Source organism: Methanoculleus sp. UBA374, assembly GCA_002508705.1.
GTDB classification, from domain to species: Archaea; Halobacteriota; Methanomicrobia; order Methanomicrobiales; family Methanoculleaceae; genus Methanoculleus; species Methanoculleus palmolei.
In genome coordinates, this window is the sequence record DAYL01000004.1 from 23592 (window position 1) to 65123 (window position 41532).

At 59.5% G+C, this 41532-nt stretch carries 37 protein-coding genes, 2 tRNA genes and 2 pseudogenes; 26 read left to right on the forward strand and 15 right to left on the reverse strand.

The window, feature by feature from the left end; genetic code table 11:
• Positions 1–279: 279 nt before the first annotated feature.
• From BRA42_RS01230 to BRA42_RS01240, 3 genes are all read right to left on the reverse strand, one after another.
• The gene (locus BRA42_RS01230) at positions 280–459 is read right to left on the reverse strand and encodes a hypothetical protein (protein WP_292406941.1); all 180 of its coding nucleotides are present in this window, start codon (positions 457–459) and stop codon (positions 280–282) included.
• A 150-nt stretch (positions 460–609) separates the two neighbouring features.
• Entirely contained in the window at positions 610–978 is a 369-nt protein-coding gene (locus tag BRA42_RS01235; RefSeq protein WP_292406937.1) for a hypothetical protein, read from the reverse strand.
• Between the two features lie 57 nt (positions 979–1035).
• Positions 1036–1992: a methyltransferase domain-containing protein gene (locus tag BRA42_RS01240; protein ID WP_292406935.1), complete on the reverse strand. Its 957-nt coding sequence runs from the start codon at positions 1990–1992 to the stop codon at positions 1036–1038.
• A 467-nt stretch (positions 1993–2459) separates the two neighbouring features.
• Between BRA42_RS01240 and BRA42_RS01245 the strand changes: the two genes are divergently transcribed.
• Positions 2460–3098, forward strand: coding sequence for a type 1 glutamine amidotransferase family protein (locus BRA42_RS01245; protein WP_292406933.1), 639 nt, complete (start codon positions 2460–2462; stop codon positions 3096–3098).
• A gap of 123 nt (positions 3099–3221) precedes the next feature.
• Positions 3222–3650, forward strand: coding sequence for a Fic family protein (locus tag BRA42_RS01250; protein WP_292406929.1), 429 nt, complete (start codon positions 3222–3224; stop codon positions 3648–3650).
• A gap of 114 nt (positions 3651–3764) precedes the next feature.
• On the opposite strand, the gene dnaJ is transcribed toward BRA42_RS01250, so the two are convergent.
• From dnaJ to BRA42_RS01265, 3 genes are read right to left on the reverse strand one after another with little or no spacing between them, the layout of a single operon-like run.
• Positions 3765–4922, reverse strand: a complete 1158-nt coding sequence (dnaJ, locus tag BRA42_RS01255; protein ID WP_292406926.1) for a molecular chaperone DnaJ — start codon at positions 4920–4922, stop codon at positions 3765–3767.
• Positions 4923–4927: 5 nt separating this feature from the next.
• On the reverse strand, positions 4928–6769 hold the full coding sequence (dnaK, locus tag BRA42_RS01260) for a molecular chaperone DnaK (RefSeq protein WP_292406923.1): 1842 nt from the start codon (positions 6767–6769) through the stop codon (positions 4928–4930).
• A 4-nt stretch (positions 6770–6773) separates the two neighbouring features.
• The gene (locus tag BRA42_RS01265) at positions 6774–7283 is read right to left on the reverse strand and encodes a nucleotide exchange factor GrpE (protein ID WP_292406920.1); all 510 of its coding nucleotides are present in this window, start codon (positions 7281–7283) and stop codon (positions 6774–6776) included.
• A 283-nt stretch (positions 7284–7566) separates the two neighbouring features.
• Here BRA42_RS01265 and purH point away from each other — a divergent pair, with 283 nt between their 5' ends.
• The 9 genes and pseudogenes from purH (at position 7567) to BRA42_RS01310 (ending at position 18413) form a co-directional block, all read left to right on the forward strand.
• Positions 7567–9051, forward strand: a complete 1485-nt coding sequence (purH, locus tag BRA42_RS01270) for a bifunctional phosphoribosylaminoimidazolecarboxamide formyltransferase/IMP cyclohydrolase (protein WP_292406917.1) — start codon at positions 7567–7569, stop codon at positions 9049–9051.
• An 841-nt stretch (positions 9052–9892) separates the two neighbouring features.
• Complete coding sequence (locus BRA42_RS01275) at positions 9893–10441, forward strand: DUF4013 domain-containing protein (RefSeq protein ID WP_292406915.1); 549 nt, start codon at positions 9893–9895, stop codon at positions 10439–10441.
• 148 nt (positions 10442–10589) lie between these two features.
• On the forward strand, positions 10590–11264 hold the full coding sequence (locus tag BRA42_RS01280) for a DUF4013 domain-containing protein (protein WP_292406913.1): 675 nt from the start codon (positions 10590–10592) through the stop codon (positions 11262–11264).
• Positions 11265–11348: 84 nt separating this feature from the next.
• Positions 11349–12861: pseudogene (locus BRA42_RS01285) on the forward strand (2-isopropylmalate synthase).
• A complete protein-coding gene (ilvB, locus tag BRA42_RS01290) occupies positions 12833–14509 on the forward strand; it encodes a biosynthetic-type acetolactate synthase large subunit (RefSeq protein ID WP_292406910.1) in 1677 nt (558 codons plus the stop codon). The pseudogene BRA42_RS01285 and the gene ilvB overlap by 29 nt, the downstream one beginning before the upstream one ends.
• Entirely contained in the window at positions 14506–15009 is a 504-nt protein-coding gene (gene ilvN, locus BRA42_RS01295) for an acetolactate synthase small subunit (RefSeq protein ID WP_292406907.1), read from the forward strand. Before ilvB ends, ilvN begins: the two co-directional genes overlap by 4 nt.
• A gap of 205 nt (positions 15010–15214) precedes the next feature.
• Positions 15215–16801 carry a sodium:solute symporter family protein gene (locus BRA42_RS01300; protein ID WP_292406905.1) on the forward strand — a complete coding sequence of 529 codons (1587 nt, stop codon included), beginning with the start codon at positions 15215–15217 and terminating at the stop codon, positions 16799–16801.
• Between the two features lie 99 nt (positions 16802–16900).
• Complete coding sequence (locus tag BRA42_RS01305; protein WP_292406902.1) at positions 16901–17221, forward strand: ArsR/SmtB family transcription factor; 321 nt, start codon at positions 16901–16903, stop codon at positions 17219–17221.
• Between the two features lie 7 nt (positions 17222–17228).
• On the forward strand, positions 17229–18413 hold the full coding sequence (locus BRA42_RS01310; protein WP_292406898.1) for a radical SAM protein: 1185 nt from the start codon (positions 17229–17231) through the stop codon (positions 18411–18413).
• Positions 18414–18844: 431 nt separating this feature from the next.
• Here BRA42_RS01310 and BRA42_RS01315 read toward each other — a convergent pair whose 3' ends face one another.
• On the reverse strand, positions 18845–19207 hold the full coding sequence (locus BRA42_RS01315; RefSeq protein ID WP_292406895.1) for a hypothetical protein: 363 nt from the start codon (positions 19205–19207) through the stop codon (positions 18845–18847).
• Positions 19208–19535: 328 nt separating this feature from the next.
• Between BRA42_RS01315 and BRA42_RS14465 the strand changes: the two genes are divergently transcribed.
• The 10 genes and pseudogenes from BRA42_RS14465 to BRA42_RS01365 all read left to right on the forward strand — a co-directional run bounded on the left by BRA42_RS14465 (position 19536) and on the right by BRA42_RS01365 (position 29385).
• A complete protein-coding gene (locus BRA42_RS14465; protein ID WP_342770378.1) occupies positions 19536–19946 on the forward strand; it encodes a transposase in 411 nt (136 codons plus the stop codon).
• Positions 19874–20380 (forward strand): IS5 family transposase, encoded by a 507-nt coding sequence (locus BRA42_RS01325; protein ID WP_292407007.1) that lies wholly within the window; start codon positions 19874–19876, stop codon positions 20378–20380. The genes BRA42_RS14465 and BRA42_RS01325 overlap by 73 nt, the downstream gene beginning before the upstream one ends.
• Positions 20381–20559: 179 nt before the next feature.
• Positions 20560–20709 (forward strand): annotated as a pseudogene (locus BRA42_RS01330) (transposase); the annotation flags it as partial.
• A 69-nt stretch (positions 20710–20778) separates the two neighbouring features.
• A complete protein-coding gene (locus BRA42_RS01335) occupies positions 20779–22167 on the forward strand; it encodes an ATP-binding protein (protein WP_292406890.1) in 1389 nt (462 codons plus the stop codon).
• Positions 22168–23134: 967 nt separating this feature from the next.
• Entirely contained in the window at positions 23135–24532 is a 1398-nt protein-coding gene (locus BRA42_RS01340) for an NAD(P)H-dependent oxidoreductase (protein WP_292406887.1), read from the forward strand.
• 150 nt (positions 24533–24682) lie between these two features.
• Positions 24683–25807, forward strand: coding sequence for an epoxide hydrolase family protein (locus BRA42_RS01345; protein ID WP_342770377.1), 1125 nt, complete (start codon positions 24683–24685; stop codon positions 25805–25807).
• A 165-nt stretch (positions 25808–25972) separates the two neighbouring features.
• Positions 25973–27286, forward strand: a complete 1314-nt coding sequence (locus BRA42_RS01350; protein ID WP_342770376.1) for a protoporphyrinogen/coproporphyrinogen oxidase — start codon at positions 25973–25975, stop codon at positions 27284–27286.
• A complete protein-coding gene (locus BRA42_RS01355) occupies positions 27283–28260 on the forward strand; it encodes a glycosyltransferase family 4 protein (RefSeq protein ID WP_342770375.1) in 978 nt (325 codons plus the stop codon). Before BRA42_RS01350 ends, BRA42_RS01355 begins: the two co-directional genes overlap by 4 nt.
• Positions 28257–28955 carry a glycosyltransferase gene (locus BRA42_RS01360; RefSeq protein WP_292406876.1) on the forward strand — a complete coding sequence of 233 codons (699 nt, stop codon included), beginning with the start codon at positions 28257–28259 and terminating at the stop codon, positions 28953–28955. Before BRA42_RS01355 ends, BRA42_RS01360 begins: the two co-directional genes overlap by 4 nt.
• 4 nt (positions 28956–28959) lie before the next feature.
• Positions 28960–29385 (forward strand): PaaI family thioesterase, encoded by a 426-nt coding sequence (locus BRA42_RS01365; RefSeq protein ID WP_292406874.1) that lies wholly within the window; start codon positions 28960–28962, stop codon positions 29383–29385.
• Positions 29386–29859: 474 nt separating this feature from the next.
• Here the strand turns inward: BRA42_RS01365 and msrA are convergent, their stop codons facing one another.
• The gene (msrA, locus tag BRA42_RS01370) at positions 29860–30342 is read right to left on the reverse strand and encodes a peptide-methionine (S)-S-oxide reductase MsrA (protein ID WP_292406871.1); all 483 of its coding nucleotides are present in this window, start codon (positions 30340–30342) and stop codon (positions 29860–29862) included.
• 95 nt (positions 30343–30437) lie between these two features.
• Between msrA and BRA42_RS01375 the strand changes: the two genes are divergently transcribed.
• Positions 30438–30983 carry a ferredoxin domain-containing protein gene (locus tag BRA42_RS01375; protein ID WP_292406867.1) on the forward strand — a complete coding sequence of 182 codons (546 nt, stop codon included), beginning with the start codon at positions 30438–30440 and terminating at the stop codon, positions 30981–30983.
• Between the two features lie 12 nt (positions 30984–30995).
• Entirely contained in the window at positions 30996–32096 is a 1101-nt protein-coding gene (locus tag BRA42_RS01380) for a GHMP kinase (RefSeq protein ID WP_292406864.1), read from the forward strand.
• A gap of 60 nt (positions 32097–32156) precedes the next feature.
• On the opposite strand, the gene BRA42_RS01385 is transcribed toward BRA42_RS01380, so the two are convergent.
• From BRA42_RS01385 to BRA42_RS01400, 4 genes are all read right to left on the reverse strand, one after another.
• Positions 32157–33638 (reverse strand): PH domain-containing protein, encoded by a 1482-nt coding sequence (locus BRA42_RS01385; protein WP_292406862.1) that lies wholly within the window; start codon positions 33636–33638, stop codon positions 32157–32159.
• A 7-nt stretch (positions 33639–33645) separates the two neighbouring features.
• Positions 33646–34212 (reverse strand): PH domain-containing protein, encoded by a 567-nt coding sequence (locus tag BRA42_RS01390; RefSeq protein WP_292406859.1) that lies wholly within the window; start codon positions 34210–34212, stop codon positions 33646–33648.
• Between the two features lie 108 nt (positions 34213–34320).
• Positions 34321–35502 carry a bifunctional 5,6,7,8-tetrahydromethanopterin hydro-lyase/3-hexulose-6-phosphate synthase gene (locus tag BRA42_RS01395; protein ID WP_292406855.1) on the reverse strand — a complete coding sequence of 394 codons (1182 nt, stop codon included), beginning with the start codon at positions 35500–35502 and terminating at the stop codon, positions 34321–34323.
• A gap of 205 nt (positions 35503–35707) precedes the next feature.
• Positions 35708–35860 (reverse strand) — tRNA-Trp (locus tag BRA42_RS01400).
• Between the two features lie 91 nt (positions 35861–35951).
• Between BRA42_RS01400 and BRA42_RS01405 the strand changes: the two genes are divergently transcribed.
• Positions 35952–37652 carry an AMP-binding protein gene (locus tag BRA42_RS01405; protein WP_292406852.1) on the forward strand — a complete coding sequence of 567 codons (1701 nt, stop codon included), beginning with the start codon at positions 35952–35954 and terminating at the stop codon, positions 37650–37652.
• Positions 37653–37675: 23 nt separating this feature from the next.
• Here BRA42_RS01405 and BRA42_RS01410 read toward each other — a convergent pair whose 3' ends face one another.
• Both BRA42_RS01410 and BRA42_RS01415 read right to left on the reverse strand, forming a co-directional pair.
• Positions 37676–38992, reverse strand: coding sequence for an amidohydrolase family protein (locus BRA42_RS01410; RefSeq protein WP_342770374.1), 1317 nt, complete (start codon positions 38990–38992; stop codon positions 37676–37678).
• A complete protein-coding gene (locus BRA42_RS01415; protein WP_292407005.1) occupies positions 38989–39660 on the reverse strand; it encodes an MTAP family purine nucleoside phosphorylase in 672 nt (223 codons plus the stop codon). The genes BRA42_RS01410 and BRA42_RS01415 overlap by 4 nt, the downstream gene beginning before the upstream one ends.
• Positions 39661–39826: 166 nt before the next feature.
• On the opposite strand from BRA42_RS01415, the gene BRA42_RS01420 reads away from it, so the two are divergent.
• Together BRA42_RS01420 and BRA42_RS01425 are read left to right on the forward strand one after the other, a co-directional pair.
• Entirely contained in the window at positions 39827–40954 is a 1128-nt protein-coding gene (locus tag BRA42_RS01420) for a nicotinate phosphoribosyltransferase (protein WP_292406846.1), read from the forward strand.
• 57 nt (positions 40955–41011) lie between these two features.
• Positions 41012–41083, forward strand: a tRNA-Ala gene (locus BRA42_RS01425).
• A 73-nt stretch (positions 41084–41156) separates the two neighbouring features.
• Here BRA42_RS01425 and BRA42_RS01430 read toward each other — a convergent pair.
• Complete coding sequence (locus BRA42_RS01430; RefSeq protein ID WP_292406843.1) at positions 41157–41285, reverse strand: hypothetical protein; 129 nt, start codon at positions 41283–41285, stop codon at positions 41157–41159.
• Positions 41286–41532 lie beyond the last annotated feature (247 nt).

Below are 41532 nucleotides of genomic sequence, written 5' to 3' on the forward strand. Positions count from 1 at the left end.
TGAGGTGTTTCGGGATCACCTCACTATGAGCAGAGAAAAAAATCGAATCCTGGATTTTTGTTTCATTTCTGCTTCCTCCGTTTCTTTCCATTGCATGAAGGCATGATCCGGACCTTCATCATTCCAGAAGTTGCAGTATCATGCTGCAGGTAGGGTTCAACAGAGTTTTGTCGCTTGGTGGGCCCGTCCTTCTACTTTGTCCCGGGACTACCCGGGGTTGTCCACGAGCGGAGGCTTTCATTTACTTTTATTTATGTTTATCGGCGTCTCTACCCGCCTCTATGTCTTTGGGTCCTTCGGCGCAACTGCATCGAGGAGATCCGGTATGGCGGTGGTGTCATCCCGATACCCGTCAGATTGCAGAGGGATGTACTGCGGTATATCGCCGGGATTGAGGTGTTCAAGAAAGATCACTTCGATATGAACGCCATGAACACTTGCCGCCACGGTTCGCTGCATAGGTACATACCTCCGGAAGGACGAACCGGGCCGCGATATCTCGTGCTCGTTGTCACCTCTTTTGCGACGGACGGGAAGTTGCGAGAACTCTGTACAGACTTTAAATCCGTTAATTATTGGATTTACACGGGATTTCGGGGTGCGCCCCCTTCAGCACTCGACGCCCCGCTTCCTGAGTTCCTCCGACTTCTTCTTCGAGCATGCCTCGCACCGGAACTCGGGCGCCGGGTCGTCCGATTTGTCGTAGTTCTTCGCCCTGACCAGGCGGTAGCCCCGGGCGACCGTTCCGCAGTCCACGCACCGGACCTCCTCTTTGACCTCCCACTGAGCGGCGAGCGTCTCGGAGGTGAAGATGAACCGGTCGACCCAGAAGAAGATGAGGCCGCCGATGAGGTTTGCGACGATGGTGGCGGCGAGCGCTCCGAGACCCGCGAGCCAGTAGAGCACGACGGCGAGGATCGGCGTCGAAAGCTGCCACCGGATGAGGTAAAGGCCGTAGCGCTTAAAATTTACATTCACCTATAAAATTCAGCGCGGCCCCACTTAAAACCGGGGTCCGTAACCTTGCCGGCATCGTCAGGAGAGCACCAGTATCCGGCGGGTCAGGCTCCTGTGCACCCGCTGCTCGTGCTCCTGCAGGACGGTGAAACGGCGGGCGGCGATTGCCGCGATGTCGCGATGCGTGACGACGACCGCGCGTCTCCCGGGCCGGAGGATGCGCCGGATCTCGGCAAGCGAACCATCGTAGAGCCGGTCCATGCTCTCTGCACGGATCCGGACCGACTGGCCGTAGGGGAGGTCCGTCACGACCGCATCGAGGGCATGGTTGCAGATCGGGACCGCCGTGGCGTCGGCGATCATCACGTCCGACCCCGGGAGGTTCTGCCGGTAGCCGGCAACCATTGCGGGGTCGAAGTCGCTCCCGAAGACCCGGGCGCCGACCTCCCGTGCCTCAAGGAGGATGCCGCCGGTACCGCAGAACGGGTCGAAGACCACCTCGCCGGGCAGGACCAGGGAGATGTTCACGAGTGCGCGGGCCATCCGGGGCATCATCACGCCGGGATGGAAGAACGGCCGGCGCATGGGGTTCCGGGCCTCGAAAGCCCCCCGGTCGATCTTCAAAATGACGCGGCCGAAGTAGCAGCGGTCCCCCGATACGACGGCACGGTACTCTTCGACGGGCTCACGGAGCGAGACCGGACCGGCGATCAGGCTCCCGATCAGCCGTTCCAGTTCAAGGTGCGCAGCGTCCATCCCGCTCCCCTGGACCGTCTTCACCCGGCCCGCAAACGGTTTATCGGTCCGGATGGCGAGATGGCGGAGGAGGGCTGCGAACGCCTCCCGCGTGGGCTCGCACTCTCCGAGGTACTCCATCACCACATGCGTCAGGGCAAGGCGTCCGGTGGCCTCCGGGTCCGGACACTCGGCGACCGCGACCTGGGGGACCCGCCGCTCGAGCACGGTCCCCACGCACTCCAGTTCCGCGACCGGGAGGTCGGGGTGCTCGCCGGAGAGTTCGAAGAGCAGCTTCATTCCCATGGTATTGGGGTGCGAGGGGGATAAAGCGGGAGGATGGGGGGGCGAAGTTCTTCGAGGACTGGATACTTGGGGATTGTGAACCTTGCATCCCTGGTCGGTTGGACTTGAAACCTGGTGGACTATCGGCTTCCCGGAAACATCAGGTGGTGCGAGGAAAAAGCCCCGTGAAGTGGACCGTGGGGGCTATCGCATCTGGGGGGGTGGGGGCAAAGACTACATTTTGTACTGTTCCAGCAAACACATCTTACCGCCGTCCCTATCTTGGGCTCATAAGACAGTTTTCAAGGGAGATCGTCAAGCCGCTTGCAGGGACGAGAATCTAAATACAGTGAAAATTCACTGGTGTATTATTAAAAAATCAAGAGGAGGAATATCCATGTTGAAAAATCCCCAAGCGGGAGTTTGTGTCCATACTATTAAGAGGCGGCGAATTAGAAACACAATGAAAATGGAGGAAATTTATGTTTACAATCTATGTTTACGTTCTTGATACTTTAGCCGACTGGGAACTGGGGTATGTTATTTCGGAGCTGAATTCTGGTCGATTTTTCAAAAAGGGCGAGCAACGTGTATCGCTCAAAACGGTTAGTTATTCTAAAGAGCCAATCAATACAATGGGCGGGATGACAATAGTGCCCAATTGCTTAATTGATGATATTGTTGTGAGTGAAACAAGCATGTTGCTATTACCGGGCGCAGATACATGGAACGACCCAAAGCATGGCGCTATCATCGAAAAAGCAAGCGAATTTCTCTCTTTAGGCGCTACGGTGTGTGCAATCTGTGGGGCTACCGCTGCGCTTGCCAACTTTGGGCTATTGGATAAGCGTCCGCATACCAGTAATGGACCGGGATTTCTTGAAATGGTTTCTCCTGGTTATAAAGGGCAAAGTTTCTATATAGATAAGCCATCTGTAGCGGATAACAACCTTATTACTGCAAGTTCCACCGGAGCTTTGTTGTGGGCGAAACAAATTATTGAGCATTTAGGTGTTTTTCAATCAAACACACTGGAGTCTTGGTATGAATATTTTAGTACCGGTGAGCCTAAACATTTCTTTGCCCTCATGCAAACTTTGCCGTCTAGCAATGAAAACTGATCCACCTTTGTCATAAACAGAACGGGAACATAGACCATATGGGATGTCTAACAAACAATCTTGAAATTTACCCGCCGCGCAAAACGAAAAAAGAAAAAATCGTTGTTCGGTGGGTAGTTAGTTGTGTCCGAATACTGTTTTCTCGTCCCCGATGAGATGCGTGCTCTCATCGGGTGGTACCGGCAGAATAGAGGACATCTGAATCCATTCGAACTCACCATATTACTCCACACAAAATTTGAGATGATCCATCCGTTCGTCGATGGAAACGGACAGGTTGGACGAGCGTTGATGAATCTAATCCTGGAACGATCCGGTTATCCAACGCTCTACCTGGGTTTAGAACACCGGTCGGCCTACCTGAACGCGCTCGTGAAGGTGGATGAGGGGGACTATGCGCCAATCATCGAGACACTGTATACTATTTACAAGGAGCAGCACGGGCGTATCACAAAAGGGGTCAGGCAAAAACTTTCCGATGGAAACAGTGGCATTCAGGAGGAAAACGCCAGGATCATCCGGCAGTTCGGTGAACTGAAGAAAAAGGTTTGATACCCGATCGAGTAATCACCCGGAGTGCAGGAGCGACGACCCGGGTTCAGATCCCGACCGGAGCTCACAGCACAACGGGCTCAAAAAAGCAAACCGTTGAAGTAAGGGAACCCCTCACTTCACCGTCTCTTTCATCTTGTCGACGACATCCTGAAAGAATCCCTTGCCCTTCTTCGCGCCCTTCGCGGAGGGTTTGTTCCCTTCGATCTCAAGCAGACGGCGGTAGAGTTCGCGCTCCTCGTCTGAGAGGCGCGTGGGCACGACGATGTGAACCCGCACCAGCATATCGCCGGGTTTCGTCTGCCACCGCACCCCTTCGCCGGATATCCTCAGCCCGGTGTTGTCCTGCACCCCGGCCGGGATAGCGAGGGCGACGGTACGCCCGTCGATCGTCTGCACCTCCACCTCGGAGCCCAGGGCCGCCTGGGCGGGGGTGATGTCGACAGTCGTCTCCAGGTCGTCGCCGCGCCGGGTAAACTTCCGGTGTTGCGCGACGCTGATCTCGATGTAGAGGTCCCCCGGCGGCGCACCGTAATCGCCGGCGTCGCCGTAGCCCTCCATCCGGAGGCGCATACCGGTGTCCACGCCCGGCGGGATATGGACCTTCACGGTCTGCCTGGCCCGCCGGTGCCCGCTGCCGCCGCAGACCTTGCACCGGGACTCGGGTATCTTCCCCCGTCCGCCGCAGGCGGTGCAGGGCGTCATCCGGACAAAACTCCCGAAGATGGACTGGCTCATCTGCCGCATCTGGCCGCTGCCGCCGCAGGTCGGGCAGGTGACGAACTTCTTCGTCTCGCTCCCCGAACCGTCGCACGCAGGACAGGGCTCGATATGGTCGAGGCTAATCTCTTTCTCGGTCCCGAACACCGCCTCTTCAAGCGTCACCCGCATCTTCATCATGAGGTCGGCCCCGGGGCGCGGACCGGAACTCTGCCTGCCCCCGAAGCCTCCGCCGAAGAACGAATCAAAGATATCCCCGAATCCGGAGAAATCCGCGCTGAACCCACCGGAGAACCCTCCTCCGCCGGAGTACGAACCCCGGGACGCACTACTGTAGGCGTCGTGTCCCATCCGGTCGTACTGGGCGCGTTTCTGGGGGTCGGAGAGGACGCTGTAAGCTTCGTTGATGCCCTTGAACCTCTCTTCGGCCCCCGGCTCCTTGCAGACGTCGGGGTGATATTTCCGTGCCAGGTCCCGGTAGGCTTTCCTGATCTCCTTATCGTCGGCGTCACGCGAGACGCCGAGGATATCATAGTAGCTGTCCGGACCCATCGCCCTCACTCTTTGTCTTTGACTTCGTAATCGGCATCAACGACGGTATCATCCTTTTTCTTTTCCGCCCCTTCCGCCGCTTTCTGCTGCTGGGCGGCCTGCTGCTGTGCCTGCTGGTATATCTTCGTCGTGACCGCATATACCGCTTCGGTCAGGGCGTCCATCTTCTGCTTGACGGCGTCGAGATCGTCCCCTTCAAGTGCCTTCTTGAGGTCGGCGATCGCACCCTCGATCTTCTCCCGCTCTGCAGCATCGATCATATCCTTCGCGTCTTTCAGGGCCCGTTCGGCGGTGAAGATGGCGGTATCGGCGCTGTTCCGGAGGTCAATCTCCTCATGCTTCTTCCGGTCCTCCTCCTCGAACTTCTTCGCGTCGTCCATCATCCGCTGGATCTCGGTCTCCGAGGGGCGGGAATCCTGCGGCTTGATGGTGATCGACTGCTCGTTCCCGGTGCCGAGGTCTTTCGCCGAGACATGGACGATGCCGTTTGCGTCGATATCGAACGCGACCTCGATCTGCGGGATGCCGCGGGGAGCCGGCGGGATCCCGGTGAGCTGGAACCGGCCCAGGGTGAAGTTGTCTTTCGCAAGCGCCCGCTCACCCTGCACCACGTGGATCTCGACCGATGTCTGGCCGTCGGCGGCGGTCGAGAAGATCTGGCTCTTCCTTGTGGGGATGGTGGTGTTGCGCTCGATCAGTTTCGTCGCGATACCGCCGAGCGTCTCAATGCCGAGCGAGAGCGGCGTCACGTCGAGGAGCAGGACATCCTTCGTCTCGCCCGTCAGCACGCCGCCCTGGATGGCGGCGCCGAGGGCGACGCACTCGTCGGGGTTGATGCCTTTGTCGGGCTCCTTCTTAAGGATCTTCTTTATGGTCTCCTGGACGAGCGGCACCCGGGTCGACCCGCCGACGAGGAGTATGTGGTCGATGTCGTCGGCGCTCAGTTTGGCGTCGGCGAGCGCCTGTTTCACCGGGCCGAGGGTCGACTCGACGAGGTCGGCGATGAGTTGCTCGAACTTTGCACGGGAAAGATCGAAGTCCAGGAACTTGGGCCCGCTCTCCGTCGTGGTGATGTAGGGAAGGTTGATGTTGGTCTTCTGGACTGTGGAGAGTTCGATCTTCGCGTTCTCGGCCGCGTCCCGCAGCCGCTGCATGGCGACCGGGTCCTTTCGGAGGTCGATGCCTTCCTTCTTCCGGAACTCCTCGGCAAGGTAGTCGACGACAAGTTTGTCGAAGTCGTCGCCGCCGAGGCGGTTGTTGCCGGCGGTCGCCTTGACCTCGAAGACGCCGTCGCCGAGCTGGAGGATCGAGACATCGAACGTACCGCCGCCGAGGTCGTAGACGAGCACCGTGGCTTCGCCTTCCTTATCGATGCCGTAGGCGAGGGCGCTCGCGGTCGGCTCGTTGATGATCCGGAGGACCTCGAGGCCGGCGATGGTTCCCGCGTCCTTCGTCGCCTGCCGCTGCGCGTCGTTGAAGTAGGCGGGCACCGTGATGACGGCCTTTGCGATCTTCTCGCCCAGGTACTCTTCCGCGTCCAGTTTCAATTTCTGGAGGATCATCGCGGAGATCTCCTGCGGCGTGTAATTCTTTCCCTCGATGGTTACCTTCTCGCTCGTGCCCATCTTGCGCTTGATCGACTGGATGGTGCGGTTCGGGTTCGTGATCGCCTGCCGTTTCGCGACGTTGCCGACCAGCCGCTCGCCTTCCTTGGTGAACGCTACGACGGACGGGGTGGTCCTGCCGCCCTCGGCGTTGGCGATGACCGTCGCCCGCCCGCCTTCCATGATTGCCATGCATGAGTTGGTTGTTCCAAGATCGATACCGAGAATCTTTTCCGAAACCATGTGTTTATTCCTCCTTTCCTTTAGATACGACAACCTTTGCGCATCTGATGACCTTGTCCTGCATACAGTATCCGCGAACGGCCTCGTCGATCACGGTGCCTTCCTTTGCATCTGAAGGAACGTAGGCTATCGCCTCGTGCCGTTCAGGGTCGAAAGGAAGGCTGCGGCATTCGATGGGTCTGATGTCGTGCCGCTCAAGGATGGTCAGGAAGAGCTTCTTAATCTGCTCCATCCCTTCCTTGAGACCTGTGCCCTCGACCTTCTCCGCCCGCTCGAAGTTGTCCACGACATCGAGCAACTCCACCGCGAAATCTTCGATGGCAAACGCCGTACGGGCGTCGAGCTCCCGGGCCATTCGCTTCCGGTAGTTGTCGAAATCGGCCGCAAGACGCAGATAACGGCTATTAAGGTCGTCATATGCTTTTTGCAGCTCTTCAAGCGCCGGAGATGCTGCATCCGCCGTTTCAGCGAGATCCTGTTGCTTCTCGTTTGGTTCGGATGTATCCTCCTTCATACGCCTAACCTGCTTTTAAAATGATGGGTTTCTCGTGTTTGATTATTTATTGTAATGTAGTTCTATATATTATTAACTGATGTCGCAGGTATCCGCCCATTTTAATGGGTCGAATCACCCATCCGGAACCCTCCCACGAGTATTCTTCCGACGCTGCGCGGATCGACGGGTGAGGCATCGGGATCTCCGCAATCCGGACGCCAACGTATCCCGGTGGGAAAAACATGGCCAATCGAGCAGGCGGCGCCAAATATATATCCCTTTATCCCGCTCACATGTAACCATGAAGTGGGCACTGCTGTCTGTCTGGGATAAAACCGGCATCGTCGATCTTGCAAAGGTGCTCGTCGAGCATGATTATCGTCTCCTGAGTTCCGGCGGCACCGGGGCGGCGCTCGCGCAGGCGGGGGTTCCGTTTACCGAAGTCTCCGCCTACACCGGTTCGCCGGAGATGATGCACGGGCGGGTAAAGACCCTCCACCCGAAGATCCACGGGGGCATCCTCGGGCGCCGGGGTATCGACGACGCCGTTATGCAGGAGCACGGCATCGAACCCATCGACCTTGTGGTGGTGAACCTCTACCCCTTCGAGACGATGAGCGGCAGGGGACTCTCGCTTGATGAGACGATCGAGTACATCGATATCGGCGGTCCCGCGATGGTGCGGGCGGCGGCAAAGAACCATAAGTACGTCGCGGTCGTGGTGGACAGCGCCGACTACGGGATGGCGGCGGACGCCGTCAGGAGAGGCGGTTTCTCGGCTGAACAGCGACAGGCTCTTGCTGCAAAGGCGTTCGCCCGGACGGCGGCATACGACGGCGCAATCGCGAACTACCTGACCGGTATCGACCGGCCGTTCCCGGAAACCCTCACCCTCCAGTTCCGGAACGGGCGGACGCTCCGGTACGGCGAGAACCCTCACCAGGCGGCGGCGGTCTACGGAGATGCCGGCATCGCCGCGGAGCAGCCGCTCCAGGGAAAGGCGATGTCCTACAACAACTACCTCGACGTCCATGCCGCGGTCGGCCTGCTCCGGGAGTTCGACGACTGCGCCGCAGTCATCGTCAAGCACAACAACCCCTGCGGCGTGGCGACGGGCGGGGAACTCCTTCCGACCTACATCGCCGCCCGTGAGGTCGACCCGGTCTCGGCCTACGGCTCCATCGTCGCCCTGAACCGTGAGGTGACGGCGGATGTCGCCCGGGAGCTCATCGGGACGTTCGTCGAGGTCGTGATCGCCACGTCGTACGCCCCGGAAGCGCTTACGATCATGAAGGCCAAGGAGAACATGCGGGTGCTCCGGCTCCCGGAGCCGGTCGTGCAGGACGAGATCCGGAGCATCGACGGCGGCGTTCTGGTCCAGAGGACGGAGCCCTACCGCGAGAACTGGCGGGTCGTGACCGAGCGGGAGCCGGACGCCCACGAGATGCGGGCGATGGAACTCGCCATGAAGGTCTGCAAGCACACGAAGAGCAACGCCATCATCTTCGCGAACGAAACGGCAGTACTCGGGATCGGCGCCGGGCAGATGAACCGGGTCGAGTCCGCCGAGATCGCGGTCAAGAAGGCCCGGAGTTCTCTTGCCGGCTCGGCGGTCGCCTCGGACGCCTTCCTGCCGTTTCCCGACACCCTCGAGGTCGCGGCGGCGGCGGGCGCGACGGCGCTCGTTCAGCCGGGAGGCTCCATCCGCGATAAGGAGGTCATCGACGCGGCAAACCGGGCGAACGTTGCGATGGTTTTCACCGGGGTGCGGCACTTCCGGCACTGAGGCCCGCCCCGGGCCCCTTTTTTTTATGCGCAGTCCCGTTTGAATCGATCATACCTGCCTTCACCCCCGCAAGATAAATAAGGGTGTATATGAAATATGAAATAATGTCGCGCGACGAAACGGATTCATACAGTTACAAGGGTTGGCTGGTATCGGATAGCTTCTTTAAACGTGCATTTGCGGTATTTGGATACAATCTCGTTGCGGGTATTATAATCTGGTTTTGTTTATTCGTTCTCTTCATGTTATTTGCAGTGATTGCTGCGTTCATATTTGGAATGGCCGCTTTGTAACGGGTACAGAGGCAGCAACCTCTTTATTTTTCCGAGAATCCGCCGATCCTCTTGCATGTAGAGCACCCCAACATGAACCTGAACGCCCGTTGCGAGAGAATTACCGTTATAACATATCTGCAATAATTTATTATACGGTAATTCCTGCCCGAAGCAGGATAACCGACCTCCGGGGGAGTCGTCGAAGCAGGAGGCCGCGCACCGATGAGCACAGGGTAGTTCACGTCCCCGCTCCCCCCTCGTTGACGGAGTCTTGGGTGCCTTAGGGCCGCGGTACCTCCGTCTCTGCCGGAGTATGTGGACATCCTTGCCTGTTTTTCACAACAATCTCGGATGAACACCTGAATTTAAACAATACGTTTATATCCGGTTTTCTCACACTTACTCGTAGGTGATATACCTATGGACTATGGTAATGTAATCTCAAGGTCGTTTGAGTACGCCAAAGATGTCTGGTTGGAAAGTGGCTGCGATGGATTGCACTGATCATCCTGTCGATCATTCAGGCGTTCACGCTCTTCCTGGTCCCGCTCTTCAGCGGCTACATAGTGCGGGTCCTCTCCGGGAAGACACCGGCCCCCGAGATCGATCAGTGGGGCAAGCTCTTCGTCGACGGATGGAAACTGAACATCATCGTGCTAATCTACGCACTCCCGGCGATCATCGTCTTCCTGGTACTCGGCGGAGTCGGTCTCCTCGGCATCCTGGCAAACGAAGCAGCCGGCGGCGATGCGGCAGCGCTGGGTGCCGCTGTGCTGAGTCTCCTCGGAGGCTTCCTTCTCGCAGGGCTCGTTGCGATTATTGTTGGGTTCGTCGCCCTGTTTGCCGTACTGCGCTTCGCCCACACGGACAGATTCGGTGAGGCGTTCAACTTCGGTGCGATCTTTTCGCACATCGGCAAACTCGGCTGGGGAACCTGGATCATCGCGGTCATCGTTCTCCTTGTCCTTGCGTTCATCTACGACCTCGTTGTCGGTCTCATCATCCTGATCCCCTTCCTCGGCTGGATCATCGCTCTCTTCCTCAACGTTGCGTTCGTCGTCTTCTACACCCGTTACCTTGCCCAGGTCTATGAGGAAGTGCCTCCCCCCGCGTAAAACCGGGATAACCCTTCTTTTTCTTTCAAACGGAACCATTTTCTACCCCGGTCGTTCTTCCCCCGTACGGGCTTTTCTCCTCTGCGAACAAAACAGCGCGTTTATCCCCGTAAACGGTAGATCCTTACCGGAACATACAGTGATATCCATGGACTCCTTACGAATGCTCAGCGATGCCTTCGACTACACGAAGGAAGCCCTCTGGGGCAGGTGGGTCCGCTGGCTCCTCCTGATCGTCAGTACGATCCTCTTCCCGTTCATCTGCGGCTACACCGTCCGGGTCATGAGCGGCGCAAAGCCCGCCCCCGAGCTCAAAGGCTGGATCGGGCTTTTCGTCGACGGCATCAAACTGCTCGTCATCACGGTCATCTACGCCATCCCGATCTGGGTCATTGCGCTCGTAGGCTTTGTCGCGTACTTCATCCCGGTTTCGGCGACGACGACTCCCGGGCCCGGCTCCGGATCGGGCCTCGGCCCTGAGGCGGGCATCTTTGTAGCCATCGCCCTCTTCGTCGTCTTCATCGTCCTTGCCGTCGTCGTCGGCATCCTTTCGACCTTTGCGATGGTCCGGTTCGCCCGGACGGGGAGGGTGGGCGAAGCATTCCGGTTCGGCGCCCTCCTCTCCCACATCGGCAGGGTCGGGTGGCTCGACGTCTTCATCGCCCTTCTCATACTGGGCATCGTGGTCGCGGTGGCACAGTTCATCCTTCTCCTGATACCGGTTCTCGGTGTGCCGCTCCTGTTTATTCTCATGCCGGCGTTCATCATCTTCACCTACCGCTACATCGCCCTCGTCTACGAGAGCGCCCCGGCGTCGGCGTAGAGTCCTTTCCTCTTTTTGCCGCCCCGGCTGCCCAACCTTTAAGTACTGTCGCCTCCAACCCTCTGGTGGTGAAACCCACTATGAGTGATTGCTTTATTTGGTGAATCGATCCGCTTTTTTGACACAACGCTCCGGGACGGCGAACAGACACCGGGTGTCTCTCTCACGCCGGCCGAGAAGCTTGAGATTGCAACGCACCTCGCCGATATCGGCGTCCACGTCATCGAGGCAGGTTCTGCGGCCGCGTCCGCAGGAGAACGCGAGTCCATTCGCTCAATCGCCGACGCCGGGCTTGCCGCCGAGGCTTGCACCTACGTCCGGGCTCTCCCCGGCGATATCGACCTCGCCGCCGACGCCGGCGCCGACTCCGTCCACCTCGTCGTCCCGGTAAGCGACCTCCATATCAGCAAAAAACTCCGCAAAACCCGCGAGCAGGTCTGTGATATGGCCTGGAGCGCCGTCGAGTATGCGAAGAGCCGGGGGCTCATCGTCGAGCTCTCCGGGGAGGACGCGTCCCGCGCCGACCAGGCGTTCCTTGCCGAAGTCTTCAGGGAAGGAGTCGAGCGGGGCGCAGACCGGCTCTGCTTCTGCGACACCGTCGGCATCCTCACGCCCGAGCGTGCGGCCGCGGTCGTCCCGCCGCTCCTCTTCGCTCCGCTCTCCATCCACTGTCACGACGACCTCGGCTTTGGGCTTGCAACCACCGTCGCCGCCCTTCGTGCCGGGGCGTCCTGTGCTCACGTCACCGTCAACGGCATCGGGGAGCGGGCGGGAAACACCGCCCTCGAAGAACTGGTGATGGCGCTCGAGGTGCTCTACGGGGTCGATACCGGGATCGCGACCGAGAAACTCTACCCCCTCTCGACCCGCGTCGCCCGGCTGACCGGGGTGCCGCTTGCGACCAACAAGCCCATCGTCGGCGAGATGGCCTTCACCCACGAGAGCGGCATCCATGCCCACGGGGTGATGCGGGACGCAAGCACCTACGAACCGCTCCAGCCCGAACGAGTAGGAAGGCGTCGTCGCATCGTCCTCGGGAAACACTCCGGGTCGGCGGCGGTCGAGGCCGCTCTTCACGACATGGGGTATACCCCCGACAACGCGCAGCTTGCGGAGATCCTCGCCCGGATCAAGCAGGTCGGGGATGCCGGGGTGCGGATAACCGACGCCGAAGTCATGACGATTGCCGAGACCGTGATGGCAATCGAGTTTACGCCCTGCATTGAACTTCGCCAGTTCACCACCGTCTCCGGAAGTAACGCAATGCCGACCGCCTCGGTGACGCTGCTCGTCAACGGCGAAGAGGTGACCGGTGCCGCGGTCGGGACCGGGCCGGTGGACGCGGCGATCCGCGCGCTTCAGCGATCGGTCGCCGACGTCGGCAGCGTAAGACTTGATGAATACCGCGTGGATGCCATAACCGGCGGCACGGATGCCGTCGTTGATGTATCGGTGAAACTCAGCAAAGACGGTAAGACCGTCACCTCGCGGGGCGCGAGAACCGACATCATCACGGCGAGCGTCGAAGCAGTTATCGCCGGGATGAACAGATTACTCAGGGAAGAGCAATGAAGACCGGAGCCAAGACTCTGATTGAAGCGCTGCAGCGCGAAGGGGTGGACACCATCTTTGGCTACCCCGGCGGCGTGGTTTTGCCGATCTACGATGAACTCTACGATTCGTCGATCCGGCACATACTGGTAAGGCATGAGCAGGCAGCGGCGCACGCGGCCGACGGCTACGCGCGTGCAAGCGGCCGCGTAGGGGTATGCCTTGCCACCTCCGGTCCCGGCGCGTGCAATCTTGTCACCGGTATCGCGACGGCGTATATGGACTCTATCCCCGTCGTGGCACTCACCGGCCAGGTGCCGACCGGCCTTCTCGGAAACGACGCATTTCAGGAGTCGGACATCACCGGGATCACGATGCCGGTGACGAAGCACAGTTACCTGGTGAAGGACGCCGCCGATCTCGACCGTGTAGTCCAGGAGGCGTTCTATATCGCGCGAACGGGCCGTCCCGGCCCGGTGCTGGTCGATCTCCCTAAAAACGTCAGCACGGGCGAAGTGAAGAGCGCGAAGACCGCCCCCGCTCCGGTCTCCCTCCGGGGCTACCGGCCCACCTACCAGGGGCACGTCCGTCAGATCGATAAAGCGCTCGATCTCATCGCGAGAGCCGAGCGGCCGCTCGTCTACGCCGGCGGCGGGGTGATCCTCTCGGGGGCGTCGGCCGAACTCCTCGAGTTCGTGGAGGCCGCTGCTATCCCGGTGACGACGACCCTGATGGGGCTCGGCGCCGTTCCCGGCGACCACCCGCTCAACCTCGGGATGCTCGGGATGCACGGCACCCAGTCCGCGAACTATGCCGTCACGGAGTGCGACCTCCTGGTCGCCGTCGGCGTCCGGTTCGACGACCGGGTGACGGGCAAGATCGAGACCTTCGCGCCGAACGCCGCGGTCATTCACATCGACATCGACCCGGCGGAGATCGGGAAGAACAAGAAGGTCGACGTCCCGATCGTGGGCGACGTGAAAACGGTGCTCCAGGCCTTGATCCGGCGGATGCAGAAGCACGGCGATACGGCGAACTGGGTCGCCCGGATCAACGCCTGGAAGGCGCAGTACCCGCTCCAATATCGCGACGATGACCATCTCCGCCCGCAGTACGTCGTCCGGGAACTCTCCGACGTCCTGAACGGGGAGGGGATCATCACGAGCGAGGTCGGCCAGAACCAGATGTGGACCGCCCTCTACTACTGCTTCAGAAAACCCCGGACCTGGATCACGTCCGGCGGCCTCGGGACGATGGGCTACGGGTTCCCGGCAGCCATCGGCGCCCACTTCGCCCGGCCGGATGTGCCGGTCGTCGACGTCGCCGGCGACGGGAGTTTCCAGATGAACATCCAGGAACTCGGGACGGTGGCGCACTACGACATCCCCGTCAAGGTCGTGATCTTAAACAACATGTACCTCGGCATGGTCCGGCAGTGGCAGGAACTCTTCTACGACCGCCGCTACTCTTACACCGAGCTCCCGCCGGTGGACTTCGTGAAGATCGCAAACGCCTACGGGGTCGAAGGGATCCGGGTCGAGGAAAAAGACGGCGTCCGGGAGGCTCTGGAGGCTGCGCTCGCCGTCGACGGGCCGTTCGTCCTGGACTTCAGGATCGAGCGGGAGGAGAACGTCTTCCCCATGGTCCCGGCGGGGGCCGCCATCAACGAGATGATCGGGGTGCGTCAGGGATGAAGCCGCATACGTTGAGCGTCCTCGTCGAGAACCGGGCGGGCGTCCTCAGCCGTGTCGCCGGGATGTTCTCGCGCCGGGGGTTCAACATCGAGAGCCTCGCCGTCGGGACCTGCGAGGAGCCGGATATGAGCCGGATCACGATCGTGGTGAACGGCGACGATGCCGTGATCGAGCAGGTCATGAAGCAGACCAACAAACTCATCGACGTCATCAAGGTCTCGGACCTGACGGAGCGGGAGAGCGTGGAACGGGAGCTCGCCCTCATCAAGGTGACCGCCGAGCCGGGCACCACCCGCGCCGAGATCCTGCAGATCGCCGATATCTTCCGGGCGCAGGTGGTGGACGTCGGGACAAGGACGCTGGTGCTCCAGGTGACCGGGGATACGGAGAAGATCGACGCACTGGAGAAACTCCTGCACCAGTACGGCATCAAGGAACTCGTCCGCACCGGTAAGATCGCTCTCCTCCGCGGCGCTAAGACCGTCAAAAGTTCCAAATAACTCCCTTTTTGTGCTGGATGCTCATAGGTCCCGTCGGGACGGCCTCCCGGTCTTATACGATTGTGTTATATGTTAACATGTCACACACTAACCTAATATGTTCTTTGGATTACCCTTCCATACGGCCCTCATCGTGGGCAGTGTGACCCTCGTTGTCGTCATACTGCTCGCCCTCTGGGGGCTCAGGTTCAGGGAGGCCGCTTGAATGGCGGACCTCCTCACGCTCGGCATGATCGTGCTCTATTTCGTCGTGCTCGTCCTTATCGGAGGCTGGACTTCGCGGAAGATCCACAACACCGAAGACTACATCCTCGCCGGCAGGTCGCTCGGGTTCTGGGTCTTCACGCTCCTGATCGTCTGCTCCATCTGTAGCGGCATGAGTCTCCTCGGCGTCAGCGGGTTCGGTTATACTTCGGGCTGGCCGGGGATATGGGAGCAGATCTTCGTCCCGCTCGCGGCTTCGTTCTGCATCATCTTCTTCGGGGTGAAACTTCACACCATCGGGAAGGAGCGGGGGTATATGACCATCCAGGACTATCTCGCGGACCGGTTCGAGAGCCCGCGGGCGCTCCGGGGTCTCTCCGCCGTCTCAGGCATCGTCGTCTCGCTGATCTACCTCGTCGGGCAGTACGCCGCGATCAGCATCGTGCTCGTCTGGCTCTTCGGTATCCCGCACTGGCAGGCGCTGCTCATCTCCGGGATCATCGTCACCGCCTGCACGGTCGTCGGAGGGCTCTACGCCGTGTCATGGACGGGCCTCTTTCAGGGCGGCATCCTGATCCTCGGCGTACTCCTGATGGCCCCGCCCGTCATTGCCAGCGCCGGCGGGCTCGCCCACATCAATACCGTGCTCGCCGGGGTCGACCCGAACTTTATCGAGCCCTGGTTCCCGAGTCCGGCATACGCTTCGTACGCCTATACGACGCCCGAGTTCCTCGTCTCGTTCGCCGTCCTCCTGATGGTCGGCCTCGCCTGTGCGCCGCACGTCATCAACAATGTTCTGGCCGCAAAAGAGGACCGTTACTTCAAGTGGGCGCCGCTCATCGCGTTCGGCATCTACGCGGTCGTTATGTTCCTCGTAAAATTCGTCGGGTTCGCCGTGCGGTCGCTCGTCGAGGAGGGGAAACTCGTGCTCCCCCCTGCCGTAAACGCCCAGGACTATGCCTTCATAGCGGGCGTCGAGTATGCCCTGCCGAATGTGGCGTTCTGGGCGCTCTTTGCGGTGATCGTCCTTGCGGCGGTGATGTCCACGACCGACCGGCTCATGCTCACCGTCGGCACCTCGTTCGCATGGGATATCTACAAGAACATCCTCCGGCCCTCGGCGTCCGATAAAGAGGTGCTCCTCGTCTCGAAGGTCGTGATTGTCCTTGCGGCCGCCGGCACGCTCCTGCTTGCCATCAACCCGCCGCCGATGCTTGCGTGGCTGATCTGGATGGGTATCGGGGTCATGCTCGCGACGTTTGCGGTCCCGCTGCTCGCCGGGCTCTACTGGCGCGGCGCCACGGGAGAGGGGGCGGTCGCGAGCATGGCGACCGGGCTTGTCGCGTCCGCTGCCTTCGGTTACTGGCACCAGTTCGTGGCGCCGCTCCCGGTGCACTTCAGCCTCTACGCGCTCGTGTGCTCGCTTCTGGTCATGGTCGTCGTGAGCCTTCTCTCCACCAGGAACTCCGAGACCGCACTCGACAACACCCGAACCGGCTGGTATATCCAGTCGCCCGTTCGCTCTCCGCGGGTGGAGAGTCCGGGTGAGACCTTGTTCGTCGAGCAGGAATCTCACCGTCAGCAGTGACGGCGAAACGCTCCCGGCCCCCCGGGGCAATCGTTTTTTTCATCTTCGTGCGGTCCCGAATCTCCGGGTTCCCTACAAAGTCTATATCTCTATAATCAAATGCTTATACACACATGGACGACTGCAACGGACACCACCGGGACGATGGGCGTCTCCGATCTTGCCGGAAGACTCGGCATCTCTCAGCCTGCCGTTTCGCAGCACTTAAAAACACTGAAGAGCGAAGGGTTCGTGACGTCCCGGCGGGAGGGGTTTCACGTCTACTTTTCGTTCAACCGCGATCGGCTGGCACAGTCCCCGCCCCACATGATGCCGGGAGCAGAGGGACGGGGCCGATACCGGCACCCGGACCTCGCGGTTGCGGACATGGAAGCCCGGCGGCGATGGAAAGACACACTCCCGCCGGAACCGAGGGCGTGACAGGTCCATGAAAGACAGCAACCAATACCGGGAGGCGTTCAACGCCACGATCAGGGAGACCCTCTCCCAGGCAGTCCGGATCATAGCAGCAGTTCCGGCCCTCGCCATCCCTGGCGCCGCCATCCTGCGCCGCCAGCAGAAAGCGGTAGCGGTGCGGAAGCGCTACGAGCGGGAAGGCCTCCTTGTCCCGCCGGTGATGATCGTGAGCATCACCTCGCGCTGCAACCTCACGTGCGCGGGCTGCTACATGCACGGGCGGGGCGGCGAGAACCTGAAAGTCGAGATGACCCCGGAGGTCCTCGCATCGGTCGTGAGCGAGGCCGCAGGGCTCGGGGTCTCCGTCATCGTCCTCGCCGGCGGCGAGCCTTTTATCCGGCAGGAAGAGATCATCAATGTGGCAAAGGCCCACCCTCAGGTGCTCTTCCCGGTCTTCACGAACGGCCTTCTGATCGACGATATGGTTGCCGGGGCGATCGCGGTGTGTCCGAACGTGGTGCCGATCATCAGTTTCGAGGGCTTCCGTGAGCATACCGACCGGCGGCGGGGCGGCGGGATCTATGATCGGCTCCTCTCGGTCTGCACCCGCTTAAAAGATCGCAACGTCTTCTTCGGCTGCTCCGTGACCGCAACACGGGAGAACTTCGAGGAGGTCACGGGTGTTGCATTCGCCCGGGAGATGATCCGGGCCGGTGCCCGGGCCTTCACGTTCGTCGAGTACGTGCCGATGACGCCCGGCACGGAGGACCTCGTCCTGACCGACGAACAGAAGAAGACCCTGCAGACCGTCCTTTCGGACTACAACAGGAAGTTCCCGGCGCTCTTCCTCGGCTTTCCCGGGGATGAGGATACCTACGGCGGGTGTCTTGCCGCGGGCCGGGGGTTCGTGCACGTCAGCCCGTCCGGCGACCTCGAACCCTGCCCCGCGGCCCCCTACTCGGACGCGAACCTTACGGTCGTGCCGCTCAAAGACGCCCTGCAGTCCCGGCTGCTCAACCGGCTCCGCGAGACGCCGGAGGTACTCACGGAGTCGAGCGGCGGATGCGCCCTCCGGGCGAACCGTGCTTGGGTCGAGGACCTCATGGGCAGGGAGGGGTCTCCTGCCGGATTTTTGGGGATACGCGTGGTGCAGGACGTTCCGAAAGAGGGGATGACTGCCGTAGCGATGGAGCACGGCGATGAACCGGAGAGGTGAAGAACGTGCCGCAAGATCCGCAACGCCGTCGGGTGGTCGGCGCTCTGCCTCGCCGCTGACACCGGCCGTTGCCTCGAAGATGCTCGCGGGTTGTCCGATGGGCCTTGATCCCCGCGGCATGGTCCGGGAGAGGAGGACGGGTGCGACAAGAGGCTGCATCGGGGATTGCGGGTCAATTCGTCATCTTATCCGTTTGAGATGTACCTACCGCGACATGCGCCCGCGGGATAACGAAGGAAAGAGCAGAACTCTGATCTGCTCCACATTGCATAAGAAATATGGAAGAGAAAGTAGTTATATTTTTTCAATTTATAAATATAATTGTATATCGGTTGGTTGGAGGGTTCGCAATGTGAATGAACAGTTTATATAAAGCTTGGAATGTGCTGATCGGATTCAGCAGATTAGGTAGTAAGTAGCTCGGTGGCGAATCAAATTTTCTGCAGAGGCATAATGCCCCCCGTCAAGAGTTGTCCATTGTTATATAGGAAATGAGCTTGTTTTTTAGCACCCCATCCATCGCGAATCTCTGCATCGTACGTGTTTTTCGCTACTTTTACCCATTTGCCGTGATACGTCCCAAACTGACCAGACTCCGTGAATGTACCATCTGCATTGAACTGAAAAGTGAGTTCGTCTGGAGAGGATGCGTACCATTTTCCTACGATCGATTCATCTTGTGCTTTTACAGAAGTTGGAGTAGAACTTATTTGGGAGCATCCTGCTGTAAAAATTATAACAAGTGCACAGATAGAAACATAGGTAAAAAAATGGAAATTTCTCATATATATCATCCATCTGGTTCGAAGTCATGAGTCATAAACTTGTTGGTTCTGACCTTGGGCCTTTCTATTGTGCCCTCTATTCCTTTATTGTCTTAACGTCCGCGAATAGATTCCTATAAATTTTCAGTCTCCTCATCCACATCTGGGGTTCCGGGATACTTCTTCGCACAGTGAAGCCTGGATTCCTGGAATATATAACGGGTTAAATAACCTGCCGTATTACCATCCTTTAAATCCTAATCGCCCTTCAAATCAAGGTGATAGATCTATTCATCGTTATGTGTTAGCACGAGGTCACCCCACAATTATATTGGGCCTTGAATAAAACCCGGAGAGCATGGCATTCCGGGAAATCGATGACGAATTCTGGGCAATCATTGAGCCGCATCTCCCTCCTCAGAAACCTCATGTCGGGCGACCCCGAACCGACCATCGGGCGATGTTCAACGGGATTCTCGATGTCCTGACTATCGGTTATACCTGGAGTGACGTCCCTCGACAATACGGCACGAAATCGACGGTACATCGGTTTCACCTCTATCTTGCCGAACAAAGCATTTATCAGGACATGTTCCTCGACCTTCTCCGATCGGGCTATGAGATCCGAAAGACACGGAAAATCAGAGATTTTCCTGACAGGAAACTGCAGAGCAGTTTCCGTGTCGATCTCACCCACTGTTCCACCGATACCAAGGATATCCCGGCCAAAAAAGGGGATCGATCGGTTATGATGGCTATAAGAAAGTAAAAGGGAACAAGCTAAGTGCTCTGGTCGATCGGAACGGTCTTCCTCTTGCCTGCACCGTCTTCCCGGCAAATATCCATGATTCCCAACTCTATGAACCAACTGTTGAAGCGTTTACGATTCTGGAGATGCAGGTGCATCCCACGATCATCTCCGCAGATGCAGCCTACGATGCCCAGAAGATCCGTCAATACAACCAGAGACGAAGGATCAGGAGGAATATCCCGACCAACCCGAGATCCCGGGCACACTCGAAGCGGGGAAGGCCACGCCGGTTCGATCCGATACTGTATAAAGAAAGATGGGCTATTGAACGGTTCTACAGCTGGATTGAGGCGTTCAAGAAGATTGTTCCACGTTACGAGCGGTATGAGCACTCATTCCTCGGGTTGATCCACCGGGCATGTGCCAGCATGATCTGGAGGGTCATGGGATGACCTCGCAACCAGAGGGAAACAGGAAATGGGTGTTCCAGCCAACGGAGAAAAAAACTCCGGAAGTTCTCGGATACCAAAATCCAAAGACATTCACACCTCAAACTTGATGCGAACCCATTTCTTGACAGGGAGTATTTCTTGGAAGGGGTGAGGATGGCAACACCCTCTCCCTATTCGGCCGGGGCAATAAGGAGTTGAAACGGAGAACCAAGATAGTTGGGGTGTTCCCAAATGAAGAGGCACTACTCAGATTGGTCGGATCCATTCTGATGGATGTAAACGAGGAGTGGGTCACCGGCAGAAGGTATTTGACCGTGGAGAGGGAATGATCAGACAAGGAGACAGGGCTCAGACAAATTACAGAAAATATGAAACGTTGCCCAGCGGAGTTCGATAGCATGATTAAAAAGTTTGACCTCAATATAGAAAAAATACTGGAAGATTGGGAGATTTATCATGCCTTAAGAGAAATAATTGCCAATGCTATCGATGAGGAGTTACTGACAAAATCTGAAGAGATTGAGATCTTTAAAGATGATGGGAACTCATGGCATATTCGAGATTATGGAAGAGGGATTAACTCTGAGCATCTAACTCAAAAAGAAAATGACGAAAAAATTAAAAGCGCTCACACCATTGGAAAATTTGGCATCGGCTTGAAGGATGCTCTTGCAACCTTTGATAGAAAAGGTGTAAAGGTCTCAATAAAATCGCGTCACATCAACATGACATTAGAGAGAACCAATAAACATGGTTTCGCTGATATTGTCACTTTGCATGCGAATATAACTCCTTCGTCAGATAAGGGCTTCAAAGGAACAGAGTTTATATTAAAAAATTGTCCGGATATAGAGATTGAAAAAGCAAAAAATCTGTTTTTACGCTTCTCTGGTGAGAAAATATTAGAGGAAACACCAATTGGACAGGTTCTCGAAAAGGAGTCTGAGACTGCATGGATATATATCAACGGGGTACAGGTTGCGCAGGAAGATAATTTCCTCTTCTCCTACAACATTACTGAGTTAAATCAAACCATTAAAAAGGCGCTAAATAGAGAGCGAACAAACGTAGGACGAACAGCATACACGGATCGGGTTAAAAGCATCCTTAAAAAGTGTCAGAGTGAAACGGTTGCACGTAAACTGGTAGATGATCTGAGTAGATATGATACCGGAGGGCAGCATGACGAACTAACCTGGACTGATATAGCTGTTCATGCATGCAAGCTCTGCAACGAACGTTCTAGAGTCGTCTTCTTCACGTCTGAAGAGGTGATTTCTTCACCAAATCTGGTAGATCGAGTTCAACGAGACCAGTATGAGGTAGTTGTACTTCCTCAAAACATCAAAAAGAAGATCAGTGGTAATACAGATCTTTCTGGCAACCCGATCAGGGATATTGAACAATTCACCAGAGACTGGAATGAAAGTTTTAAATTTTCTTTTGTAACCGAAGACCAGTTAAAGCCCGGTGAGTTGCGGGTTTATAAACAAACAGATAAAATCCTGTCTCTTATCGGAGGGAAACCGGGAGATGTAAAAGATATATTGATATCTAAGACTATGCGCCTCGATAAAGAGACCTACTATGAGGTTGGTGGATTGTGGGAGCCCCAAGAAGGAAGGATTGTAATAAGATATGATAACCTGAAAGATCTCGGAAGTTATGCCGGGATTTTACTTCACGAGGTTGCTCACGCAAGAAGCGGGGCGACCGATTGTACAAGAAAATTTGAGAATGAACTTACTGACCTCCTTGGAATAGTTGTCCAGCAAACAATCGGCTAACCCATTCAGCACGCACCTTACTGTATGCTATCTTAGAAAACATATTCCGGGTAGCATTGATTCCCTGTTGAGGCGGATGGGAGCGGCTCCACGCCCTGAGATGATGGGCATATCAGAGTTCTCCAGGGGCCCTCGGACCCCTACTCTGGAGAGGATTCCTGGGGATGCCTCCCCGCCTCCAGGCCAGGAGGCTCTTACCTAATCCTAGGGACCGATATCAACCTCTTCAGAGCGGTTATTGGTCAAAGGCCTTCTCGAATCACCCTCAATGCGAACCCATATCTTGACAGGGAATATTTCTTGGAAAGGACGGAACGCATAAAACAACCAACACCCAGAGACGAGACCAGAGTAACCTTTGTTACGTTGCCGCCCCAAACAGGATAGCGGAATGCGCGAGCCGTATGCGCTGAAAGGCGCACGTACGGTTCCTCCTGCATTCCCGCCGACTCATAACGAGTCACATTCAAACAGGCTGCACTTCAGTCAAAATCCACAACAGAATGAATTTCGTTGGCGGATACAATCATGCTCGTTATGTGTAACGCATAACGATGAATAAATCTATCGCCTTGATTTTGAAGAATGATCCTAATTTAGAGTGATAGCAATGCAGCGAATTATTTAACTCGTTATGTATTCCGGGAATCCAAGGTTCTTGGAAGGGGAAAAAGGTGGCGACACCCTTTCCCTATTCGACATGTTGACAAAGGGGTTCAATTCATCCCCACGGCTCAAGCCGGGGGCTTTCTTGCACCCCCTTGAACCCCGGATCTGTAAGAGCCATCGATCGTTTTTAGATCCAGAGCCAAATCAAAAACAGGCGTCTGGTTACGAATGCCGCATCTCACTTTCCTGCATCACCCGGACCGCATGAGACGGCGGTCGCCGCGTAACCCCCTCTTCCCACAAGGTATATCCGCCCGTCCGCTTCAGATCCGTATATAATACACGAGCAGGTAAAACCATGCAGATCGCTGTCATTTCCGGGAGTCCCAAGGGAGAGCAGAGCGTCACCCTCCAGTACGTCCAGTTTCTCGAGCAGGCATTTCCAGATTATACCTTCACCGTCGTGCATGCAGGAAAGGAGATCCGGACGATTGAGCGGCAGGAAGAGGTGTGGGACGGGCTGCTCGCCACGGTAACGGAGTCCGACGGCGTGCTCTGGGCAACTCCGGTCTACGTCATGCTGGTCCCGGCCCAGTTGAAGCGATTCGTCGAACTGATCGACGAGCGGAACGCGACGGAGGTGTTCTCCGGGAAGTATACCGCCAGCCTCACCACCTCCATCCGCTTCTTCGATCACACCGCCCATGCCTACCTGCACGGGGTCTGCGACGACCTCGGCATGCGTTATGTCGGTTTCTGTTCGGCCCACATGCAGGATCTCGAGAAGGAGGCGTTCCAGGAGCAGCTCATCCTCTTCTTCTCCGATTTCCTGGAGGCGATCGAAGAGCGGCGGCCGATCCAGAGGGAGTTTCCGCCGCTGCCCGCGATCACTTCCTCCTACACCCCAAAGGCCCCGCCGATCACGGTGGATACGCACGGCAGACGGGTGGTCATCCTGCACGACGCAGAACCCGGTTCCGACCTGGAGGCGATGGTTGGCGAGCTCGCGGCGTGTTATGGGGGTTCGGCCCGGGTCGCCCACATCCGGGACGCCATGATGAAGGGTGCCTGCCAGGGGTGCTGCCGGTGTGCCTTCGAGAACACCTGTATCTACGACGACGGATTTCTGGCATTCTGGGAGAAGTACGTCATTGCCGCGGATATTCTGGTCCTGGCCGGGACCGTTCGGGACCGTTTCTTCTCGGCTGCCTGGAAGCAGTTCATCGATCGAAGTTTCTTCAGCGGCCATGTACCGGCATTTGCAGGAAAACAGGTCGCATACCTGGTGGAAGGCCCGCTCGGCCATCTCGCGACCCTCCGTGAGGTCCTCACGAGCCTGGTGATGACGGAAAAAGCCAACCTTGCAGGGATTGTGACCAACGAGCCGGACCCGGGCGAGATCGATGCTGCCCTGCACGCCCTGGCCGAACGCTCCGTGAGGCTCTCGGACCGGGGATATATCGCGCCGGTCACCTTTCTGGCCGTCGCCGGCCATAAGATCTTCCGGGATGAAATCTGGGGGGGAATGCGGGCGATCTTCAAGGCGGACGACCGGTATTACCGGCAGCATGGGCTCTACGACTTCCCCACCCGGGATTACCTGCAGAGGATCGGCACCCGGGTGACCGCTCTTGCGATGAGCATCCCCTCCGTCAGGCGGGAGGTGGTGAAGAACATGCCCGCCTACATGATCGAACCCCTGCAGAAGTCAATAGAAAAGAGTCCGGTCCTCGCAAAGAGAAGAGCAAAACGGTAGTGTACCGGGAGCCGCAAAACCGTTCCGGAGCGAACCCAACTCCACGCTTCCTGCTCATAAGTTCCTGGAGGAATGTTTTATATACGAGCGATGCCCCTCCCGGCACGCGTATCGTCGGAGGATACACGAACAGGAGAGGAGGACTGCCGCATGAAGATTGAACCCTTTACCATCGCCGTGCTGCAGGCCGTCCTCGACGACCTCGCCCGGCGGCTCGCCCGGACCCGTTGGCCCGACGACGGCGCCGGCTGGGCATACGGCACCAACCTTGGGTACATGAAAGATCTGGTCGACTACTGGGAGCACTCCTACAATTGGCGCAGACCTGAGGCGTACCTGAACAGATTCGCCCAGTTCAGGGCGGAGATCGACGGGATAGGTGTTCACTTCATCCACGAGCGCGGCAGAGGCCCGGACCCGACGCCGGTCCTCCTGCTCCACGGCTGGCCCGACTCCTTCTACCGCTACCACAGGGTCGTTCCGATGCTGACCGATCCGGCCCGGTTCGGAGGCGACCCCGGCACATCGTGCGACGTGATCGTCCCGTCCATCCCGGGGCAGGGGTTCTCGGACAGGAAGGCCATGACCACCGGCGATACCGCCGATCTCTTCGCCCGGCTGATGACGGAAGGGCTCGGGTACCGGAAATTTATCGCGGCCGGCGGCGATGCCGGAACCCTGATCGCCCAGTCCCTGGCAGAGCGCCGCGCAGACGCCCTGATTGGCGTCCACCTGACCGACGTCGGCTACCCGGACCAGACGACGGACACATCGACCCTCACGGAGCCCGAGATTGCGTTTGCAGCCTACATCCAGCAGTGGTGGATGAACGAAGGCGCCTTTAACATCGTCCAGTCGACAAAACCGCAGAGCCTCGCCTACGGACTGGCCGATTCGCCTGCGGGCCTCGCAGCCTGGATCATGAGTTTTATCACCACGGGCACGACCGGTGAGGAGATCGAGAGACGCTTCAGCCGCGACGAGTTGCTCACAAATATCATGATATACTGGGTTACGCAGACGATCGGCTCGTCCGTCCGCAGGTACTATCTTGACGCGCACGCCGCTTCCACTCCCTGGCGGCGCACACCGGTTCCGGCAGCCGTCGCTCACTGCCCCCTGGACGCCCCGCTGCCCCGCGAATGGGCCGAACGCAGGGTGAACCTCCAGCACTTCACCGAACTCCCCCGCGGCGGGCACTTCGCAGCCTGGGAGGAGCCCGAGCTCTATGCAAAAGATTTACAGGTGTTTATAAGAGAATTTAACAATTTTTAAGCGTCTTATGTGCCGGTCGAGACCGACGCCCCCGTGGATCCGTTGCGGGAGAACAGGCGCACCCACCGTTTCCGGCCTGGTTTCTCCCGATTTCCCCTCGATACGCGGCAACCGTGGGGAACGGATGGTCAACCATATATGGCTTTGACATTAAACAGTAAGAACGTGAAATCGGCGGTACTGGGTGGCGGTCTCACCGGGATTACGCTGGCCCGCCTGCTCCGCGAACAGGGCGACGACGTGACCGTTCTTGAAGAACGTGAGAGGATCGGAGGGCTCTGCCGCTCGAGGACGGAGGCGGGGTTCACGTTCGATGTCGGGGGCTCGCACATCATCTTCTCCCGCGATACCGAAGTCCTCTCCTTCATGCTCTCGGTCCTCGGTGAGAACGCCGACCGACGAAAACGGAATACGAAAATTTTCTATAAGGGGCGTTACGTCAAATACCCCTTCGAGAACGGTCTTTACCAGTTGCCCGACGAAGACCGCTTTTTCTGCATCGACGAGTTCGTGAAAAACCTCATCGCCGTCGAGAAGGGCGAGGTTGCGCCGCCGACGAACTTTGCCGAGTGGATCACCTACACTTTCGGCCGGGGCATCGCCGAATGCTACATGATCCCCTACAACGAGAAGATCTGGAACTTCCCGGCCGACCGGATGTCGCACCACTGGGTGGAGGGGCGCATCCCCCGCCCGCCGGTCGAGGACATCATCCGGTCGGCCATCGGGATCGAGACCGAGGGCTATACTCACCAGGCGGTCTTCTCCTACCCGGTGGAGGGCGGGATCGAGGCGCTGGTCCGGGCGATTGCGGAGCCGGTCCTCCCTGCCGTCCGGACCGGGTTTTCCGTCGCTTCCGTCCGCGAGGAGAACGGCGAGTTCATTGTCGGCGACGGGAAGGAGACCGTCCGTGCCGACCGCCTGATATCGACCATCCCCCTCCAGAACCTGCTCCCCTGTCTTTCGGACGTCCCGGCCGGGGTGCAGACGGCGTGCGACGCCCTCCGGTACAACTCGCTCTGTTCGGTCTTCATCGGGCTCGCGGGGGAGGTCCCCGATATCTCGTGGCTCTACGTCCCCGACCCGGCGACGGGCCTCTTCAACCGGGTATCGTTCCCCTCAAACTACAGCACAACGGTCGCCCCGCCGGGTCATTCCTCGATCCTTGCCGAGATCACCTATAACGACGGGGACGCGGTCTCCCGGATGTCGGACGCCGACGTGATCGAGCATACCGTCGCATCGCTCGTCGCCGCCGGGCTCCTCCTCTCCCGGGAGCGGATCGTCTACACTGGCGTCTCACGGCAGAAGTTTGCCTACGTCGTCTACGATACCGATTATCTGGAGAACATCAAGATCATCCGGGAGTTCTGCAGGGAGCGGGGCATCGACCTCGTCGGCCGGTTCTCACAGTTTGAGTACCTCAACATGGACGGCTGCATCCGGAGCGCGCTTGACTTCGTGAGGGCGAACGGATGAAGGTCAATATATTCGTCGAGGATTTTCGTTTTCTTCGGTATATCGGGTGCGCAACAGCGGCACGGACGTTGTATAACCACCTCGCCCGGCTCCCCGGCATGGAGGTCTCCCGCAACCTGTATCACGGCGACTTCGACCTGACGCATTACCACACCTTCGGGCCCTGGGCGCTGTATCACCTGAAGTTCACCGACGGCGTGAAGGTCCTGACCGCCCACTCGACCCCCCGGATAAACGAGGGGAATGTCGCCTTTTCGAAGCGGATAAACACCGTATACCCCAAAATTTACCGGCAATTCGACCACATCATCACGATCTCGGAACCCTGCCGCCGGGAGATCGAGCAGCTCGTTCCCGACGTCCCGAAAACCCTCATCCCGAACGGTATCGACCGGGCATACTTCAAGCGGGATAAGAAGAAGCGCAAATCATTCCGCAACGAGTACGGAATCGACCACGATCAGAAAGTGGTCCTCTCCGTCGGCCAGCAGACTCCCCGGAAAGGCATCTACGACTTCCTGGACCTGGCCAGCCGGCATCCCGAGATGACCTGGGTCTGGGTGGGGGGGTTCCCGTACGGGACGTTCTCGAAGGACTATGCGAAGATCCAGATGCTCAAGTCCCATTCCCACGAGAACGTCATCTTCACCGGGGTCATCGACGACATCTCCCGGGCATACAGCGGGGCGGACGTCTTCTTCATGCCTTCGCACGCGGAGACCTTCGGCCTCGTGATCGTCGAGGCTCTTTCGGCGGGTCTCCCGGTTATCGCACGGGATATCTTCGAATTCCGGGAAATCTTCGGGGATTCGGTCCTCTTCTTTTGTGACATCGACGAGGCGCGTGACCTCGTGAACGACGATGCAGCCCTGCGGCGCTGCGCCGCACGGGCCCGCGCCTCGACGGAGAAGTACGACATCACGCTTATAGCAAAACGGCATCAACAACTGTATCGGGAGTTGATCGAGGGATGATCTCCGTCGTCGTTCCGACCTACAACGAAGAGCAGAACATCGAGCGCTGTCTTGAGTCTCTCGCCGACCAGACGGTGCCGAGGGAGACTTACGAGGTCATCGTCGTCGACGGGAACTCAAAGGACCGGACCCGGGAACTGGCGGAACCTCTTGCGGACAGGGTCTTTGTCCAGACGAGCAGGAGGGTCGGCGGGGCGCGGAACGACGGGGCGATGGCGGCCACCGGCGATATCGTCGCGACGACCGACGCCGACTGCATCCTCCCCCGGGACTGGGTGGAGCGGATCGAGAGAAACTTTGCGGAACGGGAGATCGTGCAACTCTACGGTACGGTCTACCCGATCGAGGACGGTTTCCGGAACCGGCTCTCGCTTGCCGGTGCAAACATCTTCTCGCGCATCGGCTACTACACCCGGACGATCTACTTCACGCTCGGGTGCAACACGGCTTTCGACCGCGAGACGTTCATCCGGGCGGGGATGTATCGCTGCATCGATGCCGGGGACGACCTGGAGATAGCGCAACGGATGCGAAAGATCGGCAGGGTCCATCTCGATCCCCGCCTGAAGGTCGGGTTCTCGATGCGGCGCTACCAGCAGTTCGGAACGCTCAAATCGATTGGGGAGTGGCTGTATATCGTTCTTCGCGGCGGCAATGCCGGCGGCGTCACCTACTCGAAGCGGGAGTACAAATAGCCTCATGAAGAAGACCGCATCCGTCCCGGAAGCCTACGCCGAAGCAGTGCACCGGTCCGACACCTGCGGGTTTGCGCGCCTGCTCGGCATGGAGGTCACGGAGATCGCCGGGGGCTGCGTCAGGGTGGCCATGCCGACCGCAGGAAGGGAGAACGGCCATGGTATGACTCACGGCGGCGCAATCTTTGCCCTTGCGGACCACGCTTTCGGCATCGCCGGAAACCTTGACGGGGTGGACCAGACGGGGATCTCCGCCCATATCCGCTATTTTTCTCCGCCTGCGGGAGAGACCCTGGAGGCGGTCGCCCGCAGGGTCTCGGAGACGGAGAGGACGTCCGTCTACACCGTCGACGTCTACTCGGGCGGGCGGCTGGTCGCCTCGCTCGAAGGGGTCGGGTTCAAGACCGGGGTTCCGGCGAGGGGGGAGTGAAGGGGGGTTTGGTGCTGATTTAGAGGCGCCTGCCCTGCATCACCAATCATTAGCGTATTTCTCTAAATAGTAGGTATGAGAGCAAGCCCGATGCAGTAGACCGTGGGAACTGCGCACCTCGGTGCTCAAGCTCGCTCCGCTCGCACCTCTGGTGCCCCTGCCTTCTGGCCAGTCGCGTAACGAACCACGGATTTTGTGGGGATATCGCCACGCACTGCCCCCGCCCCGAGGGGCGGGGGAGGAGCGCGAAGCACGGGCGGGGTGGGGGTTGCATGTTAGCCCTACGGGGTAGAGACAGGGGAGGGAGTCTCCCCCCTCCCCGTCGGCCTCACCCCCAATGGCGATAGCCACTGGAAAGCCGTGTACGGGGTTTGTGGAGTGCCATGTCCCATAGGAGCAGAGGTTAGGAAATCTCGCTCCCTCTAGCCGCAGCCAGACAAATGCCTTTCCCCGAATAAACCCCCTTCCGTCCCTCTACCACACCGTCCTGCAGTGCCCGCCGCCGTGCTTCGCGAAGTACTGCTGGTGGTACTCCTCTGCCCGCCAGAACGTCCCCGCGGGCTCGATCGCGGTGACGATGGGGCGCCCGAACCTGCCCGAACGGTCCATCTCCTCCTTCGATGTCCGCGCCTCTTTCTCCTGCTCCGGGGTGTGGTAGAAGATCACCGACCGGTACTGCATCCCGATGTCGGGCCCCTGCCGGTTCGGCGTGGTCGGGTCGTGAGCGTTCCAGAAGACGTCGAGGAGATCGCGGTACGAGACCTTTTCGGGGTCGTAGGTCACCTGTACGACCTCCGCATGTCCGGTCCGCCCGGTGCAGACCTCGGAGTAGGTCGGGTCCTCGGTGGTGCCCCCCATGAACCCCACCGCCGTATCCACGACGCCGGGGACGTGCCGGAACGTCTCCTCGACGCCCCAGAAACACCCTGCGCCGAACGTAGCCTTCTCCGTTGACATGGCAATCAGGGCCCGGTTAGGCGGGTTCTGGGAAAAACGTATCGGTGTCCTCGATCCGGGCATACCCTTATCTCCGGTCGGCACCATGTATGCACATGTTCTCTGAATCAGATGCCGTAGAGATGGTCGCCAGGCTAATGGCGCTCTCTGCACGCACCGCTCCGAAGGCCCGTGGCGTCGACGTCATCAAGACGCAGATCGTTGCCGGAGAGGAGCGGAACGTGCTCGCGGGAGCGATGCGGGAGTTCGGGGAGCGGCACAACGTTGCGTTCTTCATCAGGGATGCCGCGAACGTCGCCGCAAGCGACGCATGCCTTCTCGTCGGTTCGTTGTTCGCCGACGCCACGGGCCTCGACTGCGGCGCGTGCGGCTACTCGACCTGTGCGGAGATGCTCGATGCACAACGGCAGTCGACGGTCACCCCGTTTATGGGGCCGAACTGCGCCGTCAGGATGACGGATCTCGGGATCGCGGTCGGTTCCGCGGCGAAGACCGCAAGCATCCACAACGTCGACAACCGGGTCATGTACTCGGTCGGTGTCGGCGCGCTCGCGCTCGGGTGGCTGGAGGGGTGCGGCGTCGCCTACGGCATCCCGCTCCGGGCATCTGGTAAGGATATCTTCTTTGACCGGCCCCGCTAACCGGGTATTATCATGCCCATCATGAAGATCCGCGGAGGGGATCTGGACCTCGTCGAGTACGAGTTCACCTCCTTCTCCCCGGGCGAACACATCCGGATGTGCGGCCTCCGGCGGGACTATCCGCTCGCGCCGGTTGCCGGCACCGTCGTCGCCCGCGCGCCCGCACGGATTCATCTCACCGTGCTCGACATGAACCGGTTCTCCCCGGACCACCCCGGGGGCGGCGGCATCGGGTTTGCCATCGGGGTCTACTGCACCGCCGAGGTCGAGTGCACGGAGTCGGGGCTTGAGATCGACTACTCCCGCGAACCGCTTCTCCGGCACTTCGTCGAGGCCTTCCGGCAGGTCGTCGGCTACACGGGAGGATTCCGGGTCCGTGCCCGCGACCACCACTATGAGCACGTGGGGCTCGGGTCCACGAGCACGATCCTGACCGCAGTTGCAAACGCTCTCAACACCGCCGTGGGATCGCCCCTGACCCGCGACCAGCTCCGCCTGCTCCTCGGCAACAACTACGTCGAGGAGACCGCGGCCGGGAACGTTGCGTTCGGGTTCGAGACCGGCGTCGGCGCTGCCGCCAGCACCTACGGCGGGATGGCGGTGATGGGGGACGACCTGACGCTCGTCTACCGGCACGCCTTCGCGGCAGGGAGACGGGTCTACATCGTCATCCCGCCCTCCGATGTCTCGTCGGCGGGCGAAAAGGAGTTTGGTCTCCTGATGAACAAGGCCCGGACCCTTGACTACCGCGACCGCACGCTGAAGTCCTACCTCATCCTGATGGACCTCATCCCTGCGCTGGAGCAGGACGACCTTGCAAAGATCGGCGACGTGATCTGGGAGATCGAGTTCCGGGGCTCAAAGCGCGCCGAGGTGGAGCACCACGGGTTTGAGATCTACCGCTATATGGCGGCGCTCCGGGACGCCGGCCTCGAGTTCGTCGGCATGAGTTCGGTCGGCCCCTCCATCGCGGTCATCACCGACCGGCCGGAGGGGGAGGTGGCGGCGATCCTCGCATCGGCGGGGCTCCGGGTCGAGATCGCGACGACGGTCGACAACGAGGGGCTGAAGATCCGGGTGGAAGAGAAGGCCCGACATTCCCCACTGGTCTAACACCGGGAGAGGCTTCTGTCCGATCGCGCCGCCTTTTTTAAGCAACCGGTTCAATCCCGATCAGACACAGTTCTTCCGGTAATCGTACTCTCCGCTCGCGATCCGCTCCATAACGGTCTCGCCTACGGCGCCAAGAAGGCTCCCGGAAAAATACCCCGACGAGACGCTCGTGCCCCCGGTCGAAGAGAGCAGGTACACCCTCCCCTGCGAGACGCCGAAGATCCTGGCGACCGGCCCCTGCGTGATCCTGACCATCTGCACCTTGTCGTAGTTCATCACGACGGTCTCGCGGTCGACTGCGCCGTTCACGAACGTGAAAAGGTCCTTCCCGGCGTCAAACTCCGTGATCCGGTAGGAGACATGCGCGGCATAGAATATCGCGAAGACCGCGAGGGCCGTAACCAGGGGCAGCACGTACGGCAGGACCGCGCCAGCGGCCCCCGGGAGGGCTGCAGCCCCGCGGTAAACGTAGAGCGACGGGTAGGTCATCGCCACGGCGAGCGCGAGAGACGCCGTCGCGGCCCGGATCAGGAGCACGCTCTTTGCGCTTTCGGGCTGCTTCTCCGGACTGCGCTCGTAGACGAACTCCGGCACCACCTCCCGGAGAAGTTTTTGGACCGTTGCGTCGTCTTTCAGGAGACAGAGAACGGGACGAAGGTTCTCTCCGCTCCCGGACGCCAGCCCAACGACTTCCGCCTCAATGCACGACCTGTGCATGAGCCTTGCCGCGAAAGTGCTTTTGATGCGGACGGCGTTGATCCTCGATACATTGAAGGATGTCCGGTAGGTCCTGACCAGGCCGTGCTGCAGGTATACCGTATCGCCTCTGCGGTAGATCCTGTAGTTGTAGTAATGGAAGATCAGCGATACCGACGGCCCTATCTGGATCAGAACGAACATCATCAGAGAGACAAGCGCTTTGCCGTCCGTCCCGAGTCCGGGCCCGACGGAGAGATACTGTTCAAACAGGGAGTAGGCCAGGAATACAGAAGCAACGACGGTCTGGTGGGTTGGAACGCTGAAGAGACCGTGGATGATCACGTCCGCCGGAGAGAACGAGACGAGGGAACCGGCGATCTCATCCTCGCCCGGGGAGGCCTCGCGGTCGTAGATGCGTTGCGACACCACGGAGCGTATCCTCTCCGCCGTATCCTGCCGAAACGTCAGGACCGCCTCCGGGACCGTGGCGCTGCTCCCCGAGTTGATGTTGATCTGCAGTTTCGAGGTCCCGAAGAGCCTGTTCAGGATGCCCCGGTTCACGTTGACCGATGCAATCTTCGAGTAAGGGAGAGTCTTTTTCATCTTAAAGAGGGTGTCCCGCTCCACCACGACGTCCGTTTCGTTAAACTGAACGGTCGTCAGTCTCCATTGCCGGTAGTTGAATAGCAACAGCGCGGCGAGAGCGGCTACAAGTATGGCCGCGACCGCGGTCCTGTCGAGCTGCGTAGCGAGGACCAGCGCCAGAAGCACCATCGCGGAGAGCGACGAGAGCGACTTCTCCACGATGACGCTTTGGTGGTATCGGATCTTTTCGCCGGACATGCTCATTTCAATCGTTTGCAAGCCCCGGTGGGGCGGCCGGGGCCGTTTTCCTCCTCTCAAGGAGCATTCTCCCGATCAGGCCGTTCAGCAGTTCGGCTACCTTCTCCGCCTCGTCAATCTCCAGGTAGTTGATGGTCGCCTCTCCCCCTGCAGTGGTTACGGTGACGTCCGCGAGGCCGAGCATGCTGTTGATCGGCCCCCTGGAGACTTCCACCTGGTGCACCCTCTCGATCGGCACCAGTATGTGGCGGATCACGATGACGCCATACCGCACATCCACCCGATCTCTGGTGATCCGGTATCGGTATCGGGCGTAGTAAACCGGCGGAACCGCCGCCATGTAGACCAGGACAACCACAAGAACCGCCGCAAAGGCGTGCAGAACGAGATCGTAGTACTGACCGAGGAACCCCTGGGCGTAGGTCCTCGCAAGGAGATAAACCGCCAGATATATCGCGTAGGATATGGCATGATCGATGTACATCGAGAGCATGCACTTCCGGTTCAGCCGCCTGTAGCCGTCTCCTCCTCCATCCCCCCCATCAACCTGCCCATCCGGCGGGCTCAAACTCATGGTTAATGGTTTATGCTGCGCTCATATCAAGTTATTTCCAGAGACTGCCTGCGATCTCCGCTCATGATCTTTTGCGGTTGCAGGGGGAGAAAAAAAGGTGCTGACCGATTAAAAGTCAGTCATGATGCGGAACTGGTCGATCTCTTCGGTGTTGAGTTCGTTCAGGAACTCCTCCGCCGCGTGCTGGATGTTCTTGCTCCCGGTAATGGCCCGGCCTACGACCAGGATGTCGGCGCCCGCCTTGAGTGCGTCCTTCACGACACCCTGCCGGATGCCGCCTGCCGTCGCGACCAGCAGCCTTTTTCCGCCCGCCTTCTTGATCGCCGGGATGTCTCCCCAGGCGTACTCCGTGTTCTCGATATCGATACCGCGGTGAAGCTCCACAACGTCCGGTTTCACCTTGAGGTGCTCGACAACGGCACGGGGGTCTTCGACGTTGAGCATATCGACCACCGTGTAGATGCCGGTCTTCCGCGTGTCCTCGATTGCCTTCTCGATCGTGGAGAGAGGCGCAAGACCGGATATCACGACGGCATCGGCACCGGCGTCGGCGGCCATCCGGGCCTCGAGGTTCCCGGTATCGAGGGTTTTTAAGTCGGCGACGATGAACGCGCTCGGGCGGACCTCGCGGATCTCGGAGATGATCGAGAGGCCGAACTTCTTGATCAGGGGTGTTCCGGCCTCGATGATCAGGTGATCGTTCTGGGGCAGCTCTTCAAGAACCTTCGTCATGTGGTTCTTGTCCACAAGGTCCATCGCGACCTGCAGGTACGGCGGGTCCCAGAGGCGCTGCACCTTGAATCCCATGACCGCATGGGCCGCCCGGTCCTTCTCGTGCAGGAGCGTATCGATGTCGGGGAACCGGTCGAGAGCCCGGCGGAGCGCGAGTTTCATCGCACCGTAATTGAACCGGTAGATCTTGTTGGCGTCCTCTGCAGAGGGATCGAGGAAGACGCTTGCCATGATGACGGTGTCTTCAATGTCGACCCCTTCAAAGACGCCTTCTTCGACCGAGTCGGCGACGGCCTTCGCTACCGCTGCCTGGACGGGCCCGAATATCTGGTTCACCTGGTATTCCTTCTTTAGGGTAACCTTAGGGATGACGAGCGTCGAGGGCTTCGTCGGCAGGTTCGGCCTGATGACCGCGAGGAGCGGCGTGTGCCCCTTCGAGAGTTGCGAGAGAGCGTTTGCAAATGCCTGGCCTACCGCTCCCTCTTTGTTCCCCATCATTAGATCTATGTGCGCAAGTTCCGCGCCGTCTCCAACCAATGCTTCACCGATGAGATACATGTGCATGCCCTCAGATAGTGCAGAAATATTGGCGGGACAGGTATTAAAGACCTTGCGGGTATCTCTGTGCGGAGAGAAAATTGAGGCGGTCGGGCAAGACCGTATCCGGGATGCATCCCTCACGCGTCGAGCCGCGTGCGGTTGCGACCGGGACGGAAACAACCAAAGATACCCGGGGGTATCCGGCAAAAAAATCATAAGAACGTGGGGTCGGTGAGATTTGAACTCACGATCGACGGGTCTCTCCGACATGCATCAGTGCTCCAACGGGTCATCATCCCTCTGTCAGGAGACCCATTGTTCATCACGTGCAAAGACCGCTGGAGCCCGTCGCCATTCCGGACTAGGCCACGACCCCTTATCCTCTATACTTTTGATGCCGTCTGCTATAAGTGTTGTGTTCAAAGAACCCGAAATCATAATTGCTCCTGCTTACCTATTCAAATAGAATGGCTGAGGGCAGTTACGCGTGTGGGAACTCGCAAAAACCTCTGCTCGGCATCACCATTGGTGAAATGCTGAACCGAATCGCCGCGGCGCACCCGGACAGCGACGCGCTCATCTCCGTCCACCAGAACATCCGGTGGACGTATGCGGAGTTTCTTGAGCACGTCGACACCCTGGCGCGCGCCCTCATGGCGCTCGACGTCGAGCGGGGCGACCGGGTCGCCATATGGGCGATGAACTACGCGGAGTGGGTGCTTGTCCAGTTTGCCACCGCAAAGATCGGCGCCGTCATGGTGAACATCAACCCGGCCTACCGGACCTACGAGTTCGAGTACGCCATGAAGCAGTCCGAAGTCCAGACGCTCATCATCCAGGGGCGGTTCAAGACCTCCGACTACGTCGGCATGTTCTACGAGTCCTGTCCCGAGGCGTTCGAGGCGAAGCCGGGCCGAATACAGAGCGACAGGTTCCCGTTCTTGAAGAACGTCGTCTTCCTCGGTGAGATCCCCTACAACGGCATGTACACCTGGGATGAACTTCTCGCGAAAGCCGACCTCATCAGCCCCGACGAACTCCGGGAACGCGAGGCGTCGCTCGACTTCGACGATGCGGTCAATATCCAGTACACCAGCGGGACAACCGGGTTTCCGAAAGGGGTTGTCCTGACCCACCATAGCGTCCTGAACAACGGCTACATTATTGGCGAGGGGATGAAGTTCACCCATGAGGACCGGCTCTGCATCCCGGTGCCGTTCTACCACTGTTTCGGCATGGTCCTCTCGAACATGGCCTCCGTCACGCACGGCACCGCGATGATCCTGCCGTCGCCGGCCTTCAACGCCGAGGCAGTCCTTCGTGCTGTACAGGACGAGCGGTGCACGGCGCTCCACGGCGTGCCGACGATGTTCATCGCCGAACTCTCCCATCCGGACTTCGCGAAGTACCGGCTCGATACACTCCGCACTGGGATCATGGCCGGGTCGCCCTGCCCGATCGAGGTGATGCGGGAGGTCAACCAGAAGATGCACATGTCCGATATTGTGATCGTCTACGGGCAGACGGAGACCTCCCCCGGCGTCACGATGACCACGACCGTGGACCCCCTGGAACGGCGTGTCTCGACGGTGGGGAGGCCCTTCCCCCACACCGAGATCAAGATCCTCGACCCGCACACGAAGAAGATCGTCCCCCGGGGGGAGACCGGCGAGATCTGCGCCCGGGGCTACTGCGTGATGCGGTGTTACTACAACAACCCGAACGCCACCCATGCAACGATCGACGCGAGTCACTGGAACCATACCGGCGACCTCGGAGTGATGGACGAGGAGGACTACGTCAAGATCGTCGGGCGCCTGAAGGACATGGTGATCCGCGGCGGGGAGAACATCTACCCGCGCGAGATCGAGGAGTTCCTCCACACGCACCCGAAGATCGCCGACGCCTACGTGATCGGCATCCCGGACAGGAAGTACGGCGAGGAACTGATGGCCTGGATCAAGACGGAGAACGGTTCGACCCTCACCGAGGAGGAGGTAAAGGAGTACTGCCGCGGCCGGATCGCGCATTTCAAGATCCCGCGCTACATCAAGTTCGTCGACGACTTCCCGATGACGGTTGCGGGCAAGATCATGAAGTTCAAGATGCGCGAGGCGGCAATCAAGGAGCTCGGCCTTGAGAGCGAGTCGACGATAGAGACTGCGTAATCTTTTTTTAAAAAGGGAGTGCTTCAGGAGGCCTCTTTCGCCCGCCCCACAAGCGCCCGGGCCGCGGCGGCGGCTTCCCGGACGATCTTCTCCTCTCCCGGCACCGTCCGCTCGTGCATCAGGACCCGTCCCTGGCAGAGGACGGTCCTGACCGCGCCGCCGTTGCAGGCGTAGACGAGGTTCGATTCAGGGTTGAAGAGCGGGGTGTTGCAGACCGCACGGGCGTCGAGGAGGACGATATCGGCCGGAGCGCCCACGGTCAGGGTTCCGGGGCCGGTTCCGAGCGCCCGGGCGCCCGCCGCGGTCGCCATCGCGATTGCCTCGCCGGCGGGAAGGAGCGTCGGCGAGTTCCAGGCGAACTTCTGGAGGAGGGCGGCAACCTTCATCTCCTCAATGAGGTCGAGGTTGTTGTTCGAGGAGCAGCCGTCGGTTCCGAGGCAGACGTTCGCCCCGTACCGCTTCAGCCAGTGGTAGGGCATGGCCCGGTTGACGGCGAGCTTCATGTTGCTTACGGGGTTGTGGGAGGCGTGGACGCCCCGTTCCCCGAGGAGCCGGCACTCGGCCTCGTCGAGCCAGCAGCAGTGCGCGACGACGGTCCGGGGGGTGAGACAGCCGCACTCATCGAGGAGGAACGCCGGGCGTTTGCCGAACTGCGCGACACAGTCGACGACCTCCTTCTCGGTCTCGGAGAGGTGGACGTGGATGCCGATCCCCTGCTCTTTTGCAAACCCGGCGCACCAGGAGAGGCCCTCGGGCGAGACGGTGTAGACGGAGTGGGGGCCGACGGCCGCCCGGATGCGCGGGTTTGCGAGCGATTTTGTGTAGGCGACGAGGGTTTTTGTCGCTCTTATCTCGGCCTCCCGTTTCTCTTCGTTCCCGAGGTCGATGAACCCGTAGGCGAGCGTCGCCCGCATACCCATCTCGGCGGCCGCCTCCGCCGTCCTGTCCATGAAAAAGTACATGTCGTTGAACGCGACGGTGCCGCTTTTGATCATCTCAAGGCACGCGAGTTTCGTCCCCCGGTAAACGTCGTCGCCGGTGAGGTGGGCTTCGAGCGGCCAGATCTTCTGCGCGAGCCAGTCCTGCAGCAGCATGTCGTCGGCATACCCGCGTAGCAGGGTCATCGCGGCGTGGGTGTGGGTATTTACGAGGCCCGGGACGGCGATCCGGTCGGAACCGTCGATGACGATATCGGCGTCGACCGCTCCCCGGGCGTCCTTTCCAAGCCCCGTAATCGTGCCGGTCTCGTCGATTGCGATGTCAACTGTCGATCCGTTGATGGCGGCGCCGGTGATCAACACCGATCCCCGGGCGGTAAAGATATCGTCTGACTCAGTCATGCAAATTGCTCCACGATATTTTCAAGTATCTTCTCGGTCCTCCGGCAGTTCGCCCGGGAGGTTGCAAGGATGTGTTCGTAGGTCAGGACCTCTTCCCCGAGGCCGTTTGCATAGTTGTCTACGGTGCAGACGGCGGCAAACCGCATCCCGAGTTCCAGGGCGAGCGTCGCCTCGCTTGCGACCGTCATCCCGACGATATCCGCTACGCGGGAGAGCGCCCGGACCTCGGCGACGGTCTCGATCCGCGGTCCCGGGGTCTGGGCGTAGACGCCGCCCGTCCGGGCCTCCGGCACGAGTTCGCCGAGGGTGCGGATGAGGTCCGCGTCGAGTTCGGGGCGGACGTGGTTGATGGTGCACTCGTGGATGGACGGGATGTCGGTGAGGCTGACGTAGTCGGTGGGGATGACGATCGAGCCCGGCGGGATCTCCGGCTGCAGGGAGCCGGAGGAACCGAAGGCGATGATCTTATCCACCCCGAGGACGGCGAGCGCGGCGAGACACGCCCGGTAGTTGATGCGGTGCGGGGGGAGGTTGTGCTGGTGGCGCAGGAGGAGCGCGAAGGCCCCGGTGTGCACCTCCGCCTTCCCGTAGGGCGTGGAGACGGTCGTTTTCTCGAGTGGGGGGAGGTCGGCGAAGAGAAGACTCGTGCCCCCGATGATCCCGAGCACTAGACCCACCTCTCCAGGCGTGCTCTTCTGGCCGATATAGCAGTATGCGCTCGTCTGTATGACATTCCGTTTATCGGGTCAACGTCTTAGCGGAAAACCTCATCTATATGATGCTTGAGGTGCGGTTCAACAAAGATTTACGTCTCCAGCGACAACCGGAATGGTCATGGGCAGATTTCTGGTCGTCGACGAGAAGACCATTCGCGACGGGAAGTGCACGGATGTTTATTTCCAGCGGGTTTCTGAGATCATGGAGAAGGACGGCGTCAACCCGCACGTTACGATGGAGGTGACGGCCGCGGCGCTCCCCGATCCCTGGGGGGTCTTCTGCGGTCTTGCCGACGTCGTCGAACTGCTGGAGGGCGTCCCGGTGGACGTTGACGCGATGCCGGAGGGGTCGATCTTCTCCCCGACCGAGCCGGTGCTCAGAATATCGGGGCGCTACCGCGACTTCGGGATCTACGAGACCGCTATCCTCGGGTTCCTCTGCCATGCATCGGGAGTGGCGTCCTCTGCGGCCCACGTGAAACTCGCCGCGCGGGACCGTCCGGTTTACGCTTTCGGCTCGCGCCGCCAGCACCCGGCTATTGCGGAGATGATCGAGCGGGCGGCCTGGATCGGCGGGGTGGACGGGGCGAGCAACACCTGTGCGCCGGCGGGGATTCCGCTCGCAGGGACGATGCCGCATGCGTTCGTGATGTGCTATCCGAGCGAGGAAGAGGCCTGGCGGGCGTTTGCGCGGGGAGCGGCTCCGGAGGTGCCGCGGATCATGCTCACCGACACCCTGTGCGACGAGAAGGTCGAGGCGGTCAGGGCGGCGGAGTGCGGGGCGACGGCCGTCCGGCTTGACACGCCGCGGTCGCGGCGGGGGAATATGCGGGCGATTGTCGAGGAGGTGCGCTGGGAACTGGACGTCCACGGCTACCCGGACGTGAAGATCTTCCTCTCGGGCGGCCTCTCGCGTGCGGACGTCGCCGCCTACCGCGACGTCGCCGACGCCTTCGGGGTCGGCGGGGCGATCGCGAACGCCCCGGTGATCGATTTCGCGATGGACATCGTCGAGGTCGAGGGGCGGCCGTACGCGAAGCGGGGGAAGCGGAGCGGCGCAAAACAGGTCTACGAGACTCCCGACGGCCGGCGCGTCACGCTCCCCCTCGCCGCTCCGGCGCCGGAGGACGGGGTCCCGCTCCTCGTCCCCTGCATCAGGGACGGCGCCGTTCTTGCGCGCTCAGAGATGGAGGATGCGCGGGAACGGGTGCTCTCCCGGCTTTCCGGCCTTGCGGCGGAAGGATAGGGGGCGGTATGCCCCAATCCTTATTATGTGATCGCGATCAACATTGTAGGGTAATAGGGGCCGATAGATCAGGGGTAGATCGCTACCTTGGCATGGTAGAGGCCGCGGGTTCAATTCCCGCTCGGTCCATACTGTTTTGCGAAAGAACTGTTATCGACGGTTTAATTGCTAGAATAACATCAATAATGACCGTATCGATGAATCAGCTGATGTTTCCGACGCGGTTTTTTAGGTAATCATGGACTTCCAGAGCGATGGTGATGTGGAGCACGTCTTCCTGGATAGTTGTTTCGGAGTCTTTTCGCCATGTTTTCATCTCTGTTCCGTTCATTCGGAGCATACATGCACTTGCAACGGTATACACTCCTCTGGAACATTATGATAAGAAGGTTTTTAGAGAGATTACAACATGATTTTGAAGGAAGCGCTCTTCTGATATGTCCCTTCAAGAGATTAGTATTCTAATTTCAGTCAACTATAGAGATGATCCCGAAACACCTCAGCCGGGAGGGGGCATCCCCCTCCCGACCCCTCCCCCGCGTGGCGATACCAGAGAGGAGCCGTATCAGAGGTTTGAC

Coding starts and splice junctions, on each gene's coding strand:
- ilvB (WP_292406910.1), top strand. CDS start 12,833: ATGAAGACCGGAGCCAAGACTCTGATTGAAGCGCTGCAGCGCGAAGGG.
- BRA42_RS01420 (WP_292406846.1), top strand. CDS start 39,827: ATGGGCAGATTTCTGGTCGTCGACGAGAAGACCATTCGCGACGGGAAG.
- BRA42_RS01305 (WP_292406902.1), top strand. CDS start 16,901: ATGCTTATACACACATGGACGACTGCAACGGACACCACCGGGACGATG.
- BRA42_RS01265 (WP_292406920.1), bottom strand. CDS start 7,283: ATGAAGGAGGATACATCCGAACCAAACGAGAAGCAACAGGATCTCGCT.
- BRA42_RS01405 (WP_292406852.1), top strand. CDS start 35,952: ATGGCTGAGGGCAGTTACGCGTGTGGGAACTCGCAAAAACCTCTGCTC.
- BRA42_RS14465 (WP_342770378.1), top strand. CDS start 19,536: ATGGCATTCCGGGAAATCGATGACGAATTCTGGGCAATCATTGAGCCG.
- BRA42_RS01355 (WP_342770375.1), top strand. CDS start 27,283: ATGAAGGTCAATATATTCGTCGAGGATTTTCGTTTTCTTCGGTATATC.
- BRA42_RS01430 (WP_292406843.1), bottom strand. CDS start 41,285: ATGAACGGAACAGAGATGAAAACATGGCGAAAAGACTCCGAAACAACT.
- BRA42_RS01335 (WP_292406890.1), top strand. CDS start 20,779: ATGATTAAAAAGTTTGACCTCAATATAGAAAAAATACTGGAAGATTGG.
- BRA42_RS01300 (WP_292406905.1), top strand. CDS start 15,215: ATGGCGGACCTCCTCACGCTCGGCATGATCGTGCTCTATTTCGTCGTG.
- BRA42_RS01395 (WP_292406855.1), bottom strand. CDS start 35,502: ATGTATCTCATCGGTGAAGCATTGGTTGGAGACGGCGCGGAACTTGCG.
- BRA42_RS01380 (WP_292406864.1), top strand. CDS start 30,996: ATGCCCATCATGAAGATCCGCGGAGGGGATCTGGACCTCGTCGAGTAC.
- dnaK (WP_292406923.1), bottom strand. CDS start 6,769: ATGGTTTCGGAAAAGATTCTCGGTATCGATCTTGGAACAACCAACTCA.
- BRA42_RS01340 (WP_292406887.1), top strand. CDS start 23,135: ATGCAGATCGCTGTCATTTCCGGGAGTCCCAAGGGAGAGCAGAGCGTC.
- BRA42_RS01245 (WP_292406933.1), top strand. CDS start 2,460: ATGTTTACAATCTATGTTTACGTTCTTGATACTTTAGCCGACTGGGAA.
- BRA42_RS01315 (WP_292406895.1), bottom strand. CDS start 19,207: ATGATATATATGAGAAATTTCCATTTTTTTACCTATGTTTCTATCTGT.
- dnaJ (WP_292406926.1), bottom strand. CDS start 4,922: ATGGGTCCGGACAGCTACTATGATATCCTCGGCGTCTCGCGTGACGCC.
- msrA (WP_292406871.1), bottom strand. CDS start 30,342: ATGTCAACGGAGAAGGCTACGTTCGGCGCAGGGTGTTTCTGGGGCGTC.
- BRA42_RS01390 (WP_292406859.1), bottom strand. CDS start 34,212: ATGAGTTTGAGCCCGCCGGATGGGCAGGTTGATGGGGGGGATGGAGGA.
- BRA42_RS01385 (WP_292406862.1), bottom strand. CDS start 33,638: ATGTCCGGCGAAAAGATCCGATACCACCAAAGCGTCATCGTGGAGAAG.
- purH (WP_292406917.1), top strand. CDS start 7,567: ATGAAGTGGGCACTGCTGTCTGTCTGGGATAAAACCGGCATCGTCGAT.
- BRA42_RS01360 (WP_292406876.1), top strand. CDS start 28,257: ATGATCTCCGTCGTCGTTCCGACCTACAACGAAGAGCAGAACATCGAG.
- BRA42_RS01365 (WP_292406874.1), top strand. CDS start 28,960: ATGAAGAAGACCGCATCCGTCCCGGAAGCCTACGCCGAAGCAGTGCAC.
- BRA42_RS01240 (WP_292406935.1), bottom strand. CDS start 1,992: ATGAAGCTGCTCTTCGAACTCTCCGGCGAGCACCCCGACCTCCCGGTC.
- ilvN (WP_292406907.1), top strand. CDS start 14,506: ATGAAGCCGCATACGTTGAGCGTCCTCGTCGAGAACCGGGCGGGCGTC.
- BRA42_RS01280 (WP_292406913.1), top strand. CDS start 10,590: ATGGACTCCTTACGAATGCTCAGCGATGCCTTCGACTACACGAAGGAA.
- BRA42_RS01410 (WP_342770374.1), bottom strand. CDS start 38,992: ATGACTGAGTCAGACGATATCTTTACCGCCCGGGGATCGGTGTTGATC.
- BRA42_RS01375 (WP_292406867.1), top strand. CDS start 30,438: ATGTTCTCTGAATCAGATGCCGTAGAGATGGTCGCCAGGCTAATGGCG.
- BRA42_RS01230 (WP_292406941.1), bottom strand. CDS start 459: ATGCAGCGAACCGTGGCGGCAAGTGTTCATGGCGTTCATATCGAAGTG.
- BRA42_RS01310 (WP_292406898.1), top strand. CDS start 17,229: ATGAAAGACAGCAACCAATACCGGGAGGCGTTCAACGCCACGATCAGG.
- BRA42_RS01345 (WP_342770377.1), top strand. CDS start 24,683: ATGAAGATTGAACCCTTTACCATCGCCGTGCTGCAGGCCGTCCTCGAC.